The sequence below is a fragment of the Streptomyces sp. CB03238 genome, assembly GCF_002099185.1.
Lineage (GTDB): Bacteria > Actinomycetota > Actinomycetes > Streptomycetales > Streptomycetaceae > Streptomyces.
The window spans coordinates 110,029-166,650 of the sequence record NZ_NBCN01000015.1; the positions used below are offsets into that span (position 1 = coordinate 110,029).

At 69.5% G+C, this 56,622-nt stretch carries 50 protein-coding genes and 8 pseudogenes (2 of these 58 cut by a window edge); 29 read left to right on the plus strand and 29 right to left on the minus strand.

The window, feature by feature from the left end; genetic code table 11:
* Positions 1 to 426 carry the end of an ATP-grasp domain-containing protein gene (locus BKD26_RS26080; protein ID WP_179166700.1) on the plus strand. The gene continues 849 nt to the left of window position 1, outside the view, so only the last 426 of its 1,275 coding nucleotides appear in the window; the start codon falls outside the window, past its left edge; the stop codon is at positions 424 to 426.
* Between the two features lie 505 nt (positions 427 to 931).
* Here the strand turns inward: BKD26_RS26080 and BKD26_RS41565 are convergent.
* The 3 genes and pseudogenes from BKD26_RS41565 to BKD26_RS42115 all read right to left on the minus strand — a co-directional run.
* On the minus strand, positions 932 to 1,603 hold the full coding sequence (locus tag BKD26_RS41565; protein WP_241518836.1) for a hypothetical protein: 672 nt from the start codon (positions 1,601 to 1,603) through the stop codon (positions 932 to 934).
* Between the two features lie 384 nt (positions 1,604 to 1,987).
* On the minus strand, positions 1,988 to 2,368 hold the full coding sequence (locus BKD26_RS26090) for a VOC family protein (protein WP_084902742.1): 381 nt from the start codon (positions 2,366 to 2,368) through the stop codon (positions 1,988 to 1,990).
* Positions 2,369 to 2,563: 195 nt separating this feature from the next.
* Positions 2,564 to 2,662 (minus strand): annotated as a pseudogene (locus BKD26_RS42115) (hypothetical protein); the annotation flags it as partial.
* 245 nt (positions 2,663 to 2,907) lie between these two features.
* Here BKD26_RS42115 and BKD26_RS26095 point away from each other — a divergent pair.
* Positions 2,908 to 3,087 (plus strand): hypothetical protein, encoded by a 180-nt coding sequence (locus BKD26_RS26095; protein WP_241518837.1) that lies wholly within the window; start codon positions 2,908 to 2,910, stop codon positions 3,085 to 3,087.
* A 117-nt stretch (positions 3,088 to 3,204) separates the two neighbouring features.
* On the opposite strand, the gene BKD26_RS26100 is transcribed toward BKD26_RS26095, so the two are convergent.
* Together BKD26_RS26100 and BKD26_RS41570 are read right to left on the minus strand one after the other, a co-directional pair.
* The gene (locus tag BKD26_RS26100; RefSeq protein ID WP_241518838.1) at positions 3,205 to 4,965 is read right to left on the minus strand and encodes an immunity 49 family protein; all 1,761 of its coding nucleotides are present in this window, start codon (positions 4,963 to 4,965) and stop codon (positions 3,205 to 3,207) included.
* An 854-nt stretch (positions 4,966 to 5,819) separates the two neighbouring features.
* Entirely contained in the window at positions 5,820 to 6,194 is a 375-nt protein-coding gene (locus tag BKD26_RS41570) for a site-specific integrase (RefSeq protein WP_241518839.1), read from the minus strand.
* A 21-nt stretch (positions 6,195 to 6,215) separates the two neighbouring features.
* Here BKD26_RS41570 and BKD26_RS41575 point away from each other — a divergent pair, with 21 nt between their 5' ends.
* Positions 6,216 to 6,416 carry a hypothetical protein gene (locus BKD26_RS41575; RefSeq protein ID WP_241518840.1) on the plus strand — a complete coding sequence of 67 codons (201 nt, stop codon included), beginning with the start codon at positions 6,216 to 6,218 and terminating at the stop codon, positions 6,414 to 6,416.
* Between the two features lie 305 nt (positions 6,417 to 6,721).
* Here the strand turns inward: BKD26_RS41575 and BKD26_RS26115 are convergent, their stop codons facing one another.
* From BKD26_RS26115 to BKD26_RS42120, 3 genes are all read right to left on the minus strand, one after another.
* The gene (locus tag BKD26_RS26115; RefSeq protein WP_084902754.1) at positions 6,722 to 7,459 is read right to left on the minus strand and encodes a dienelactone hydrolase family protein; all 738 of its coding nucleotides are present in this window, start codon (positions 7,457 to 7,459) and stop codon (positions 6,722 to 6,724) included.
* Between the two features lie 244 nt (positions 7,460 to 7,703).
* Positions 7,704 to 10,598 carry a Tn3 family transposase gene (locus tag BKD26_RS26120; RefSeq protein WP_277622417.1) on the minus strand — a complete coding sequence of 965 codons (2,895 nt, stop codon included), beginning with the start codon at positions 10,596 to 10,598 and terminating at the stop codon, positions 7,704 to 7,706.
* Entirely contained in the window at positions 10,588 to 10,953 is a 366-nt protein-coding gene (locus BKD26_RS42120) for a DUF4158 domain-containing protein (RefSeq protein WP_107418002.1), read from the minus strand. The genes BKD26_RS26120 and BKD26_RS42120 overlap by 11 nt, the downstream gene beginning before the upstream one ends.
* A 1,277-nt stretch (positions 10,954 to 12,230) precedes the next feature.
* Here BKD26_RS42120 and BKD26_RS26135 point away from each other — a divergent pair.
* From BKD26_RS26135 to BKD26_RS40515, 3 genes are all read left to right on the plus strand, one after another.
* Positions 12,231 to 13,268 carry a PP2C family protein-serine/threonine phosphatase gene (locus BKD26_RS26135; protein WP_241518841.1) on the plus strand — a complete coding sequence of 346 codons (1,038 nt, stop codon included), beginning with the start codon at positions 12,231 to 12,233 and terminating at the stop codon, positions 13,266 to 13,268.
* Between the two features lie 119 nt (positions 13,269 to 13,387).
* The gene (locus tag BKD26_RS26140; RefSeq protein WP_241518842.1) at positions 13,388 to 13,684 is read left to right on the plus strand and encodes a TetR/AcrR family transcriptional regulator; all 297 of its coding nucleotides are present in this window, start codon (positions 13,388 to 13,390) and stop codon (positions 13,682 to 13,684) included.
* A gap of 793 nt (positions 13,685 to 14,477) precedes the next feature.
* Positions 14,478 to 14,867 carry a hypothetical protein gene (locus BKD26_RS40515; protein ID WP_179166704.1) on the plus strand — a complete coding sequence of 130 codons (390 nt, stop codon included), beginning with the start codon at positions 14,478 to 14,480 and terminating at the stop codon, positions 14,865 to 14,867.
* 139 nt (positions 14,868 to 15,006) lie between these two features.
* On the opposite strand, the gene BKD26_RS26155 is transcribed toward BKD26_RS40515, so the two are convergent.
* Both BKD26_RS26155 and BKD26_RS26160 read right to left on the minus strand, forming a co-directional pair.
* Positions 15,007 to 15,483, minus strand: coding sequence for a hypothetical protein (locus BKD26_RS26155; RefSeq protein WP_084902772.1), 477 nt, complete (start codon positions 15,481 to 15,483; stop codon positions 15,007 to 15,009).
* 81 nt (positions 15,484 to 15,564) lie between these two features.
* Positions 15,565 to 16,152: an ABATE domain-containing protein gene (locus BKD26_RS26160; RefSeq protein WP_084902775.1), complete on the minus strand. Its 588-nt coding sequence runs from the start codon at positions 16,150 to 16,152 to the stop codon at positions 15,565 to 15,567.
* Between the two features lie 85 nt (positions 16,153 to 16,237).
* On the opposite strand from BKD26_RS26160, the gene BKD26_RS26165 reads away from it, so the two are divergent.
* Together BKD26_RS26165 and BKD26_RS40520 are read left to right on the plus strand one after the other, a co-directional pair.
* On the plus strand, positions 16,238 to 17,134 hold the full coding sequence (locus BKD26_RS26165) for an alpha/beta hydrolase (RefSeq protein ID WP_084902778.1): 897 nt from the start codon (positions 16,238 to 16,240) through the stop codon (positions 17,132 to 17,134).
* Between the two features lie 195 nt (positions 17,135 to 17,329).
* On the plus strand, positions 17,330 to 17,473 hold the full coding sequence (locus BKD26_RS40520; protein WP_179166705.1) for a hypothetical protein: 144 nt from the start codon (positions 17,330 to 17,332) through the stop codon (positions 17,471 to 17,473).
* Positions 17,474 to 18,036: 563 nt separating this feature from the next.
* On the opposite strand, the gene BKD26_RS26170 is transcribed toward BKD26_RS40520, so the two are convergent.
* The gene (locus BKD26_RS26170; RefSeq protein ID WP_084902783.1) at positions 18,037 to 18,393 is read right to left on the minus strand and encodes a DUF6191 domain-containing protein; all 357 of its coding nucleotides are present in this window, start codon (positions 18,391 to 18,393) and stop codon (positions 18,037 to 18,039) included.
* Positions 18,394 to 18,903: 510 nt separating this feature from the next.
* Between BKD26_RS26170 and BKD26_RS26175 the strand changes: the two genes are divergently transcribed.
* A complete protein-coding gene (locus BKD26_RS26175) occupies positions 18,904 to 19,257 on the plus strand; it encodes a hypothetical protein (RefSeq protein ID WP_084902958.1) in 354 nt (117 codons plus the stop codon).
* Here BKD26_RS26175 and BKD26_RS39335 read toward each other — a convergent pair.
* Positions 19,247 to 19,447: pseudogene (locus BKD26_RS39335) on the minus strand (IS5/IS1182 family transposase); the annotation flags it as partial. The gene BKD26_RS26175 and the pseudogene BKD26_RS39335 overlap by 11 nt on opposite strands.
* Positions 19,448 to 19,852: 405 nt before the next feature.
* Positions 19,853 to 20,176 (minus strand): annotated as a pseudogene (locus tag BKD26_RS26185) (transposase); the annotation flags it as partial.
* 198 nt (positions 20,177 to 20,374) lie between these two features.
* Here BKD26_RS26185 and BKD26_RS26190 point away from each other — a divergent pair.
* Positions 20,375 to 20,830, plus strand: coding sequence for a hypothetical protein (locus BKD26_RS26190; protein ID WP_084902789.1), 456 nt, complete (start codon positions 20,375 to 20,377; stop codon positions 20,828 to 20,830).
* Positions 20,831 to 21,153: 323 nt separating this feature from the next.
* Here the strand turns inward: BKD26_RS26190 and BKD26_RS26195 are convergent, their stop codons facing one another.
* The 4 genes from BKD26_RS26195 to BKD26_RS26210 are packed head-to-tail and all read right to left on the minus strand — an operon-like array spanning position 21,154 to position 25,855.
* Positions 21,154 to 22,404 carry an MFS transporter gene (locus BKD26_RS26195; RefSeq protein WP_179166706.1) on the minus strand — a complete coding sequence of 417 codons (1,251 nt, stop codon included), beginning with the start codon at positions 22,402 to 22,404 and terminating at the stop codon, positions 21,154 to 21,156.
* Positions 22,401 to 23,348: a cupin domain-containing protein gene (locus BKD26_RS26200; protein WP_084902793.1), complete on the minus strand. Its 948-nt coding sequence runs from the start codon at positions 23,346 to 23,348 to the stop codon at positions 22,401 to 22,403. The genes BKD26_RS26195 and BKD26_RS26200 overlap by 4 nt, the downstream gene beginning before the upstream one ends.
* 27 nt (positions 23,349 to 23,375) lie before the next feature.
* Positions 23,376 to 24,671: a TfuA-like protein gene (locus BKD26_RS26205; protein ID WP_084902795.1), complete on the minus strand. Its 1,296-nt coding sequence runs from the start codon at positions 24,669 to 24,671 to the stop codon at positions 23,376 to 23,378.
* A complete protein-coding gene (locus BKD26_RS26210; protein WP_179166707.1) occupies positions 24,668 to 25,855 on the minus strand; it encodes a YcaO-like family protein in 1,188 nt (395 codons plus the stop codon). Before BKD26_RS26210 ends, BKD26_RS26205 begins: the two co-directional genes overlap by 4 nt.
* A 494-nt stretch (positions 25,856 to 26,349) precedes the next feature.
* On the opposite strand from BKD26_RS26210, the gene BKD26_RS26215 reads away from it, so the two are divergent.
* Entirely contained in the window at positions 26,350 to 26,616 is a 267-nt protein-coding gene (locus BKD26_RS26215) for a hypothetical protein (protein ID WP_084902800.1), read from the plus strand.
* A gap of 111 nt (positions 26,617 to 26,727) precedes the next feature.
* Here BKD26_RS26215 and BKD26_RS26220 read toward each other — a convergent pair.
* Positions 26,728 to 27,798: pseudogene (locus BKD26_RS26220) on the minus strand (glycoside hydrolase family 43 protein); the annotation flags it as partial.
* A gap of 599 nt (positions 27,799 to 28,397) precedes the next feature.
* On the opposite strand from BKD26_RS26220, the gene BKD26_RS26225 reads away from it, so the two are divergent.
* The gene (locus BKD26_RS26225; protein ID WP_241518844.1) at positions 28,398 to 29,456 is read left to right on the plus strand and encodes a rhamnogalacturonan acetylesterase; all 1,059 of its coding nucleotides are present in this window, start codon (positions 28,398 to 28,400) and stop codon (positions 29,454 to 29,456) included.
* Positions 29,457 to 29,861: 405 nt separating this feature from the next.
* Here BKD26_RS26225 and BKD26_RS40910 read toward each other — a convergent pair whose 3' ends face one another.
* From BKD26_RS40910 to BKD26_RS26240, 3 genes are all read right to left on the minus strand, one after another.
* Complete coding sequence (locus tag BKD26_RS40910; RefSeq protein ID WP_084902803.1) at positions 29,862 to 30,119, minus strand: hypothetical protein; 258 nt, start codon at positions 30,117 to 30,119, stop codon at positions 29,862 to 29,864.
* 506 nt (positions 30,120 to 30,625) lie between these two features.
* Positions 30,626 to 31,000: a DUF4440 domain-containing protein gene (locus BKD26_RS26235; protein ID WP_241518852.1), complete on the minus strand. Its 375-nt coding sequence runs from the start codon at positions 30,998 to 31,000 to the stop codon at positions 30,626 to 30,628.
* 99 nt (positions 31,001 to 31,099) lie between these two features.
* A complete protein-coding gene (locus BKD26_RS26240) occupies positions 31,100 to 32,809 on the minus strand; it encodes an FAD-dependent oxidoreductase (protein WP_084902805.1) in 1,710 nt (569 codons plus the stop codon).
* Between the two features lie 209 nt (positions 32,810 to 33,018).
* Between BKD26_RS26240 and BKD26_RS41580 the strand changes: the two are divergent.
* Positions 33,019 to 33,228: pseudogene (locus BKD26_RS41580) on the plus strand (transposase); the annotation flags it as partial.
* Positions 33,229 to 33,409: 181 nt separating this feature from the next.
* Here BKD26_RS41580 and BKD26_RS41585 read toward each other — a convergent pair.
* The 5 genes from BKD26_RS41585 to BKD26_RS26275 form a co-directional block, all read right to left on the minus strand.
* Positions 33,410 to 33,691: an IMP dehydrogenase gene (locus tag BKD26_RS41585; RefSeq protein ID WP_241518845.1), complete on the minus strand. Its 282-nt coding sequence runs from the start codon at positions 33,689 to 33,691 to the stop codon at positions 33,410 to 33,412.
* 426 nt (positions 33,692 to 34,117) lie between these two features.
* Positions 34,118 to 34,906: an ABC transporter permease gene (locus tag BKD26_RS26260; protein ID WP_084902815.1), complete on the minus strand. Its 789-nt coding sequence runs from the start codon at positions 34,904 to 34,906 to the stop codon at positions 34,118 to 34,120.
* Positions 34,903 to 35,895 carry an ATP-binding cassette domain-containing protein gene (locus BKD26_RS26265; protein WP_107418005.1) on the minus strand — a complete coding sequence of 331 codons (993 nt, stop codon included), beginning with the start codon at positions 35,893 to 35,895 and terminating at the stop codon, positions 34,903 to 34,905. The genes BKD26_RS26260 and BKD26_RS26265 overlap by 4 nt, the downstream gene beginning before the upstream one ends.
* 52 nt (positions 35,896 to 35,947) lie before the next feature.
* Positions 35,948 to 36,796, minus strand: a complete 849-nt coding sequence (locus BKD26_RS26270) for a DUF4097 family beta strand repeat-containing protein (RefSeq protein WP_084902821.1) — start codon at positions 36,794 to 36,796, stop codon at positions 35,948 to 35,950.
* Between the two features lie 83 nt (positions 36,797 to 36,879).
* The gene (locus BKD26_RS26275) at positions 36,880 to 37,398 is read right to left on the minus strand and encodes a toxin-antitoxin system HicB family antitoxin (RefSeq protein WP_084902824.1); all 519 of its coding nucleotides are present in this window, start codon (positions 37,396 to 37,398) and stop codon (positions 36,880 to 36,882) included.
* A gap of 334 nt (positions 37,399 to 37,732) precedes the next feature.
* Here BKD26_RS26275 and BKD26_RS26280 point away from each other — a divergent pair.
* From BKD26_RS26280 to BKD26_RS26295, 3 genes and pseudogenes are all read left to right on the plus strand, one after another.
* Positions 37,733 to 38,460 (plus strand): annotated as a pseudogene (locus BKD26_RS26280) (restriction endonuclease).
* Between the two features lie 1,217 nt (positions 38,461 to 39,677).
* Positions 39,678 to 41,051, plus strand: coding sequence for a cellulase family glycosylhydrolase (locus tag BKD26_RS26290; protein ID WP_084902830.1), 1,374 nt, complete (start codon positions 39,678 to 39,680; stop codon positions 41,049 to 41,051).
* 1,109 nt (positions 41,052 to 42,160) lie between these two features.
* The gene (locus BKD26_RS26295) at positions 42,161 to 42,697 is read left to right on the plus strand and encodes a hypothetical protein (RefSeq protein ID WP_084902832.1); all 537 of its coding nucleotides are present in this window, start codon (positions 42,161 to 42,163) and stop codon (positions 42,695 to 42,697) included.
* A gap of 247 nt (positions 42,698 to 42,944) precedes the next feature.
* Here BKD26_RS26295 and BKD26_RS26300 read toward each other — a convergent pair whose 3' ends face one another.
* A complete protein-coding gene (locus BKD26_RS26300) occupies positions 42,945 to 44,891 on the minus strand; it encodes an SMI1/KNR4 family protein (protein ID WP_084902966.1) in 1,947 nt (648 codons plus the stop codon).
* Between the two features lie 346 nt (positions 44,892 to 45,237).
* On the opposite strand from BKD26_RS26300, the gene BKD26_RS26305 reads away from it, so the two are divergent.
* Positions 45,238 to 45,555, plus strand: a complete 318-nt coding sequence (locus BKD26_RS26305; RefSeq protein WP_084902835.1) for a hypothetical protein — start codon at positions 45,238 to 45,240, stop codon at positions 45,553 to 45,555.
* 652 nt (positions 45,556 to 46,207) lie between these two features.
* Here BKD26_RS26305 and BKD26_RS40915 read toward each other — a convergent pair.
* Entirely contained in the window at positions 46,208 to 46,393 is a 186-nt protein-coding gene (locus BKD26_RS40915) for a hypothetical protein (protein WP_084902838.1), read from the minus strand.
* A 1,106-nt stretch (positions 46,394 to 47,499) separates the two neighbouring features.
* Between BKD26_RS40915 and BKD26_RS26315 the strand changes: the two genes are divergently transcribed.
* The 10 genes and pseudogenes from BKD26_RS26315 to BKD26_RS26360 form a co-directional block, all read left to right on the plus strand.
* The gene (locus BKD26_RS26315; protein ID WP_084902841.1) at positions 47,500 to 47,841 is read left to right on the plus strand and encodes an antibiotic biosynthesis monooxygenase; all 342 of its coding nucleotides are present in this window, start codon (positions 47,500 to 47,502) and stop codon (positions 47,839 to 47,841) included.
* Between the two features lie 2 nt (positions 47,842 to 47,843).
* A complete protein-coding gene (locus BKD26_RS26320) occupies positions 47,844 to 48,173 on the plus strand; it encodes a TcmI family type II polyketide cyclase (RefSeq protein ID WP_084902843.1) in 330 nt (109 codons plus the stop codon).
* A 45-nt stretch (positions 48,174 to 48,218) separates the two neighbouring features.
* The gene (locus BKD26_RS26325) at positions 48,219 to 48,641 is read left to right on the plus strand and encodes a cupin domain-containing protein (RefSeq protein WP_084902846.1); all 423 of its coding nucleotides are present in this window, start codon (positions 48,219 to 48,221) and stop codon (positions 48,639 to 48,641) included.
* A 1-nt stretch (position 48,642) separates the two neighbouring features.
* On the plus strand, positions 48,643 to 49,926 hold the full coding sequence (locus BKD26_RS26330) for a beta-ketoacyl-[acyl-carrier-protein] synthase family protein (RefSeq protein ID WP_084902849.1): 1,284 nt from the start codon (positions 48,643 to 48,645) through the stop codon (positions 49,924 to 49,926).
* 50 nt (positions 49,927 to 49,976) lie between these two features.
* A complete protein-coding gene (locus BKD26_RS26335) occupies positions 49,977 to 51,197 on the plus strand; it encodes a ketosynthase chain-length factor (RefSeq protein WP_084902967.1) in 1,221 nt (406 codons plus the stop codon).
* Positions 51,198 to 51,269: 72 nt separating this feature from the next.
* Positions 51,270 to 51,521, plus strand: coding sequence for an acyl carrier protein (locus tag BKD26_RS26340; RefSeq protein WP_084902851.1), 252 nt, complete (start codon positions 51,270 to 51,272; stop codon positions 51,519 to 51,521).
* A gap of 1 nt (position 51,522) precedes the next feature.
* Positions 51,523 to 52,041, plus strand: a complete 519-nt coding sequence (locus BKD26_RS26345; protein ID WP_084902854.1) for an SRPBCC family protein — start codon at positions 51,523 to 51,525, stop codon at positions 52,039 to 52,041.
* A gap of 304 nt (positions 52,042 to 52,345) precedes the next feature.
* Positions 52,346 to 53,377, plus strand: coding sequence for a methyltransferase (locus BKD26_RS26350; RefSeq protein ID WP_084902857.1), 1,032 nt, complete (start codon positions 52,346 to 52,348; stop codon positions 53,375 to 53,377).
* A gap of 209 nt (positions 53,378 to 53,586) precedes the next feature.
* Positions 53,587 to 53,664: pseudogene (locus BKD26_RS41595) on the plus strand (hypothetical protein); the annotation flags it as partial.
* A gap of 593 nt (positions 53,665 to 54,257) precedes the next feature.
* Positions 54,258 to 54,747: pseudogene (locus BKD26_RS26360) on the plus strand (cytochrome P450); the annotation flags it as partial.
* A 187-nt stretch (positions 54,748 to 54,934) separates the two neighbouring features.
* Here BKD26_RS26360 and BKD26_RS26365 read toward each other — a convergent pair.
* The gene (locus BKD26_RS26365; protein ID WP_084902860.1) at positions 54,935 to 55,519 is read right to left on the minus strand and encodes an XRE family transcriptional regulator; all 585 of its coding nucleotides are present in this window, start codon (positions 55,517 to 55,519) and stop codon (positions 54,935 to 54,937) included.
* Positions 55,520 to 55,640: 121 nt separating this feature from the next.
* Between BKD26_RS26365 and BKD26_RS26370 the strand changes: the two genes are divergently transcribed.
* On the plus strand, positions 55,641 to 56,477 hold the full coding sequence (locus tag BKD26_RS26370; RefSeq protein ID WP_084902862.1) for a DMT family transporter: 837 nt from the start codon (positions 55,641 to 55,643) through the stop codon (positions 56,475 to 56,477).
* Positions 56,478 to 56,533: 56 nt separating this feature from the next.
* Positions 56,534 to 56,622 carry the 5' portion of an FMN-binding negative transcriptional regulator gene (locus BKD26_RS26375; RefSeq protein ID WP_084902865.1) on the plus strand. Its footprint extends 559 nt past the window's final position, so only the first 89 of its 648 coding nucleotides appear in the window; the start codon lies at positions 56,534 to 56,536; its stop codon lies off the right edge, out of view.

Below are 56,622 nucleotides of genomic sequence, written 5' to 3' on the forward strand. Positions count from 1 at the left end.
CCCGCGCACACGGAGGTGAAGCTGACTCCACGCGGCCCTGTTCTGATCGAGATCAACGCACGGACCGGCGGCGACTTCATTCCGGATCTCGTCGAACAGGCCCTGGGCATCCCGCTCTTGGAGCAGTCCATCGTCGCCCACAGCGGTGGTACTCCCGACCTGACCCCCACCCGGTCCGAGGGAGCCGCCATCCGCTTCCTCGCCGGCCGCGACGGCGTGGTCGCACAAGCCCCCGACCTCACCGTCATGGCCAACTTCCCCTCGGTGGTCTCCTACCACAGCAAGGCCCAACCGGGCCGCACCACCCGATACCCGCACAACAGCCACGAACGGCTCGGCCACGTACTGACACGCGCGGCGACCGCCTCACTGGCGGCCGCGGAAGCCGATGCCGCCCTGTGCCACCTGGCCCCGACCTACAGGTGATCCACACCGGCAGCGGAGCGGCCCTCCGTGCCGCGCTTGGTTCCTCCCGCTGCGACGATGAGCGGGAGGAACCACGCACGCCGCCGACCATGCGGGCGACCGAGGCGGCGCCACGGACGCAGAGGCTGAAGGGGGCGTTGCCGGGCAGCCGGTCTGATCAAGGCTTGGACTGCCGTGGCACGCCCGTCTACATCCGCCCCACAACTGAGCGAGTACGTCGTCCTGTCCCGGCCGCGCGGCCGGCACTCACGCCGGGGTCGCGGTCTCGTGGCTGCTGGAGGCGGTCGCCTTCCGGTAACCCGCGGCGACGTGGCCGTCCCCCCGGCGCTGACCCGCTGTATGCCCGGTCTGGCTCCTCACCGGCCGTGCCCGTCCGGCCGCGCCGCTGGCCCGCACGAATGACCCGCCCGCAGCGCTGGGCACCCCGCAGGACGCGTACGGGTTCCGGACCCTGCCTGGCAGGAGCGTGCTGCGGGCCGCCGCAGCGGTGATGTGAACGCCGGGGTCACCAGTCGACGTGCGCGGTGATCCAGGTGGCCAGTCCGTCTTCGTTGTCCTCCGGGGGCAGGTCAGGGCCGCAGGCGAGCGGGGTGTAGGACAGCTGCAGGTGGGTGAGGTAGCCGTAGGGGCCGTTGTCGGCTGCGGGTCCGAGTACTAGGGCGTGGGTGGGGGTGCGCCAGACACGGTGCGTCAGCGCGGGCCCGGTGACCAGGGCGGTGGACGACAGAATCGTCCGCTCGGGGGTGGTGCCGAGGTGTTCGGTCACTGCCTGTGCTGCTTGAGCGAGCACAGCCTCGCAGTCGTGGTCGGTGCATGGTCTGCGACCACTCCACCCGGGCTGCTGCTGCCAGTCGTCCATGAGGCCGTACAGCCATGGTCCATTTGCCATGTCCTCGTCGAGCGGGTCGACGGGGTACAACTCGCCGAAGACCAGGAAGTGCCGGGCGTCAGGGTGGCCGAACGAGCTGCGGCCGTCACTGCACAGCACGTGTCCGTACCCCGTGCGGAAGGAGTCACAGACCAGTTCGTGCTCCCAGCTCCATCCGCGTTGCTGCAACTCGGCATCGATCGCGTCACTGTCATCGGGGATCCGTGGTGCGGTCGGCAGGGCGATGAGCTCGGCGACGGCCGCGGCGGTCAACGGCCGGTGAGCGAGGGCATGTACGGGTATCGGCATACGGATCACTCTAGAAGCGGCGGTTGCCGAAGCGCTTCGAGCACGGGGTCGGACCGTGCTCTCTGCGAAGGCTTGGGTTCCATCGGCCGGGGCCCGGGCCCCCGGCGCGGCTGACTGCCGGCGCCCGGCACAGGGACGTCGCGCCGCCGCCCAGAAGCCCACCAGCCCGTCCACCAGCACCTGGCCCGCCTCCGGACGGACGCCTCCTGGCGTACCGGCCAACCCCCGGCCTGACCGGTTGCCTGCTACGCGCCACCCCGTCCGTTGCTCAGGTCAGCCACGGTGGGCAACCAGCTGCGCTCGCTGCACAAGGAGCCGCGCCATGACACCCGATCCCGTCGATGAGCTGCCGGGTACCTGTTGCCGAGGCGTGACCGATGAGCATCAGAGCGGGTTGAGGCGGGCCTTGAGCAGGCAGAACTCATTGCCTTCGGGGTCGGTCAGGACATGCCACTGCTCCTCCCCTGTCTGGCCGATGTCAGCCGGGCGCGCACCAAGCTTCAGAAGGCGTTCGAGCTCGGCGTCCTGATCGCGGTCGGTGGCGTTGACGTCGATGTGCAGCCGGGATTTCCCCTTCTCCGGCTCATCCCTGTAACTGAGGATGATCGTTGGCTGCGGACCGCCGAACCCTTCGCGCGGTCCGATCTCCAGCGTGCCGTCGTCCTCGCGATCGAGCACGACGAAGTCCAGGACCTCACACCAGAACCGCGCCAGCAGCTCAGGGTCGCGGCAACCGAGCACGAGTTCACTGATACGACATGCCATAACGAAACCTGCTCTCAGCCTGGGAACTGCCGGGGAGGCCACACACGAACCTCATGGGCTCCCAGCAGTGAAAAACAATCCTGCGACCGTACCGGACGAGGCGAGCACAGGCGAATGATTTCAGGGCCGACCCTGTTCGGGCAGCCGGGCAAGGCTGTTGGCCATGCAGTAGGGAAGCTGACTTTGAGACACAACCTAGTCAGTGGTGCCGGAGCGTCGGGTGTCCGCGTACACCCGTGCCCTCACCTCGGCACCGCTTGGGGTGCGCCACACCAGGGTGATGCCGGAGGTGGCCCACCCGCTGCCGGAGGCCGTCCATCATCGGAATGTCTCTTCGACGCCCGCAGTGGCGTCCAGAACCACCAGCCCGCGTTCTGCGACGTGCTGTTCGTCGATGCGCATCCCCCTGGCGACGACGCCGCACGGCGTGCGGTTCGCGGGCGGCCGCGCGACCGCCCGGACTATCGCCGTAGGCGTGCCGCCCGCGTCGCGCCGTGCGGAGCGTCGTCGTAGAGACGTCGTGGCATCCCCCTGAGACCGTGCTCGCCAGTGGGATCTACGCGTGCGACTACGGCGGCGAACGCTACTGGAGCACGGACGTGAAGGGATACCACTTCCCGCCACTGCCGTCGGGCTCCGGCGAGTACTGGACGCTGCAGAAGCCGGCGCATCCGAGAACTACCTCGGCTGGCCTGGACCGGGGCACGGAGTGGTGCTGAAGCCTCCAGCGGGGAGCGATGCTCGCCCAGGCGTGCTGCCTGGCGGGCTGGCGTTCGAGGCGAAGTTATGGACAGGGTGGGGGAGTCCGTTGCCCGGCCGGACGTACGGCCGAGGGCCTAGACCGGTTCGGCGGCCTTGAGGAGCCGCTGAGGCAGGTAGGGGGACTCGACCCGGATGTCCCAGCCCCGGCGGCGGGCGTGGCAGGCCAGTGCGAGGACGTTGAGGTCGATCGTGGCGTCGGGATCGTCGGCGCGGTCGGCGACCTGGTAGTGATCGCGGTGGGCTTCGAGGGCATCGGCCAAAGCCAGGTTGAAGCTCTCCTCGTCGCCCTCCACGAGCTGCGACAGCAGTACGGCCGGTGGCGGGAAAAAGCCCCACTCCTTGGCCTTCTCGACTTCCCGCAGTGCCCGCTCCGCCGCCGGCTCGGGATCCGCCCCCCTCAGGTAGGCGTGAAGGGCCTCCCGGAACGCGGCGAAGGCGGAGCCGTCCTTGCCCGCAACCGTAGGGCCCGCGAGGACCAGGGGAGCGAGGTCCTTGCGAACGCCGGTGATCAGGGCGAAGGCAGTGGCGTTCTCCCAGTTGCCGGCGCTCGCCTCCTCTCCCCGCGCAGCCGGGTAGCGCAGGTTCTGGCCGTCAACGGTCACCTCGGCCTCGGTGCCCGGCTCCGCCAGGGCGATGCGGAACAGGGCCGCCCCCAGCTGGGAGGCCAGCCGCAGGTTCGCGAGCTGGGCGTCCGTGACATCGGCGGAGTCCCCAGCGCGCCATTTGAAGAGGATCTCCTGATAGTGCATGGCGCTCCCGAGCCGCCATACGGCGAGGGGTTTTCCTTCCTCCGCGGTGAAGGCCTCCTGGGTGTACTGGTCGAACAGGGTCTCGCTCTCCGCGTTGACCGTCCGGTCGCATGCCGGCCGCTCCACCACCAGCGGACCTGCGGCCAGCGCGGCGACCGCGTCCGGGCGCCGGTCGCGGCCAAAACTCCCGACCCTTGGGCCACGGGCCTCGAAACCGGTGACCAGGGCGTGCGGGAGGTAGTCGGTGTGGAGGGCCGGCACCCAGCCCAGGGTCCGGTACGCGAGCGCGGCCAGGCCGAGCGGCAGGAGAGGGAGGAGACTGCTTGGCGAGGCAGTGGGGCCGTGAACGGTGGTGTGTGCGAGCAGGAGGCCGGCCAGACCGGAGTCGAAGGCCTCCCGGTCCTCGGCGGCCATGGCACGCAGGGCCCTCAGCGCCACGCTCTCCGGCCGGTCGAGGAGGCCTTCGCCGGTCTCCTCGGCCCGGCTGCGGATCCGGGCCAGCGCGGCGTCGATGGCGGCGAGCTTCGCCTGCGCGCTCGGCGGATAGTCCTCGTCGTTTCCGGTGTCGTCGAGAACCTGAGCCGTGAAGCCCGTGACGAGCTCGCCGGCCGGGCTTCCCTGTGCCTCCCCAGCGAACTTCTCACGAGCGAAGTGGAAGGCCTCACCGTGCCACTTGGCCTTGTCCCTGAGGATCGTGAGGCAGAACGCGTCGATCCACTCGCCAGGGGTGACGCTTTCCCCGGCGTCGGCCTCGTCGCTCGGGTCGTAGCTGATGCCGAAGTTCACGTAGTCGAGGAAGACCTGGAAGGTGCAGTGCGGGTAGTACGCTGCAAAGGAGACGGCGCCAGCCGCAGCCTCGGCCGCGTCCTTGAGAGCTGCCTTGGCCTCCGGGGTGTCGAGGCTCGGCGTCTCGACGGAGAGGGCACCCAGGTAATCGAGGAACTCGTCGGCGATCGACTGCCATTCGTAGGTGGCCATCCGGCCGGCCTTCGACATGGACCGGACCTGTCCCCCGATCCGGTTCGCGAAGTCCTCGCGCGCCGCCGATACGACTGCCTCGCCTACCTGATGACGCTCTATCCGCACTGCTCTACTCCTTGACGCCGGTCCGTGCGGACAGCCTAGGACCTGTCCGACCGATCATGTGACTACCGCTTGCCGGGTCGTCGATGTTGGCGTGGGGCGGGGTGATCTGACGGATGCCGAGTGGGAACGGCTGCGTTCGTTCCTTGTGGCCAGTAACGGGCGTTGTGGCCGGTGGCGGCATGACCGGCAGGTGATCAACGGGATGCTGCGCCGGGCGCGGACCGGGGTGCAGGGGTGTGACCTGCCCAAGCGGTTCGGCCGGTGAAGGGATGACGTCGGCCGATACCGGTACTGGTCCGACCGGATGGTGCGAGCCGCGGCCGAGGAGGCCGGCCCAGCCTTGGAGCGTGCCGGCAGTGGTCGTTCACGCTCCGTCTGCCCATGGTGCAGTTCCAGCTAGGCCAGGGCGCCCGCACCCAGAACCGCCTGCGCAACGTTCGTCGGAACATACGCCTCGAACGATGCCGTGCTCTGCCACATGCGGACTCAGTGCGGCGAGGGCCGACAAGTGGGCGTCATCCTCTTCGGCAGCCTGGAACACGTGACGGATGCCGGGTCGGCGACGTGATCGACGACGGCTGGCTTTCGTCCCCGGCCCCCGCGATCGAGGAGTTGCTGCGCAGCCGAGTAGCCGAGAACACCGGCCAGTGGGATGACTGCAGCAAGGTGGTGCGCCGAGATCTACGCCAACCTCGTCCTGGACGACACCCGCTGCTACCGCCTGCAGGACGACCCCCTTCTTCACGGTACACGGAACCAACCCCCGTGCCGTCGCCGTGAACCATGACGGGGTGTGACCGAGATACGCGCCAAAGGGGCAACGAGATGATCTTGAAGCTCTGATGCGCTCGGACTCACCTGCGACGGCGGGCGGCAGGGTCGCGTTCGCCGACGTGCCGGGCGACTGCGTCGAGGCCGGGGCGGGCGTACCGCTCCAGGGAGCGGACGGAGGCGTGGCGGGAGCGAGCCAGCCGCATCGGGGTCGAGGTGCCGTCCTCCGCGTCGTGCGTCAGGGCACTGTGGCGGAGCCGGTGAAGCGTCCAGCCGTCCAGATCCTCGATGTCGTCGGGTGAGGCGAGGGGGTTGGCCAACAGCCGGGTGTTCTCCTCGAAGATTTCCTCAGCTCGGCGGTAGGAGAGCCGGCCCCGACCGGTCTCCGGGCACACGTCCAGCGTCGGCGTTCCGGCCGGGGCCTTGCGGTCGGTGAGGAACAGCGGGCCGCGGGCCACCAGCCGATCGCCTTGCGCGCGATGGACAGCTCCCGGTTGACGGTGTCGGCGTCCATCACGTCCGCCCGCGCCGCCGCCGGTTCGGCCAGCACCTCCGGCAGCGCCGGGTCGTCGATCGCGGCGACGGGGAAGACGGGCGGCTTCGCGCCTCGGCGGGCGGGTCCGGTCGGCGCCGGTTCGCCGGCGAGCATCCACCCCCAGGTCGTCAGCGAGATCCGGTAGATCCGCGCGGAGGACTTCGCGATGCCCGCGCCGGTGAGGTACCGCTCGACCGCCGCGGTGTACGACGCGGGCGGGGCGGACAGGGGGATGACGCGGGCGCGCGGCAACCGCACCGCGCCCCAACTCCCGATGTCGGTCACTGGTTCGATCGCCATGCCCGCCCTGACCTGCCGCAGTAAAACCGGTATTTACTGCGGCAGGTGCGAACGCGTCTCCGCGATCGAGCATCCGCCCGAATGCGCTTCTGCTGTGGGGACTTGAGGGGAGGGGACTGTCAGTGCCCGGCGCCAGCGTGCTTACCTGGGTCATGCCCCCAGATTTTCCGTTACGGGCAGGCACTCGGCGAGCAGGTCGACGATGTCGCGCCAGGCGCGCTGCGCGTGTTGTGGGTGGTAGCCGACGCCGGGGACCACGGGGTGGCCGACCGGCGGGTGGTGGAAGGCGTGCAAGGCGCCGCCGTAGACCGCGAGGCGCCAGTCGACGCCCGCGGCCTGCATCTCAGCGGTGAACGCGTCCCGTTGCGCGGGCGGCATGATCGGGTCTTCCGACCCGACCCCGGCCCACACCGGGCAGCGAATGCGCGCCGCCTCGCCCGGTCGACCCGTGGTCAGTGCGTTGACTGTCCCGATCGCGCACAGGCTGACGCCGTCGCGCCCGAGTTCCAGCCCGACGGCGCCCCCGGTGCCATAACCGACGGCGGCGATCCGGTCGGGGTCGGTCCGCGGTTCGGTGCGCAACACATCGAGCGCCGCATGGCCGATGCCCCGCATCCGCTCGGGATCAGCGAGCAGCGGCAGGCAACGGGCCAGCATCTCCTCAGGGTCGCCCAAATAGCGCCCGCCATGAAGGTCGAAGGCCAGCGCTATATATCCCAGCTCGGCGAGAGCATCGGCCCGGCGGCGCTCGACGTCGCTGAGCCCCATGCCCTCTGGTCCGAGCAGCACCGCGGGCCGGCGGTCGACACCGGCCGGGAGCGCGAGGTGCCCGATCATCGTCAAACCGTCGGCCGGATACTCGACCGTACGCGTCGTAATCGTCGTCATGAGACTGGACTGTAGTGATCGTCGAGCCCGGTCCGGCCGGTGTTCTGCCGCTGGCAGAACAGCGCGGGTATCCCTCTGAAATACGGCGAGGGCTGACGAGAACCGTCACAAACCCCGTCCCCACGGCAGCGCTATCGGATCACCTGCCTCGGCCACGGTGTTGGAGGCTGACCCTCACAGCAGGATTCCGGGGTATACCGGCCCGCTCCCGTGAAGGGCGACACCAGCTAGTTCACCTCACGGTTCAGGCGGCCTGGCCGAGGTCGGCGGGGGTCAGGTCCTGCTCGCGCAGTGGGGTGAAGTCGACGTCGAGTTTCGCGTCGTACGCCTCGGGCTGGATGCCGAGTTCGTGGGTGCTGTACTCGCCGAACCGGTTGATGTGTTCGGTCAGGTACGGCGAGATGTGCGCCAGGTCCTCCGGGTCGATCTCCCAGCCCTCCTCCAGCAGCTGCCGCACGATCTCCGCGATGTCCAGGACGTTGTGGAAGATCACCGCGTTCGTGAGCAGCGCGTTGAACTTCATCGCCTTCTCCTGCTCGATGGGGTCGTTGTCGGCGATGACGCCGCGGTTGCCGAAGCCGATCCACTGGGAGAACCGGTTGAACGACTCCACCTCGTTCGTCGCCGCCGTCACCCGCCGGCGAAGCGGCGCGTCCGAGGGGTAGCGCAGCAGCTGGACAGTACGGATCACGCGGCCGACCTCGCGGAAGGCGGCGTAGGTGGCGTTCTTCCGTGACCCGGAGCGCAGCCGCCTGAGCAGCGTGGATGAGGAGATCGTGCCCTCGCGTACGGAGACGGCCACCCGCATCAGGTGGCAGAACTGGGACTCGATCAGGTCGAAGTCGATGACGTGCTTACCCGGTTCGCCGAACAGGGCGTCGATGTGCACGTACTCCGTCTGCTTTGAGGGCCGGTAGAAGGTCAGTTCCTTCCAGTTCCTGATCCTGGGCATCAAGTCGAAGCCCAGCAGGTGGGCGAGCGCAAAGACAGGGAAGCTCTGGCCTTGGGTATCCGCGTGCACGGTGGTCGGCTGCACCTCGCTGGTGTTCTTCAGCAGGCCCTCGATGATGTAGACGGCCTCCCACACGCCGCATGGGAGTGTGAACAGCGCGATGTGAGTGTCCGAGACGTGGTGGTAGGCGATGCCGCCCGGCTTGCCGTACCTGACGCTCGTCTCGGACAGCAGGTCGTCGAGATAGGTGTCCATGCGGGTGCCGTCCGCCGCCACCGCGGTCCCGTCGCCCCTCGCCTGCGAGATGTCCAGGCGGGCGTGCGCGTTCACCAGGTCGGCGACCGCCTCGTACAGCAGCACGATCGAGAAGTGCTTGTTGGCGACGTACGACAGCTCGTGTCCGCTCACGCCGGGGATGTGCCGGGCGGCCTCGTACGGACCCATGTTGGTGCCCTTGACGAACGTGACGATCACGTAGCGGCCCAAGGGGTCGGTGAGCTTGGGCTCGTTCCCCGATGGCGGGCCGAAACGGCGCCACCACTCCACCCAGTACGCGGTCCGGGCCACGATCCCCATCAAGGAACGCTCCGGCATCCTCGCCTTGATCTCCTGCTCCAGCCGCTTCGCCGAGGGCCGCTGACCGTCAGCCCGGAACGCCTTCAGGGAGGGGATGCCCGTCTCCGGATCGATGACCAGGCCCTCGTTCTCCGAGTACCCGGCGTCCGCCGCCGCGGCAGCGTTGCGCAGCTTGTCCTCCAGCTGCCGGCGGAAGAACTTCGCGTCGAACTCGGCACTCTCGCCCGGCTCGCACAGGCCGACCTCCACCAGGTAGGACCCCAGCGTCTCCTGGACGACCTCCCGGGCCAGCAGCTGCTCGGACCAGTCGGCGTACTCCTCCGAGCCGACCACCGCGACGTCGCCGGTGCGCAGTTCCTCGGCGAGCGCGGTGAAGACCATCGCCTCGAAGTGCTTACGCACGAACTGCCCGGTCCGGGTCTTGTCGAGGACGGCCTTGCGCCAGTTCTGGGTGGCGAAGGAGATGTCGACCTCCTTGCCCTCCTCGTTGAAGGCGGTGATGTACTCGCCGCGGGCCGCCTGGTGACGCTGGGCGTGCGCGAGCGCTTCCAGCACCCGGCTGTCCTCGCTGGTCGCGGTGAACTTCAGCTTGTCGTTGTCGGCCAGGTCGAACATCACCGCCCGGTCCCGGCCGATCTGCCCGTACAGCAGCGCTTCCCAGAAGTCGCCGTGGTGAGCGGAGACCTTCTCGATCTGCTCGTACTGCTTCGCGAAGCCACCGAAGGCCTCCACCGCGCGGGTGACCGTGCCGAACCCGCCGGCCTGCACCACCTGGGCCTTCACCAGGGAGAGGACCGCCGGGGAGACCCTGCCCTCCAGCCGCGTCGCGACCTCGTCCACCGACGCCTCCCCGTCCAGGCCCGCCAGGGCCTGGCGGGCCTCGGCGGTCATCGCAGCGGCCTTCGTGAGCGCCTCCTGGGCCGGGCCGCCCTCGTCGATGTGCTTGAGCACCGTGCGGTAGTCCCCGATCAGGGCCTCGACGATTTCCCGCTCGGCGAGCCGGATCTCCTCCAGCTCCGCCTTGGCCTCCTTGATCTTCGTCGCCACGCGCTTGCAGAACATCGTCGCCAGGTCGTCCCGCACCCGCATACGCGCCTTGTGCGTCAGGGCCGCGACCAGCGCGATGCGCTTGACGGGGACGAAGTCCCGCAGCTCCGAGGCGTCCGCCGCGGCCGCCTCTCCGGCGAAGTCGGTGATCTTCCCCGCGGCGACACCGTCCATCCACACGTCGGTGTCGCCGAGCTCGTCCAGCCATTCCAGACGCTTGGTCAGGTTCTTGAAGTGCGACCAGGTCGGGTCCTTGGCGGGCTTCTTCAGCCGGTTGAACAGCGTCGTCCCGTCGCTGTCGCGCTCCTCCAGCAGCCGCATGAGCCCCGCCCGCTGAGCGGCGCTCATGCGGTCGTGGATACCCGCGCAGATCGAGGCGTTCACCTCGGTGCGAATCTTCGAGGCCATCTTGTCGAAGGTCGAGAACCCTGGCAGCTCCAGCCCGGCCTCTACCACCTTCTCCAGCGCGATGTTGATCAGATCCGCCGGGCGGTTCTTCGCCGCGGCCTCCTTACGGATCGACTGCTCAACGATCCTCCGGGCCTTGGCCTGGTCATACGTCACGCCGGCCTGCTTGCGGACCAGACCACGGTGGTGCTTGGCGGTCCGCTCCGCCCGGTACACCGGCAGCTCCACCGCCCGCCGCACGAAGCCCCACCACCATCTCCGGGACATCCTCCAACGCCGGGAAACACCCCATACGCCGGTACGACTTCAGCATCAGCAGCAGCGCCAGCAGATGCTCATCGCAGTCCGTGGAATCGGCCGCCCACTCCAGCTCATCGCGGCTCGGCGAGAAGAACAGATGCAGCTCATGCGCGGTGATCAGCCGCTTGAACCGCGGATACGCGGTTCGTTCAATCGATGTCACAACCCACACCAGGCCCCAGACGACGCTCAACATCACCACCAACGACACTGAGCCGAATGGGCGACGGGGGCCGGGCGCTCAGGGCTTCAAGATCATCTCGTTGCCCCTTTGGCGCGTATCTCGGTCACACCCCATGACGGAGGCGCCCCAGGCCCCGGCGGCTATCCGTACCCTTCGCCGAGTTCCTCCGCTGGAATGAGGACGGTAGCGGCGTCGCAGTCATGGCATGCCCGTGCACCAGCTGGCATCAGGGCGTCCAGGACCTCTGAGGCGCTCAGCTCCGTTCCTCCTTTGCCGGCGACGTGGCGGCACGTGGCATCGTGCACGATCGTCCGCCCGCGACGTTCCGGTGCCGGCCCGACGACCCAACCAGGGGCCGGTGCCGGCGCGGGCAGACGGCGAGTCGGCACGGCGGAGAGGTCCACCCCTCGATCGGCGTGAGCTGCGGATCGGCCACCCGGACGGCGTACTCGGCCGCCTCGACGCCCTCCCGCCTCGCCGTCCCCGCCGGCACCCTCACCAGGTATCGCCACCTGTACAAGCCAGGAACCTCCCGACGCTCGTGGAGCCGTACCCGCACCGTCTGCCCATCAGGCAGCGTCAGCGAGATTTCGGCCGAGGCGGCACCGGCCGACCGCTGATCACCGCCCGCCGCCTCCACCTACCGCACCCCGGACTCCAGCTCACGCGCCCGAACGCGCAGGGCCACCCGGTGGCTGGCCCCGGCCTCGCGCCAATGCGGGCGCCACCACACCTCTACTGACAGCTCCAGCAGGCGCCGCCGCATCTCTGTCGTCCGTCCTCGTTGAGCTGGTTCGGCGAGAGCACGAAGGTGCGGCTCCAGGCGCGCGGCGCGGTGACCAGTTCGTCGGGGAAGGCGGGACTTTGCACCCCAGATATTGCATCGTGTGTTCGATTGCTGGTGCATCTGCACTGGTGGAAGTGGTGGTGGCGCGTTGTTCTGCAACGACGGTTGTTGGTGTGCCGGCGACTTTGAGTGAACACTCGCTCGCCATCGAGGATTATTCGTGCTGGTCGGAGGCGTAGCGAGCTGGGGGCATGAACGGTCGTCGGTCCGCTCCGCCCGGAAGGGCCGCGGTTCCGGCACGCGGGTTGCACCGCGCTCTTTCCCCACGCCTTGATCGTTGAAGGCCTTGAGGGCGGCGGTTGCACCGTCGGGGGCGTCGCAGGCCGACGAGCCACTCCGGGCAGGCGGTCGACTCTGACGCGTCAGAGCGCTATGCCCTCATTACCTGGATATTCTATGAAGTGTGATCGCGTCTGGACGGCTGCGGCTCCGTCGACGCCCCGGCCCGGGAAGATTTGTGCGGCTGTCGCCGGTCATCCTGACCGTCGTCATCGCCAGCCTGGCATACACCACTCCGCCGGAGATGGCCTTCAGCCGCCTCCTGCCCGCGGCGCCGGCCCTGGCCGCCGCCATGTGGCCGGTGCTCCCCACCGTCCTGCTCGGGACGGTCTGCCTCTTTCTGATGATCGGCCTCAGCCTCGTCTTCCCTGATCTGGGGACGTGGTGGACGGCCGCGGGGATCATCGCGGTTACCGTGGCCGCCGCGTACGGAAGCCATGTCCGGCTCCAGCGGGAGCGCACCCTCTTCCAGGTACGGCTCGTTGCCGACGCGGCGCAGCAGGTGGTGCTGAGCCCTATGCCACGCCGCTTCGGCATCATCGAGATCGAGTCGCTGTATCTCGCGGCCGCGGCAGAGGCTCGCATCGGCGGGGATTTCTACGAGGTGGTCGACACCCCATACGGGGTCAGGCTGCTCATCGGTGACGTGCGGGGCAAGGGCCTGCCGGCAGTGGGGGCAGCCGCGGCGATCGTCAACGCCTTCCGGGAGGCGGCTTACGGCGAGACCGACATGGTCGACGTCGCACGCAGGCTGGACGCCAGCAGTGCCCGTTACAACGCCGCCTTTCCTCCCGAGGGGCCGATGGAGCGCTTCGCCACCGCCCTTCTCGTCGAGATCCCGCACGAGGGCAGACGTATCGACATCCTCAACTGCGGACACCCCCCGCCGCTGCTCCTGAACCGCAGGAAACTCCGTGTCCTCGAGCCCGCCACCCCCTCGCCACTGCTCAGCCTCGCGGAGCTCATCGGCGATCACTACAACGTCGACACCTTCGACTTCGCCCCCGGCGACCTGCTGCTCCTCTACACCGACGGGATCGCCGAGGCCCGCGCCCACGACGGCGAGTTCTTCCCGCTGGCAGCTTGGATGCGCCGACAGCCCCCGACACCGCCCCGCGAGCTGCTCACGGCTCTTCACCGCGACCTCCTCCGCTACAGCAGAGGACGCCTTGACGACGACATCGCCGCCCTCGCCGTACGCCTGTGTGAGCCCTGAGGTACGGAGTTCCGGTGCGCGGCCCGCGCCACTCAACCTCGATGGCACACACTCGAGGCCCAGTGGCGCAGGACAATCGTGTGATTGTCTCGCCTGGGTTGTCGCCGTACAGAGCGGCGATGAGCAGCGGGTGGCGGACGTCCGATGCGACGTCGGTTGCCTCGCTCACGAAGGCGAGGGGGATCAACCCACCGAGCCTGTACGCCGCCTTCGGCGACAAGCGGCACCTGTTCGACGAGGCCGTCCAGCTGTACGTGCACACGTACGGAGCCCCTCCGCCGCAGGGTCCGGACGCCTGTTCGGCCATCGCCGCCATGCTGCGGCACCTCGCCGCCGACTACACCGACGCGAGCCACCCGCCGGGCTGCCTCATCATCACTGGGCGACCAACTGCACCCCTGGCTCGCAGGACGTGAAGGACCAGCTGCGCGCAATGCGCGAGGACACGAAGGCGCAACCCCGCGGCCATCACGCTCGCCAGTACCCTCATCTGACTCAGCCGGTGGCACCCGCATTTCGGCGGCCCCCGTTGTCGCTGTCGGGTGGGGCGGGGCCACCCCGCCAGCTCCTCCAGGAGCCGGTCCCACCGGGGCTGTCAGTCCTCGCTCGTAGGGTTGCGGCATGTCTGATGCTTTCACCGTCTTGTGGACCCATGACACGTGCCGTGCCCTGCGCAAGGCAGATCGCGTGGGCGAGCGGCCGCCTGTTGCCTTCAGTGGCGTCCATTCCTCCCTGCCCGCCTGGTCGGGCGCCCGTGTGGGGGACGAGGTGTACGCGCTGTATGTCAACCGATGCGTCGTATACGTGGTGAGCCGGATGCGGGTGATCGACATGGAGCGGCGCCAGTGCTGCGGCAGCACCCCGTCGACGTGGCAGGACCCGGCGTTTCCCGGGCACGGTGACTGGTCGATGCTCGGTGCCGACGGCTGCGGTGCCGCGGCGGTGCACGTCCCTCGACATGTTCCGGACGGCGGCGGCCGACGTCGACTGGTCCGGCTTCCGCAGGGACCACCCGGAGGCCGAAGCCGCCACGGGGGCTGTCGACCCCGCTCCTCACGGCGCTGGAACGGGCCTTCGGCGACCAGGACACGTCCGACCGGTCGTGAGACGACGACGGCCGGATGGGTTCTCGGCGCCTGAGTACGGGAGGATGAACACTGAGTACGCCGCCCGATGTGGCCCGGCCACGCCGCTGGTGGAATGAGCAGCATGATCTCTGACGCACCCCGGCGGGTGAACATGCGGCACGTCGCCAACACCGGCGCGGCCCTCGCCGCGACCTTGCTGCCGCTGGCCACCGCCGTCCTGCTGGCCAAGACGATGGCCGGTGACCCCCTGGCGCCGGTCAACACGCTGATCACCACCGGCGGCCAGCGTGCGCGGATCTCACCGTCGGTATGGCGCCGATGCGGCAGGGCCACGCTGTCCGAGTGGAAGGGCGAGACGCCCGGGCGTACACGCTGCGGGCGACCGGTACCGCGCCGGCCATGGCGCTGGAGCGCGGAGCGGCTGCGTACCCCCGCCGTTCTCGTGGCTTCCGGCGCGGCCACTGCGGCGAAGCAGGGCGAGTCCCGCGCGGATGCGGGCGAGAGCCGGTGACGCGGCGGTGCCCATCCGGTTGAGGCACGCGCCAGAACGTGGTTCGCGGTGGCGTCGTTCTCCTGCCAGGCGGTGAGCAGGGTGCGCACGCGGCCGGCGCTTCGCGGGCGGGTCCGGCGAGGTGACCACCTGCTCCCCCTCAATCCCATGCGTTGAAGAGCAGTCCGCCCAGAGTGGTGATGCCGTAGGAGCGAACCTCGCGCCATTCGCCCTGAGTGAGCACTGAAGTGTCCACTCCGGAGAGTGGTGTGGTGAGCCGTTCGCGGTCGAGGACCACAAAACCCTCGTGGGTAAAGGCCTGGGCCCAAGGGGGCGGTGCTGCGAACTCCTCGTCGTACCAGTCCCGGCGTTCCTTGGCGAACGCGACCCAGGGGTAATGGGCGTGGCAGAGGATGATGGTCTCGTCCGCGCCGTCGTGGATCGACGCACTGTGGAATGTGCGGGGGTACGCCTGTTCCTCCACCTCGCCCACCCTGCCCCCGGTGATGCGGGCGACTGTGTACAGCGCGGTACGGAATGCCCGCAGGTCGGTATCGGGAAGGTGACCGCCCTTCGGCCGAAGGAACCCTGTCGCGCCCCGCGGCAGCATGAAACCCGTGCTCTCGTCCTTGGCCATGTGCCCATCCTGCCGCGTGCGTTCGCGTGCGGTCCGTGAGCCCTGCCCGGCGAGGGCGCGGCCGGGCGAGGGGCCCCGGTTCTACTGCTCCCGGCCGGCCGGCTGCTTGTGGCGCTGGTAGTAGCGCGCGACGCGGGCGCGGTTGCCGCAGCGGGCGGCGGAGCACCAGCGGCGGCGGGGGTTGGCGGGCAGGAAGAGCATCACGCAGTCGTCGGCTTCGCACTCTCTGAGCCTGCCGATGGCGGGGTCGGTGAGCAGGTCGGCGGCGGCCTCGGCCAGCAGGGCGGCGAGGCGGAGGCCGAGCGGGCCGGTGCGACGGAACGTGGGCGTGACCCTGCCACCGTCCCATGTCAGTTCGCGGACGGCGGGCGCGGCGCGCTGGGCATCGGTGAGGGCGCGCAACGCGGCGGCAGGGGGCTCCTGCCCGTGGAGCAAGGCGTGCACCGCCCTCTCGGTGTGGTCCCGCACGGCGTGGATGGCCGCGAGGTCGGCCTCCGTCGGTACGTCGCCGCCCCTCTCCGAGCCGATCCGCTCCTCCTCCAGCGCCAGCCATGCCACCAGGCGCTCCGGCGTGTCGAGCAGGTCGGTACGGCCTTCGGCGCTCGCGGGGCGCGTGTTGACGAGGTCCAGGGCCAGGGGCTCACCGGTGAGCGGTTCGCTGTCGCGCATACGGCTAACGGTACATGAGTCGGTTGACGCATTAGTCTGCACACGCCTATACCTAATGGGTAAACACATCATGGAGGCATGTGAAATGATCGTTCCCGCAGACCTTCCCCGCATACCGGTGCCCGCCCGCTCCACCCACCGCTTCGTCGAGGTCGCCGACGTGGAGGTGTTCTACCGGGAGTCACTGCCCGAGCGCGCCGACGCCCCGGTCCTCCTGCTCCTGCACGGTTTCCCCTCCGCCTCGCACCAGTTCCGGCGGCTGATCGACACCCTCGGCCGGCACTACCGGGTGATCGCCCCCGACTACCCAGGCTTCGGGCACACCCGCACCCCCGACGGCTTCACCTGCTCCTTCGAGCGCCTGGCCGACATCGTCGAGGGCTTCACCGAGCAACTCCGACTGACCCGATACGCCATGTACCTCTTCGACTTCGGCGCCCCGGTCGGCTTCCGCCTGGCACTGCGCCACCCCGAGCGGGTCACCGGACTCGTCGTACAGAACGGCAACGCCTACGTCGAGGGGCTGTCCGACGCCGCCCGTGACTTCACCGCGCTCACCCCCGACACCCCCGGCGCCGAGCAGACCATCCTGGGCCTGTTCACCCTCGCCGCCACTCGCGCCCAGTACGAGGGCGGCGCCGCCGACCCCACGCTGGTCGCACCGGAGGGCTGGCTGCTCGACCAGTACTTCCTGGACCAGCCCGGTCGCAAGCAGGCCCAACTCGCCCTCGCCTACGACTACAAGAGCAACATCGCCACCTACCCCGACTGGCAGGCCTGGCTGCGCGAGCACCGCCCGCCCACCCTCATCACCTGGGGCACCGGCGACCCCTTCTTCCCCGAACCCGGCGCCCGCGCCTACCTGCGGGACGTACCCGAAGCGGAACTCCACCTGTTCCCCACGGGCCACTTCGCGCTGGAGGACCACCTACCCGACATCGCCCCGCTCATCGCGGGCTTCCTCAACCGCCTCCCGACCTGACCGGCCCGCCCGCCCCGCCGCCCGTCGATTCCTCTGGCCGGCAGAGCATCGGGCACCATGGCGCCAAACGCGGCCGAGAGGAGCGCGTCTGCAGGACCGAGCTCTGTGACACCGGGCCGTTCGAAGGCGCTTCACAGCCTTCTGGAGTCGAAGCGATAGGCGGAGGCCGAACTCCTGGCTGGTACGGACGTGTACGTGATCACTCCTGTATGGATGAACGAACCGGACGTCCCGCCACACCAACCGGTCGCCGACGACAGGCACAGTCTGCTGATGGCGGACGACTCCAACCCGGAGTTCCGTACCTACTACCGTCTCTCCGCCGCCAGGCGGCCCTGACAGCGCGGCTGCGTCGATGATCTGCTGAGTGACGTAGCTGACGCCAAAGTGGCGGATGTCCTGAGCACCGACATCACGTTGCAGCGCATACATCACCCTTACGACGGCGGCGCCGACGTCTTCCTTGCCGAGCCAGAGGAACGGGTCCGGATGGGAGCCCGTCACGCCGCCTGACTCTCCAGCCACCCAGCCGGTTCGGGGCCGCCCCCACCGGCGCGCCGCGTCGTGCTGCCGACGCCCGCCCGCTGCCCCGCGCTCTGACCAGTAGGAGGCCACTGACGCCGCCCCATCCCAGCACAGCGGGAACGCCCCGGAGCCTGTACCGGGCAAGCAGCCATGCCGGCAAGGCGCCGAGGAGGCAGAGCGCACCCACGCCCCACAAACCGGCTACGACGAACCACAGCGGGCGCTCGGTGGCCAGCGGACCGGCGGAGATGCTCAGCCCCACATCACCGCCTACGGCCCGGTGTAGAAGTGCAACCCGGCGAACGCGGCCGCCCACAGGCACGCGATACGCCCCCACAGCGTGGACGGTTCGGCGCCCGTTCCCTCCGGTTGGCGTCTCACAGCCGGCCCGCATGGCCATCGCGCCTGTCAGCGCACGGGCCATCCGCTTCCTGTGGTGACACGATGAACGCCGTGCCCTTGGCGAGATCAATGCTGGTGCGGGGCGGCGCACCGTCGCTCTCGTCGTCCCGCCGCAGCAGCTCCACCCGCCGCTGCTCCAGCTCCACCGTCTTGTTTCCGTTCACGACCGCCGTGAATTCATCAAAGGCGATGTTCGACAACGACCGCCCGGTGCGCCTGCGTAGCCACGGAATCAAGCCCAGCCCCGTGAACCATCGCCACACGCTCTCCACCAGGGCGAACAGGACCAGCAGAGACGCGAACGCCGGGAACGACATGAGCAAAGCCGTCACAGATGGTCCCTCATCGTCCTCAACACAGTTGACTGCCGGGAAACAGCGGAAGGGTCGGCGGCGTTCTGATCGGACGTGCGGACCGCGAGAGCTGGGGACGCCGGCCATCGGGTCCGCGCGTGGACCGCTTGCACAGACAATCCGGCACCCAGCCCGGCAGCGTCGGATGTCACCCGGATGGCTCCCCATCTCGCGGGCAGTGCGCTCTGCCCAGAGCGGCACACGCCGCTCGGCCCCCTCGACCACCGTCGTGGTACTCATCTCGCTGATCGACATGGGCTCACTGTTCCGGATCCACAGCGCGCAGGGATCAGACTGGCGCGTGATCCGCTTCCCCCATGCGGCGGAGGCGCCGCCATGGAGATCCACCGCATGGCGGAGTGCCGTCGGAGCAGGCCGGCTTCGGTTGACCTGCCGGACAGCACGCCCAAGACGAGGGTTTCTCTTGGTGGCGGAGGCCGGTCTTGACCGGCTCGGGTGCTTGTCAGAGGGATGCGCGAGTCTCTGGGCATGACGTATGACCTGGCCGTTTGGGAAGGCGAGCGACCGGCGGATGACCTGACCGCTGGTGAGGTCTTCACCGACTTCTCCAACCGCTACATCGATGGGGAGCACGATGACCCTCCGACCGAGCGCATCGCCATTTACGTCGCCGCGCTTCTTGAGCGGTGGTGCGACATCACCGAGGACGAGGAGGACGCTTCACCCTCGACCGGCCCGTTGATCGATGAGGCCAGTGGCCCGCTCATCTACTTCGCAATGCGTTGGAGCATGCGGGAGGAGGCATCGGCCTACGCGGTAGATCTGGCGGACTCGATGGGCCTGGTCTGTTTCGACATGCAACTGGACCGGCTCAGGCCCTGACCGGGGTTGCCAGGCCGCGGTAGCCGATCAGGAGTGCCGCAAGGCCGACGAAGCCGAGGAAGTGCTCGGCCCGGCGCTCGTAGTGGCGGTGTAGGCGGCGGCATCCGGCCAGCCAGGACACGGTTCTCCCGACGACCCAGCGGTGTCGGCCCAGGCGCTGCGAGGACTCGATGCCTTTGCGGGCGATGCGGTGGCCGATGCCGCGCTCGCGCAGCCGAGGTGGCGCAGGAGCGCAGAATCCCCGGCAGGCTCTTGACCAGAGCAGGATGGGCGATGGGGGCTCGAACCGTACCTGGTCGGCGGCAGCGCCCGGTGCCTGCCCGGCGCACGGTGACGCGTGCGCGCACGGCATACCCGGCTTCGGCAGGAAACCCCCGGCCGCCGCATGGAAAAAAGTCCGGGGATTTCCCCTTCCTTTGAGGTGCAGTCAGCCTCGCGCGTTCCTGCCGGCTGGTTGAGGCGTCAGCAATGGCCCGACACGTCGGCCAAGAGTTGGAGACAGCCCAGGAGTTGAGCTTGCTCCAGGTGTTCGGTCCGACAACTCCGTCGATGGTGATGTTCGAGCAGTCCTGCAGTTTCCGCACGGCCATACGGGTGTCGGGGCGCGTCCGTGGCGGATCCAGTGACTGACATCGAAGGCCAGGACCAGGCGACCGTCGACGGCTTGCGGCTGAGGCTGACCGGCCAGTACCTGCCGCAGCCGGGGCGCATCGACGTTCGCGCAGTTCAACGCGTCGTACATCGCGCCGTGTACGCGCCGGTGCTCGGCCACCAGCGTCAGATCCGTCGGCACCGTCACCGGCCCATCCGCGCACAGCAACGCGTCTGCCACATCGAGCAGTTCGTCCCCGTGCGAGGTCAGACAATCGAAGAGGTTGTCCCGGAAACGAGACACCACGGTGAACGGCTCACCCGGCATCGGTTATGCAGCAAGCTCCCTCCCCTACGGTCGTTGCACTGGGCAGCGCGTCCTTGGCCGGGCACAGGATCTTCTCCAGGCCATGTCCACGTCCGGCGAATATCCAGCGGAGTGATCAGGTTCGAGCTCAGTTCGCTTCGCTTTCCCGTAACCAGGGGGCGTCGGAGCTGGGCAAGACCGTCTCGATAGTCTCTGGCCATGGCTGATCCGCATCCCGCCGTCTACGAGGCGCACTTCGCTCGCACACCCTTCCAGTTTCTGTCCGGATCGGGCTGGAAGCGCCTGCTCGCATTCCGTGTTGACGGCACGGGCGTGCTCCTCGGAGGTGCGCCGGCCCGCTATACGGCACAGACGGCGTTCGTGCCGTGGGAGGACATCACCTCCATGGCCCTGTGGCAGCAGCACACGGCCGGGCAATCGATCAACTACATTGGCGTCCACCGCCAGGAGGGAGCCCCAGAGCTGCCAGGCCCCAACCGCAACATGACTCCCACACAGGCAGAGCGCACTGCGCCCCACATCGAATACGAGCTCCTCCGCGCGAGCCGGCCCATCAGCCTCTGGCGTCTCGACCCCGAGCGTCTACAGACCGCAGTAGACGCCTTTGCGCCCAACGTGTCGATCCTGGTGTACGACCAACCACATCTTCGTTGAAGGCCCGAGGTCAAAGAACCACCTTAGAGCTCCTGACGTAAGGATCTCCAAGGTGGGACGGCGGCCCGAATCGTCCGCTCGGGGCCCACTGCCCACCCGCAGCGGCACGGCCGTTCCCGGGCACGCCCGTGCGCAGGTCCACGTGGCGTCCCTCGGGGAACGCGTCCCACAGCTCACGCTTCGGTGAAGTCAACTCGTCGTACGAGAACACCCATGCAGAGTGGTGATCTTCCTTCGCGCTCGCCTTGCCCCATCGGGCATGCAGGGCAGTTCCCCGGCGTGGGTGAACGCCCCCTGATGAGTGGCTGGACGCCGAGCTCGGATCACTGCGGCTCCACGACCTTGTCGTCGGGGCCGGGGTTGGGCTTGCTGGCGTCGCTGTTTCGGGTGGCGACGGCGTACGCGAAGGCCAGGACGGTCAGGGCGGCGGCGGCCATCCAGAGGGGCGCGCGCAGGCCGAGGGTGTCGGCGACGAAGCCGCCCGTGAGGGCGCCGAGGGGGACGGCGGCCATGGAGAAGGTTCGGTTGGCACTGTTGACGCGGCCCAGCAGCTCGGCGGGGACGAGGCGTTGGCGCAGTGTGACGGAGAGGACGTTCCAGACGGCGAAGGCTGCTCCGGTGCCACCCCAGGCGAGGGCGGCCAGGGCGGGGTGGGGGTGGACCGCGAGGGCGAGGTCGAGCGCCGCGGTGACGGCGATCGCGGCGATCTGGAGGGGGCGGCGCTCGAAACGGCGTACGAGGGTCGGCGTGAGCAGGGAACCGGTGACGCCGCCGATCGCGCCGATGGCGAGCATGATGCCGTAGCCGGTCTCCGACACACCCATGGGGCCGCGGGCCAGCAGCACCAGGGTGGCTTCCCAAGCCATGGTGAAGAACGTGAGCGCGGAGCCGGTCAGGACGATCGTGCGGATGAGGGGGGCTCGCCACAGCCAGCGCATGCCGGCCGCCGCGTCGGTGACCACCGTGCGGACGACAGGCCCACGGGGTGGGGACGGTGGCTGGAAGGTGCGGATGCGGATGAGCAGGAGTACGCCGAGGGCCATGGCGGCGGCGTTCAGGCCGAAGGGCAGGACGGGCGAGGCGGCGAAGAGCAGACCGCCGAGGGCTGGGCCCGCCAGGTCCTGGCCGACGCGTTCGGCGGTGATCAGGGCGCTGTTGGCCTTCTCCAGCTTCTCGTCCGCCACGACGCGGGGTACGAGGGACTGGGCGGCGTTGTCGTACGCGGCCTCGCCGATGCCCAGGAGGAACGCCAGCACGTACAACAGGGGCATGGAGCGCACGTCGGCCAGCAGGGCGAGGGAGAGCCCGGCGAGTATCACGGTGCGGGCCGTGTTCGCCCAGGCCATGAAGGTCTCCGGTCGGCTGCGGTCGACGAGGGCGCCGATCGGCAGGCCGAAGAGGAACCAGGGCAGGAAGGCGCAGGCCGTCAGGGCGCTGACGGCGAACGGGTCGCGCGTGGTGGCCGCGGCCAGCAGGGGCAGGGCGACGACACGGACCCCGTCGCCCAGGTTGGACAGGGTGGCGGCGGCGAGGAGGCGCGGGAAGCGGGTGTCGCGGGTGGCGGTGGACGTCACCGGGGCGGCTCCTGGCTGAGCGGGGTGCCGGCCAGGGCCGTTGCGAGCCGGCCACGGGGTGCCGGGCAGGGGAGCGCGGCATGGCGGTCGATGATGCGGGTGGCCAGTGCGTCGGTGTCGACGGTGTCGAGGAAGGCCCGCAACGCCGCGAAACGCTCTTTGGCGTGGGCGGAGACGGTGTCCGGGGCGTCGGCGAAGCGCCAGGGGAAGGTCTCGCGCAGGGCGGGCGTGGCGGCGGCAGCCTGGTCGACGAGGTCGTGCAGGACGTCGGCCCACATGGGTGGAGTGTCGCCGCTGAAGGTGATGTGGACGGAAGCGCTGTCGGTGGTCCAGGCGTCGTGGACGACGCCACGTGGGATGTAGAGGGACTCGCCCGGGTGCAGGTCGAGTTCGGCGATCACGGGGGTGTCGTAGTGCTTCCCCGGCTCGGGAAGGGCGCGCGGCCACTGCACCGGGGGCGCCTGGAGGCGCCAGTGCTTGACCCCGTGGACTTGGCGGACGAGGACGGACATGGGGTCGTAGTGCGGGCCCGCGCCGCGCGAGTGGGGCGGGGTGAGGTAGGCGCCTGCCGAGGTGGGAAGGCCCAGTTCGGCGGACAACCGCTCACAGAAGGAGGCGACTTCGGGGCAGTAGCGCACCATGCCGCGCACTACCACGGTCGCCCCGCGTTCCATTTCGCGGAGGACGGCGTGCGGGTCGGCGACTCCGTCGGCCTGGCCCGCGCCGGTCCCGGTGCGGTGGGTGAAACGGGACGCGGGGACGTAGCCGCCGTCGCGCAGCAGCCGGAGGTAGGGGATGCGCAGGCCGCGGCCCACGATCAGGTCCTCGGCGAGGGCCAGGCCGAAGACGTCGTCGAAGTCGCCCAGGCCACGGGAGTGGAGCGGTGTGCTCTCCCAGGCTCGGCGCAGTTCGTCGGTGTCGCTGACGAGGCGGTCCAGCACCATGTCACGTACTCCTGTTTCGGGCGGGGTTCAGCGGTCCAGCAGCCGCAGCCGAGGCGGCTCGGCCAGGCCCAGGTGCGGGGCGAAGCGCACGGCACGGTCTTCGAGGTCCGACACGCCGGTGAAGCCCCGGTCGTAGAGCGTGGGAAGGAGCGCGGCGTTGTTCCAGCGGCGGCAGCAGTGGCGGTGCAGGGCGGCGCGCGAGACCCGCCGCAGGGAGTAACCACGGTCGGTCAGTTGGGCGTTCAGCTGGTCGACCTCGGCGATGAGCTCGCACAGGCGGGCTGCGCCCGGTGTGGCGCGGACGGCGTCGGCGAGGGCCGGCAGCGGTGCCAGGCCGCATGACCAGCGGTAGGAACGCACCAGGGCTCGCGCGATCGTGCGCTCGTCGGTGCCGGCCGTTTCCTCCGTGCCGATCCAGTGCCGAAGGCCGGTGGCAGACAGCAGACCGCGCTGCCGGGCGAGGTCGGCCGCGTAGCGCTCCAGCAGGTGTATGTCCTCGTCGCGCTTGCCGGTGAGGAGCTGGAGGACCGTCCGGTGGTGCAGACGGGGGTAGTCGTCCGCGTAGATCTGCGCTGCGGTGAGGAGGGTGAGGCGGTCGGAGTCGGCGGCGCGCCGCCAGTTCTCCATGTGTACGGTCGTCGGCACGCGGGCGGCCGTGGTGGCGGGTGGTACCGGGGTCCGCGCGAGGCGGGACAGCAGAGCCCGGGCGTCCTGGGTCTTGATGTCCCAGGTGTCCTGCGGGCCGTCGACGATCTCGCGGACCGCCTCGGCGGTCGCCCGGGCCACGCCGTCGGCCTGGTGGAGGATTCCCCGCCACGTGCGTGCGGTGAAGGGAAGGTGGTCGGCGGCGGTCAGCAACCGGGCCTCGTCATCGGCGCCGATCACACGCGAGCGGACCATCCGGCGCAGCGCGACGCGGACCGAGACCAGCGCGACGGTCAGCGGCCGGGAGCCGTCGTCGGCATCGGTGTGGACGAGGGCCACCTCGTCGTCGCGTTCGATCAGCCCCGTGGCGTAGAGCCGATGGACGACGCCGCTGCCGGTCATGCCGTACGGCCCGAGCTCGGCGGCCCGCAGCGCGCCCATGCTGGCCGCCCCGTACACGGCGGCGCCGCGGGCGATGACCTCGCAGATCTCCTTGTGGCGCACCGACGCGGACTGGAAGAACTGCCCGTCCAGTACAACTACGCGGTCCCCGGCACCGGCCGGGCCTGCTGTCAGGTCTCCGTGCCGGACGGGCGGGTGCACCACGGCGTCCGGCAGCAGTACGCGGACGGCCTCGGCGTCCAGTGAGGGTCCGGCGTACACGTGGGTGGTGCTCATCGTGTGTCTCCGTCCGATGAACGGGACCGGTCGGCGCCGGAGCTGACGTTCGTACGGTCGTCGAAGTCCAGGCCGGGTGCGATCACTTTGACCACGGGAATGCCGGTCGGGCTCGGCAGGACCACGCGGATCGGTTCGGTTCCGGTGCGTGCGGCGATGGAGCCGGCGAGGGCGCGGATGTCGGCGTCGAAGTCGCCCCCTGCCGGCGCGTCCCACCATGGTGTCGTCCGGGTTCCGAGGTCCTCCCTGACCAGGGGACGGTCGCCGGCCGTACGGTAGAGGACCGGCGGGAGGTCGTCGCGGGCTCCGGCGATGGCGGTGAGGCGGCTCTGGGCGGCCTCGGTCAGGGCGCGGGTCAGGGCGATGGCCGGGTCGAGGTGGCAGCCGGCGCCGGTGTAGGTCACGGGGTGGGCCTCGGAGCGGATGCGTACCTCGAAGCAGGCGGGTTCGCGTTCGGCCACCACCACGTCGACGGACACCTGGGCCTTGGCGTACCGCTCGAGGAGGAAGCGACAGTCCGTGTCGCGGACGGAGCCGAGGTCGAGGCGGTACCAGTCGGACCGGGGCCGGGCACGCAGCCGGGCCAGCGCGTCCCGCTCGCACAGCTCGGCGAGGGCGTGGGCGGTCGCCTCGGCAAGGGTGTTGCCCGAGGCGAGGCCGTTGCTGGTGGTGCGGAAGAGGGGCGGTGCCCACTCCGCGCGGTAGGTGTGGTCGAGGCGTACGGCGGGCTCCGGCACCGGAGTCGGTTGCCCACTGAGCAGCCCTTCGCCGGCCAGCCAGGGCAGCGGCAGGTCGGCGTGGAGCAGGGAGCCCTCGGCGAGATCGAGGGCGGTGAGCTCATACGGCAGGTCCAGTGCCCGTGCGGTGGACGTGCGTGACGCCGACGGCGGGTTCTCGGCGTGCCAGAGCTCGATGGCCTCCATGGTGGCGGAGACCCGGGCGGCGGCGGGTGTGAGGCCCTTGCCCTGGGAGAGCGACACGGTGCGCGAGGCCGGGCGTACGGCCTGGAAGACCGGGATGCCGATGTCGTCGAGACCGGTCACGTCGGCGACCCGGGTCACCCCGTACCGGGCGAGCTGCGGGCGGATCCGCTGCCAGGTTTCCTCGGGCGGCACCACACGGTGCGTACCGCGCAGGTAACCCTTGGCCGGTGCCTGCGTTCCCTGGTCGCTGATCGCGAGCACGTTCAACTCTCCCGTTTCAAAAACGTGATGGGCGCGGGGCGGAGCCCGCGGACCGGAACGGACTCGGTCGGACGAGACCGCCACCCCGCGCCCTGTTCATGTCGGCAGTGCCGATCAGGTGTGGTGGGCCACGCTCACCACGGTCTCCTCGTCGATCTCCTCGACCTCGAAGACCTCAGCCAGCTCCTCGTTGGAGTACTGCATGTTGCACCTCCTCAATCCATTGGGAGGTCCCCCGTGCGGGGCCCTTGGGGCCTCACTCTGACCTACGAGCGTGAAGATCTGCAAGGATTAAGCTATTGCAAGATTGTCGCAATAAGGTGGCTTGAGCGGCAGGTTGGCTGGGAAAGAGGTTGCTGGCAATCACTGCCACAGCAGTCACGTTGACTGGATGCGGAACGGGCAGCGGCAGCGCCAGTGACAAGGCTGTCCGGGTGTCAGGCGTCCGGATGGAGCGCTGCGGCGAGAGATCTAACGGAGCAGCCCCCTCGCGCGTGGCCACCCTCGACCAGCACGCCACGGAGCTGGTTCTGGCCATGGGACTGGGCGACCGGCTCCTCGGCCCCGATGCACTCGTCGGCGGGTGCGGCCCGACGTTCAGCGAGGCCGATGCACTGCCACCGGACCGGCTCAAGGCCGCGGGCGTCGGCCTTGCCACCGTCCAGTGCAAGGCCGAGACCAAGATCAAGCAGTTGCGACCGGACCCCGTGCTGCGTGACGTGGCAGCGGTGAGGGACAAGCGGTTCATGGTGGTGGACTGACGGGCCTGGGAGCCCTCAGCCCGCGCAACCCGCCGCCGGTGCCGCAGCCGCTGCGGGCGAGGGAGCATGGGGTGGGCGGGAGCAGCCCGCCCCTCAGCCGCCGAAGTGGCGCAGGAGTCGGTCGTACTCCGCCCGGGTCACCGGCGTCACGCTGCCGTGCCGTGGACCGGAAGGCAGGTCGTAGTCCCTGGACGCGGTCCATCGGCCGGAGTTGAGATCGGTGGTCTCGAACGGCACGTACCCGCGGCCGCCGAACTCGTCGATGAACAGGTACCACTTGTCCTCGGTGTTCGACTTGAAGACCGTCGGTCCCTCGCCGCGTTCCATGGCGCCCTTGCCGATGCAGTCGGCCACGAAGCCGTACGAGGCGGACCGCAGGTTCGCCGACCTCTCCTGGGTGATGAACTTCGAACAAGGTGAGGCGGAGGACGGGTCACGCTCGTCCTTGGTGAAGCGGTGGTACACACCTTCGTGGCTGATCACCGTTGAGTCGATGACCGAGTAGCCAGGGTCGTTCCACACCTTGGGTTCACTGAACGTGCGGAAGTCCCTGGTCGTCGCGTACAGCATCTTGTTGTAGGTGGAGCCGGTGTGGTCCGGGTCGTCCGCGGGGTACAGCTTCGAGGCCCAGAACACCACGTAGCGGCCGATCGTGGGGTCGTAGTACGCCTCGGGCGCCCACGTGTTGCCCGCCGCCTCGGGGGATACCTCGACCAGGCGCGGGCCGGTCCAGCGCACGAGGTCCCTCGACTCCCAGACCACGATCGACCTGCTGCCGGTGCGCTGCACCTCGTCCCAGCTGCCGCTGCTGCCCGCGTGCATACGCAGGTCGGTGGCGATCAGGTAGAATTGCTTGCCGCTGGGGGACCGTACGAGGAACGGATCACGTACGCCCCGCTCGCCGAGTTGCGACGTCAGCACGGGCTTGCTGCCGTTCAGTTCCCGCCACCGCAGGGGGTCGTTGCCCTCGCTGAGCGCCATCCGGATCTGCTCGCCGTCGGCCGTCGCTTCGCCGGTGAAGTAGGTGAAGAGGTAGCCGGCGTAGGCGGGGCGCGCCGGATCCTTCAGGCGGTGCCCTTCGTGCGCGGAGCTGGCCGGCGCGCCCTGGACGTGGGTGTACGCCACCAGGGCGAGGAACGCGAGGAGTGGGACGAGCGGTGTGCGGGCGCTGCGAGATCGCATGACACATCCCGAGGTCGAGGGCTCCCGGCAAATTTAATGGATTCAATCCGGGAGAACGTCCGGGCATTGTGGCCAGGTGACTCCCCGGGCGTCAACGTGGCCGAGGCCGGGTCCCACGGTGCGGATGTCGCACAATCCCCTTGCTGCACAAGGGTTGACCGGTTGATGAACTGTTGGCAACCTGCCCATGCCCCGGCATGTGCGTTTCCCGCTGCCGAGGTACCCCGACTCCTGCTGCTGCAGCGGTCGAGTGCCGTCGCATGATGAAACGATTCATGCCCTCATGGGAAGACCGGAGGCAGGTATGTCCCCAAGACGTGGCCCAGGGGGAAGAGGGACCCGACGGTGGTGCGCAGCGATCCTGGCCGGGGCAGCCCCTGCTGACGGTCCTCGCCGGTACGCCGGCACCCTCGGCGTCCGCGGCCGACACCGCCCGGCTCCGGGCCTTCCAGAGCTGCCCACGGTGACCACACCGTCTCCCTCGTCGCCCGCGGCGCCGGAACGAGGACCCCGCCCCGCGCCGAGCATCGGCTACAGCGGTCGATGACGCGCGCCACGTCCCCGAACATCTGCGAATCGCTCGTACCGAAGGAGCACGTATGAAACGCACCGCGATGCTGGTCGCCCTGACGTTCACCGTGGGCTGCCTGACCACCGTGCCGGCCGGCGCCCTGCCCGCACACGGCGGCGGAGACGGAAACGGCCTCGGCCACTGCACGGGCACGGCGCCGGCACCCGTCGTATGCCACTTCGACGTCGAGCCCGGCACCTACGACGTCTCCGTCACCCTCGGCGGGGAGGCGGCCGGGAGCACCGCGGTCCTGGCCGAGGCCCGGCGCACCATGCTGGCCGAGACCGTCACCGCACCGGGACAGCGCGTCCGCCGCGGCTTCACGGTCAGCGTCCGCAACCCGGAAGGAGAGCCCACCGGACCCGCGGGCGCCCCCGGCCTCGATCTCACCTTCGCCGGGGCCGCGCCCGCCGTGACCGAGGTCAAGGTCACGCCGGCGCCGCGCGCTCGCAAGATCCTGCTCGTCGGAGACTCGACGGTGTGCGACCAGCCGGGGGAGCCGTACTCCGGCTGGGGCCAGCAGCTGCCCCAGTACCTGAAACGCGGCTTGGCCGTCGCCAACTACGGCGACTCCGGCGAAAGCACCGTCAGCTACCTCCAGAACCCCGCGCTCTTCCCGACCGTCCAGCCGCTCGTCCGCCGTGGCGACCTGGTGCTGGTCCAACTCGCCCACAACGACAAGCAGACGGACAGGGCCACCTACCGCGCCAATCTCACCACGCTCGTCGAAGGAGTACGCGAACGCGGAGGCCGCCCCGTCCTCGTCACGCCCATCGTCCGCCGCTGGTTCAGCGCCGACGGCACCCTGAACAACGGCACCGCTCTGCTGGTCAACGGTCTCGGCGTGGACCACCCGGCGGAGATCCGGGCCCTGGCGACGGAGCTGGGCACGCCGCTGGTCGATCTCACCGCGCTCACCAAGGCACGGGTGGAGGAACTCGGCCCCGAGGCGTCCAAGGCCCTCTATCTGACCGCGGAGAAGCGCGACAACACCCACACCTCGGTGCGCGGCGCGACCGAGTACGCGGGCCTCGTCGTCCGCGCACTGCGCGACCAGCGACTGCTGCCGGAGCGGGTCGTGCGCTGAGCAGCGGAAGAACGGAGAAGCACCGAAGCGCCCCGGTCCGGCCCGCCCGGGGCGCTTCGGTCCCACCGCGTCCAACCGGTGGTCGGGGTCGACGCCGCAGGACCGGCCAAGGTCAAGGGCGCCGCACGGCGCGCAGCGCGGCGGCCGGCACCGCCACCGCGCCGGCACGGTGCGCGGCGCCACCTGCCCTTTACGCGGTGTACGACCCGGTGAGCGGCCGCTCCTCGATGGCGAGCGCCGGGCATCCGCCCCCGCTGCCGGCCACCCGCGGACGGCAGCGCCGCCGACACGGTGAAGCTCCCCGCGGCAGCGGCAGCGGCAGCGGCTCTGGGGCTCAGGGGCTCGCCGTTCGAGCCCATCGAACTGGACATCGGGCCCGGGGACGTACTCGCGTTCCTGGCCGGATCACTCGCCCAGGGCGGCGCGCCGGACGTCGCCGCCCAGCAGCTCACGATCCCGCCTGCGCCGGGCGGGCAGCATCCGGTTCCGGTGCAGGACCTGGGACAAGCAGCCCTCGCCCGCTTCCTCACCGAGCCGCCGGACGACGACGCGGCTCTGCTGGTGGCACGCGTTCGGGCCTCGCCCGAAGGGGCGGTGGCCGCCTGGGAGTACCCGGCCGATGTCGAGCGGGTCGCGGACGCCCGGGCCGAGGCGGTCGGCCAACCGACCCGGTGGGGGCTTGACGAACTCGTGTTCACCACCGAACTGATCGTCAGCGAACTCGTCACCAACGCCATGCGCTACGCCGGCGGTCCGGTACTGCTGCGCCTCATCAAGGACCAGCGGTTGATCTGTGAGGTGTCCGACCCCAGCCAGACACAGCCGCATCTGCGCAGGGCCCGCCTGACCGCCGCGGGAGGCGCGGGCTGTTCCTCGTCGCCCAGCTCACGCACCGCTGGGGCAGCCGTTACACCGTCTCCGGCAAGACAATCTGGACCGAGCAGCTCATCGAGAGGCCGACCCCGGAATGAGGGACTCCGCGTGCGCGTTCAGAGGAAAGGTGTGGCTGTGTTGTCCCATCCGCGCGGCGTCGAGTATCGCAGCGTCGGCCCACGACCAGCACGGCACCAGCCACACGAGCGGCCGAGGAGCCCGTCAAGGCCACCTGGCGTTGTCTTGAGCCGGCGGGAGAGACCCGTTGCCCTTATGGGGCGGCGGGCCCCCTTCGTTCAGTTGGTCGAAGTGGCCTGGTGGAAGTAGATGCGCCAACCCGCTTCCGTCAGACGCCACAGGGAGCTTCGCCATGCTCGGCGTCCGTTGTTGTCAGCGAAGTACGTCAGGTGAACGACACCCGGAGCAAGCACGACCCCTGACATCTCGCTGACCTTGACCGGCGACTCCGGATCGACTGAGCCGGCACTCGTCACGGTGAGGATCGACGTCGCGTCCCACCGGCGGCCAGATGCCCCGAACTCGGTGAACTCCGGGTCCAGCAGCTCCGTGACAAGGACCGGCGAAGCACGCACCTCAGGGTCAAGAAGCCTCACCGGCTGCTTGAACCGGTTGATGCGGTGTTCGCGTTCGGCTGCGAGGTGAACCTGCAGGGCAGGCACTCGCCCCTCTCGAGCCGGGGCCGTCGGCGCGGGGTACGCACGCTCCCAGTGCCCTCGATCGCTCGGGTCCGCAGCCGACCGGACCAGCGATCAGATGAGCGGAACGGAACGGTATTGGCCGCAGTCGAAGAGGTTGGGCAGTCCTGACCGGTACCTGATCTCGTCGAGCTTGTGGAGGAACGTCAGCTCGGGCGGACGGTAGAGCCGCCGGATCCGGCAGCGGGGTGCCGTCGAGCCGTCCGCGTCCAGCAGGGCGTTGACCGCTCGCCGCGCGGACTCGTTGGCGCCCTCCATCGTCGCGAGATCGATGTCTGTGGCAACGTAGTCGCCGGCAAGGAACAGGTTCGGCACCGCAGTGCGGCTCGACGGCCGGTCGTACCACGTGCCCACGGGGTGGATGAGCAGTTGCTCACGGTTGGCCGGTGAGGGTCCGCCGAGGCCGGTCACCGCCGGGTCCATGAACCACGAGTGCAGGTCTCCGTCGGCGAGCACGGGCCGCCCGGTGCCGCCATTCAGCCCTGCCTTGAGCTGCGCCAAGACCTCCCGGCGAACCTCGTCCGAGGTGCACTTGACCGCGGGCCTTCCGTACAGAATCCCCGGCTTGTCCCATGCCGAGATGTCCACGGAGAGGCAGTCGGCCACCTCTCCGTCCCCGTAGGCCGAGCGGAAGTCACGACCCTTCCAGAACTGCGCCTGGCTGACCGAGGTGAGCGCCCACGGCGAGTCCACGTGGATCACGTGCCCGTGCACGAGGGACATTCGGGTACGCAGGTAGAACTGCACGCCGACCATCCAGGCCGTCCGGAGCCGGTCGCAGCGGTCGAGTCGGGGGTCGGCGGCGCGGAGGTCTGCGCCCCACGTGGCGCGGGCGTCCTGGACGGGCATGGCGCTGATGTAGTGGTCGGCGACCACGGTACGGGTTGCTGCGCTTCCCGTGGACCTCACCCTGACGCCTGTGATCCGGCCACCGTCGTAGATGAGTTCCTCGACCGCGGTGCCGAACTCGAACTCGGCGCCGAGGCCGCGAAGATGGTCCTCCCAGGGCGTGATCCACGCCTCGCTGGTCGGCGCATTGAGCACCCGGTCGATCTCACCGTCGTTGCCGCGGCCCAGCAGGTTGTAGATGAACGCCTGGGTGAGGCGGCCGACGGTGCGCGTGCTCGCCACCTCGGCCTGGATGGCGACAAGGTCCCGGGTGATGCCGACGCCGAGCAGTTGCTGATACTCCCGCGACATGGCATCGGCGTTGATGAATTCCCACCACGGCACCACCTCCCACTGCTCGAGCCGCCGGAGCTCGCAGCTGGTGATGTGGACGAGCACGCGGCCGAGGAAGTGGACGACCTCGGAGGGTGGCAGGTTCAGCGCGGTGTCCAGAAGCCCGGCCACACTTTCCACCAGGGCGTGTGGCAGCAGCGACTCCGGAACGGGTAACGACAGCAGCGTACGGACCGGGAACCGTAAGTTCGGACGGCTGCCGTCACGGGCTACGAGGCATTCGGTGGTGTTCACCAGATTTCCGTGGACGCTGCCTGAGCTGTTCGGGTACGGGATTCGGCGCAGTGTGTCCGGAATGTTGCGATAGAACCCCGGGAAGAAACGGAAGCCGTGCTCTCCGGGCAGCGGGAGACGCCCACCGGCGCCGGTGCCCGGCACGCCCATGCTGCGGGCCTTGCCACCCGGTGTGTCATTGCGCTCATACACCGTGACGCGGTATCCGCGTTCGGCGAGTTCGTGTGCCGCGGTCAGCCCCGCGACGCCGCCGCCCAGCACCGCCACCGACCCGAGATCAGGGCTCATGGACACAGCGATGCTCCTTCTCGTCAGTGTCGTCGTCGCGCTCGTGGGCTCGGCCACCGAACGGTAACGCAGCCAACCAGCCTCCAACTGAACCGAGTTGTATGCACGCTGATCTGATCCTGGACCACCTGGTCCTCCGCGAAACCGGGACTCGGACCGGATGTAGGCCAACGGCTTGTTTCATCCGGGTGGCGAGCCGGACGACCACGCGCCGGTTCGACATCGAGCACACCTTCAGAATGATCAAGTGGATCACGGGCTGGACCAGTCCGGGGATCTGAGAACCGGAGGCCCCCGCCGACCGCTGGACCTGTTCGGTCATCGCCGCACACGCCCAGCTCCGCCTTGCCCGCTCGCTCGCTCCCGACCTGCGACGCCCCTGGGAGAAACCGGCCGACCCGAGCAGGATGACCCCGGCCGGCACCGCCGCCCTCCACCCCGCTCTCCACGCCTCCCCTCCACCTCGTGCCGGCCGCCCGCACCTATGCCTGGACCGCCCTGCGCTCCGCCCTCTGACGGCAAGCGGCCCTGCGCCGGCCGACCCTCACCAGGGTCGGGGCACGGGGCCGCTTCGGCCGGGTCGCAGCCCGGGCGGTCGGATCAGTCTCCGGAGTCGATGGTGGGCCGGCGCAGTTGCACTTCGGCGCTGGTCTGCTTGAACGACTCTGCGGACACCGGAACGAGCACCGCGTCGCGGTGGAAGTCCCGCGGGTTCGTCGACCCGCAGCTGATCATCGTTGAGGTGAGCTTCGCCCGGGTCCGTTCCACGTTGTCATACAGGCTGCCGGCGTAGGGCACGTAGCCGTCGACGCCCTCTTCGAAGACCATCCGGCCGCGCTGACCCGTCGCGGGCCGCGTTCTGGGCGCGCCGTGAGCCCTCACCCCAGTACTCCTTGGCCGAGCATGATGATGTCCGCCCCATCGCCATCGCCAGCGCCATGTGCGAGTCGTTGAGCAGGCCACCGTCGCAGCACAGCGGCACGTACTCCCCGGTCTCCTGGGTGTAGGCGTCGCGCGCCTGGACCACATCGAGCAGCGCGGAGGCGCGCCCGCGGCCGATGCCCTTCTGCTGGGGCTTGTGGTGGGACTGGTCCACCTCTGTCTGGGGCCCGGGGTCGGTAACTGCTGGTGCCGGGATGCGGGTGGTGTGTGGGTTCGGTCGGGTGATGTCGGCGGCCCTGACCCTCGGCCCTGGCGCTGAGTCTCGGCCTCGGCCTCGGCCTCGGCCTCGGCCCCGGCCTCGGCCCCGGCCCCGGGCCAAGCCCAGGACCAGGCCCGGGCTGGGTGGGGCGTGTGTGGTGGTGCTGGTCAGTTCGGGTCGCGGTTGAATACCGTCTTGGACCAGGTGTAGCCGAGGGCGGTCATCGCCAGGCACCACGCGACCGCGAGCCATCCGTTGTTGCCGATGTCGGTGCCGAGGAGCAGTCCCCGCAGGGTTTCGATGGCGGGGGTGAAGGGCTGGTATTGGGCGATGGGCTGGAACCAGCCCGGCATGGCGTGGACGGGGACGAAGGCGCTGGAGATGAGTGGCAGGATGATCAGTGGCATGGCGTTGTTGCTGGCTGCTTCGGCGTTGGGGCTGATCATGCCCATGGCGACTGCGATCCAGGTGAGTGCCAGGGCGATCAGTGTCGTCAGTCCGAACGCGGCCAGCCATTCCAGGGCGGTGGCATCGGTGGCCCGGAATCCGATGGCCACGGCGACGGCACCTACGAGAGCCACGCTGGCGACTGATTGCAGCACGCTGCCGATGACGTGCCCGATGAGCACGGATCCGCGGTGGATAGGCATGGTGCGGAAGCGGGCGATGATGCCTTCGGTCATGTCGTTGGAGAGGGACACCGCGGTCCCGACCACGGTTCCTGCGATGGTCATCATCAGGATGCCCGGCACGATGTAGGCGATGTACTGGGTGCGGTCGGCCTCGCCGCCCATGCCCGCGCTCATCACGTCACCGAAGATGTAGACGAAGAGCAACAGCAGGACGACCGGGGTGAGAAGCAGGTTCAGGGTGAGGGAGGGGTAGCGGCGCGCGTGCAGGAGGTTGCGGCGCAGCATCGTGGAGGAGTCGCGCACGGCGAGGGAGAGGGAGCTCATCGGACAGTCTCCTTGGGCTGGTCGGTGCCGCCGGTCAGGGCGAAGAACACGTCGTCGAGGTCGGGGGTGTGCACCGTCAGCTCGTCCGCCTCGATGCCGGCCGAGTGCAGCCGGTTGAGGAGGAAGCGCAGCTCGTGCTGGCTGCCGTCGCTGGGGATCTGCAGCGTCAGCGCCTCGTCGTCGCGGGTGACCTCGCCAACCGCGAGGGCGGCGCAGTGGTACGAGGCCGGGTCGCAGAAACGGAGGCGGACGTGCCCGCCGGGGATCAGCCGTTTCAGCTCCTCGGCGGTGCCCTGGGCTGCGATCTTGCCGTCGTTGAGCACGGCGATGCGGTCGGCGAGCTGGTCGGCTTCCTGGAGGTACTGGGTGGTGAGGAAGACGGTGACGCCGCCCGTGACGAGCTGGCGGATGATCTGCCACATGGTGTGGCGGCTGCGCGGGTCGAGGCCGGTGGTCGGCTCGTCGAGGAAGATGATCCGCGGGTCGCCGACCAGCGTCATGGCGATGTCGAGGCGGCGTTTCATGCCGCCGGAGTAGGTGGAGGCGGGCTTTCGCGCGGCCTCGACCAGGTCGAAGCGCTCCAGTAGCTGGGCGGCGACCCGCCGCCCCTCGCGCTTGGACAGGTGGTGCAGGTCCGCCATGAGGAGCATGTTCTCCTCGCCGGTGATGAGCCCGTCGACGGCGGAGAACTGCCCGGTGACGCCGATCGCGGCACGCACGCCGTCCGGGGAGGTGGCGATGTCGTGGCCTGCGACCTGGGCCTGCCCGCCGTCGGCGGCGATGAGCGTGGACAGGATCTTCACGGCGGTGGTCTTGCCGGCGCCGTTGGGCCCGAGCAGGGCGAAGACGGATCCGGCGGGGATACGCAGATCGATGCCGTCGAGCACGGTCTTGTTGCCGTAGGACTTGCGCAGACCGATGGTGGAGACGGCGGCGGGCGGCTGCGGAACGCCTCCACGCCTGGGCGTGGACATGACAGACGAAGGCATGGAGCCCTCCCGTTCGAAGGGGGAAGTGACTGGGGCGAGTGCGAGGGGGGGCTCAGGGCCTGGCGCGGTGGATGTCGATGTTCCCGTACCGGGTGCGGGCGCGGACCTTGACGGTGTCCTCGGTCTTGTCCGGGGCGTCGGATGCGGTGAGGGTGTTGCGCACCTGGCCGGCGCCGGAGCTGACGTCGAGCCAGGCGGCTGTGCCCTCGCGGACGCCCACCTCGATGGCGCCGTAGGAGGTCTCCAACTGGACGGTGCCGTGGGCCACTTCGCCCACCCGCAGGGTGCCGTGGGCGGTGGTGGCGGTGACCGAGTCCTCGGCGCGCCGGATCTCGATGTCGCCGTTGGCGCCGCTGACCCGCAGCTCGCCGGTGGCGGCGCCGACGGTCGTGGTGCCGTGCGAGTTCTTCAGGACGGCGGGGCCCTGGACGAGGCCGATGCGCAGGCTGCCGGAGCTGGTGGTGATCTCGGCCGGGCCCTCGATGCGGTCCACGGTGATCGAGCCGTGCGACGCGGTCAGCTTCAGCGAGCCGGTCGCATCGAGGCGGACGTCGCCGGCGGAGGTCTTCACGCGGACCTCGCCGAGCTGGCCTTCGCCGAGCACCTGGGCCCAGGCGCCGGTGATGTCGGTGTGCGAGCCTGTGGGCAGTTCGACCGTCACGTCGACGGTGCCGGTGCGGCCCAGGCCGAGCAAATTGCCCTTGGGCGTCCTGATGGTCAGTACGCCGCTCGCGTACGTGACCACGGTCTGCTCGGCCGCCCGCATGTCCTGGTCCCGCTTCGGGTCACGGGGCCGCGCCTGGACGACGGTGTCGAGGCGGTCACCCGCGGTGAACTGGAGGGAACCGGCCTCCACGTGCGCGGTGACCGAGATCGGTTCGGGAGTGTCGAAAGAAGGCATGGCTGTCCCGTCCTGTTGGGTTTTCAGGCCGTCCCCGCTGGTGGGACGTGGTGTGGGTGAAGGAGTGGCGGGTGGGGGCGCGTCTAGCGCACCCAGCCCGTGAAGCTCTGCCCGATGGTCTGGGTCTTCTCCGTCGTACGCGGCCGCATGCCGCCGTCGACCGCGGCCGACACGGCGCGCACCAGCCACGCGTTGACCGACAGGCCCTCGCGGGCCGCGGCCTGTTCGGCGCGGGCCTTGAGGTGCGCCGGCAGGCGCAGGTTGACGCGGGCGGTGCCGCCCTCGTCGCCGTCGCCCGGGGCCGGGCTCGTGAGCGGTTCGACGGGCGCTGCCGGCTCCGCGGGGGTGCCGCCGCCGGTAGGCGGCGGTGTCACCACGAAGTCGGGGTCGAGTCCACGCAGCCGTACGTCGACCGAACCGGGGGCGAGGTCGCGTGTGATCTCGGCCGTCGCGGCGGAGAGCACGTTGAGCATGGCCAGCCGGGCCGCCGACTCCAGGGGAGCGGTGAGCCGCATCGCCAGCTCGCGGGCTTCGTCGCCGCCGGCTTCGGCGGCCACCGCGAGTTCGCGGCGGAGGGTGTCGACATACGGGGTGAGATCCATGACGCCACCATGGCAGCACTGTGGCGTCATATGCAAGCCCAGGCGGCGCCTTGTCTGTGGGTGCGGCCGAGAGCGACCGCTCTACCTGCTGAAACGTCAAGAGGGTGACCTGCATCATTGTGGCGCCATGCAGGCTCCCGCGCTTCTGAGGGCGTGGAATGGCGCCCTGGTGGCGCCGGATGGCGCCAAGTGGTGTCATCCGGCGTCATCGTGTCTCACCTGTGACCGCCGTCATCGTCCTGGCGTTGGGTGTCCTGATAGCTCCCACTGGGGTGGGCGAGGGAATCGCGAACATTCTGGGTCAGCTCGCGAGCGGCGTCACCCAGGCCAGCCGATGAGCTCCCGCCCTCGCAAGGGACGGGCGGCGGCGACCAGGCGCCCGCCGGCGCGGCGGCGCACCCGAGGGCCGGGCAAGCGGCGGCAGCGTGCAGATGACCGGCTGATCGGCCTCCTCGTGGCCGTGGGCTTGGCCGTCGGCCTGGTGGTGGCGGTTGTCAACTGGCTGGCCCACTGGTGGGTGCTGGTCGTCGTCGGCACGCTCGCGGGATTGGCCGGCGGCGCCCGGCTCCACCGGAAGCAGCAGAGAGCGCGGTGGGAAGCGGTCCGCGCGCAGGGCCTGCGCCACGGGCTGTCCCAGCTGGACGCCCTGCACCACACCTGGTTCGAGGACGCGGTACGGGACCTGATGCGCCGTGACGGCTGCACGGACGCGGCCCGGGTGGGCGGCGGGGGAGACCTGGGCGCGGATGTGAAAGCCACCGACCCCTACGGGCGTCGCTGGGTGATTCAGTGCAAGCACCGCCGCAACGGGCTCGCCGGCTCCGCGGTGGGTACGCCGCATCTCCAGGTACTCAACGGCACCGCCCGGCAGGCCACGGTGCCGATGTCGCGGTGATCGTTACCAACGGCAGGGTCACAGCACCGGCGGTGGTCTTCGCCATGCAGCAGCGGCTGCACGTGGTCGACCGCCACACCCTCGGAGTGTGGGCGTCCGGCTCGCGTCCCCTGTGGGAGCTGCTCCGGGCCGTCCCGCCGCCCCGCAAACCGACCGCCCTCTCCTGAGCAGGATCCCTGCGGGAGGCCTGCCGGCCAAGGCTGTCGAGACCCTGCGCTCTGTCCGCACGGGCGTACGGTCCGGTAAGGACGCAAGACGATGTGCATGAGCAACACCCTGCCGATCACCGAAGCGCGGGCCCGGTTCGGATCGCTGGTCCGCCGCGCGTCCGACGCGCTGACCACGGCCGGCCGGCAGCCGTGGGCCGCATCAGGAGCACGCACAGCTCGCTGCCCCGACGACAACGGCGGTCCTCAAGACCGCAGGTCTTGAGGACCGACCCCGCCATCTGGCAGGCCCGAGCGGTGAGACCTTACAGATCATCGTCCCAAGACGGCGCTGGTCACGAAGCACGCTCAGCGATTAACCGGGTTCTCTCAACTCCCTCTCGAGTACGGTCCAGCGTTCCGCAACCCCTCTGACGGCTGGGTACCTCTCCAGCAGTTCCTCGTCCATCAGGGACAGCTCAGTAGCGGCGGTCATCGCGTGGGCGGTGGGGCGATCTGAGAGGGGCAGGGCCCTGGCGCGGTCCTCGTTCGGCATCAGGCCTCCGGTCGTTTGGAACATGCGCCTGGCCTCCCGCGGGGAGCCGGGAGGCGGCGCGGCCTCGCCCAAGCGGGGACCCAGGGCGGGGCCGAAACGGCTACCCGACGGGGGATTCGAGTGCCGTGGGCACAGCATGCACCCGAAATCGGCCACAGGGTAGAGGCGTGGCTGAAATCGACTGCGGGCGGTTTCTGGCCTTACGAGCCTGCCCCGGGAATGGCGACCGTTACGCCGGCCTTGGCCGTGGCAGAGCAGGAGACATGGCCGCGGCGCACAGTCACTACGCGGCGCAGCCACAGCGGACCCCCCGACGGTGCGATCGTCGCACCAGGTCGGTGGGCAGGGAAGCAGGTCCGGGCCCCAGGGGACGTCTTGGCGCGTTCGTGAGAGGGAGATCTCTGATGCTGTGTGGGCGGTGATCTCGCCGGTTCTGCCGCCTGCGGGGGGCGCTCACGGGAGGTGGCGGGATCACCGCCGGCTGCTGGGACATCCCGTTCAAGTTCCGCACGGGCTCTCCGGCTCCGGCGGCGTCCGTCTGAGCAGCGGTCACCCGCACCGCCGCATCTTTCGACGGTCGAATGCCTATACGCACATCGACGCACCGGTGTACGGTCTCGGGCCGATGGGCGTTGGGAGCGCTCCCATCATGCTGTGTCCGCTTCATACGAGAAGGAACGCCATGAAACGCTTTTTGGCCTTACTGGCGACCTGCGCGATGGTCCTGGGCCTCACCGCGCTGGTCAGCCCCCAGGCCGTGGCCGCCACCGGCTGCAAGGTCGACTACACGATCACCAACCAGTGGCAGGGCGGCTTCCAGGCCGGAGTGAAGATCACCAACCTGGGTGCCCCCGTCACCGGATGGACGCTCAAGTTCACCATGCCGGACGCCGGACAGAAGGTCGCCCAGGGCTGGAACGCCACCTGGTCGCAGTCCGGCTCCACGGTCACCGCCGCCGGCGTCGACTGGAACCGCACGTTGGCCACCGGCGCGGCCGCCGACCTGGGATTCACAGGCTCCTTCACGGCTGCCAACCCCAAGCCCACGGCGTTCACGCTCAACGGCGTCACCTGTACGGGCTCCGTCGAAGAGGAGCCCCCGCCCGTGCCGGGCAATGGCACCCCCGTCGAGATCAACGGACAGCTCCATGTCTGCGGCGTGAACCTGTGCAATCAGTACAACCGCCCCATCCAACTGCGGGGCATGAGCACGCACGGCATCCAGTGGTTCAGCAAGTGCTACAACGCCGCGTCACTGGACGCGCTGGCGACGAACTGGAAGTCGGACCTGCTGCGCATCGCCATGTATGTGCAGGAGAGCGGTTATGAGACAGACCCGGCCGGCTTCACCAGCCGCGTGAACAACCTCGTCGACATGGCCGAGGCGCGGGGCATGTACGCCATGATCGACTTCCATACCCTGACGCCGGGCGACCCGAACTACAACCTCGACCGCGCGAAGACGTTCTTCGCGTCCGTCGCCGCCCGCAACGCCGCCAAGAAGAACGTGATCTACGAGATCGCCAATGAGCCCAACGGCGTGAGCTGGGCAGCCATCAAGAGCTACGCCGAGCAGGTCATCCCGGTGATCCGGGCCGCCGACCCGGACGCTGTCGTCATCGTCGGCACCCGCGGCTGGTCCTCGCTGGGAGTCTCGGACGGCTCCAACGAGAGCGAGGTTGTCAACAATCCCGTCAACGCCACCAACATCATGTACGCGTTCCACTTCTACGCGGCGAGCCACAAGGACAACTACCGCGCCACGGTGAGCCGGGCGGCTTCCCAGTTGCCGCTGTTCGTCACTGAGTTCGGCACGGTGAGCTACACCGGCGGTGGAGCGATGGACCGGGCGAGCACCACGGCCTGGCTGGACCTGCTCGATCAGCTGAAGATCGGCTACGCGAACTGGACGTACTCCGACGCCAATGAAGGCAGCGCGGCGTTCAAGCCCGGCACCTGCAACGGCGGCGACTACAGCAGCAGTGGTGTGCTGACCGAGTCCGGGGCGCTGCTCAAGAGCCGGATCAGCACCCCCGACACCTTCCCCACCAGCTGACCTTCGCCGGGGCTCCGGCCGGGCCGGGGCCCCGTCTCGCTGATCGGGACGGATCGGCGGCGTAGCCCGGGCGTAGTGGTGGTCCTGCCACAAGGGCGGGGGAGGTTGGCGGCCACTGATCTTCTCGTGCCCCGTGAGCCGGTTCTCAGGAGGCTGCGGTGGCCTTCTGGATGCGGGGGGCGATGATCTGGGACAGAGAATGGGCGGTGGCCGGGTAGTTGCCCTGCCCTGACAACCTCACGGGAGCGATGGCCGTGCCCATGCACATGGTGAGGTCAAGACCGTCGAGGGCGCCGGCATTGCGGTAGTACGCGTGGCTGGTGACGCCGGCGAGGGGACAGGCCGCCCGGGTACTTGGGCGACCGGGTCACCTCCTTGCCGCACGGCGGTCTCGCCGCTGCCGCGAAGGTCGCTGAGCCGTACGCGATGGCGGTGCACTCCTCGTGTGTATCGAGACCGCACTGTGACGGAGGCTGGGCTGTTCCTCGACGTCCGCACGGCCGTTCTTCGGTGTCCACCCGGCCATCGACGCGGGGTCGGGCAGCGCCGACCGAATCTTCTGCTCTGTGCGTGAAGTTCCCCAGTCGACTGCTGGCTTGCCTGAACCGGTGCCTGTGTCCGTACCGTCTCCACCAGCGGTGGCGAAGGCCGCCGGCCCCACTGGGACCGCCGCCCCGAACCCATGCCGGATCTCAACCGACATTCCCTGCTCCCACCTTGGCTCATCGGACGGCCACCCCCGCCGGGGCGATCGTCAGATGACCCTGGCGACCGGCCCCGTTGGTGATCAAACGAACGTCCAGCCGTTGACTCGGTCACGACTGCTGATCCGTCCTGGGTATCGACCGCTGGGCACTGGCGCTGGCGGCGGACCGACCTGGCCCTGTCTACGTGGTTGTGGGCCTGACCGGGAGGCTGATAGCCGACCAGGTCAGGGAACTCGCGGGGACTGTCAGGGTGGTTGTGGACCATCGCGTTGCGACGCTCGAAGAGAGCCCTTGACCGTTTCGGGGGCAATCGGTGGGATTCGCCGGACTGCAGCCTCATCGGCGGTCTACCGTACGGACATACCGCGCTGCCCATCGCGGGCAGGATGAGGAGGAAGTTCTGTGTCATCGCCCTGTGACCCCCAGCACGCTCCCACCGGCGATGTGAGCGCAGCGCTCATGATGATCGATTCTCGGCTCCAGGCCGTCTACGACGGCAAGACCGGAACCGACCCCGAACATCAGGCGCTGATCGACCAGTTCGCCGCCTCCCTGGGTCCCGGGGGAGTCGATGAGGTACTGGACGGGGCGTGCACACTGATCTTCATGTTCATGAAGTGGCTGCGGATGGCGTACGAGGACCACGACGAGGACGTCATCGCGTGCGTGGTGCCCAACCTCGTGACCACCATGCGCATGATGCCCAAGAGCGTCCCTTCCGAGACCATCCCCACCATGGCCGGCCTGCTCGTCGCCGCAGGCACTGGTTTGAGCCCCAACCTGTGGCGCAAACAGTACGGATACTGGACCGAGGACGAGATGACTCCCCTGGAAGCCACCGTCTTCCTGCTCGCGGAGCACATCAACCGCCTCACCGACGACCCCAACTTCGCCACCCGCCTGATCACCGAGGCTCTGTCCGCGGCGGACGAAGACTGACGGGGACGCATCCTCTCGCGACAGCGCTCCCTCGGGCGGCGGACTTGCCTGCCCGCGCTGCGAACCGAAGCCCCAAAGTGAGTGATCTGGCGCTTCCGCTGCCCCCGGGGCCGCCGGAGGCCCGCCGCCCGCCCTTCCGCCGCCGGGGTGCTACCCGTCCGCTGCGTCGCCGTCCGCCGTGCCGCCGCTGGGCTGTCACTGCCTCCAGAGGTGTTGCCGTGCCGAGGCCGACCACGTCGCACCGCCCCTATCTGCTTCCCGGCCCGTCGTTTCCCCTCCGCTCGCCGTCGGCCAGGCGCGCGGCGTCCCAGTTCATGCGGATCACCGCATAGGTCTCTCCATCTCTGGGCGGTCGCGTCCAGGAGCGGGTGGCGAGTGTGTGCAGCCGCCCGTTCACGATTGCGTGATACGGCAGACAGGTACCGAACTCCCCGGTCACCGCCTCCAACAGCGACCGCTCCGCCTCGGCGCCGTCCCCCAGGTCACCGAAGAACCAGCTCGGGTCCAGCGCCCGCGGTATCTCCCCGCTTTGCCGGACCTCTCCGGCCGCGTAGGTGAATGCGTACTGGTCCACACCGTCTCGCGCCACCGAAAGGTGGAAGAACGGTTCCCCGTGCCATGTCCTCAGGCCGCTCCACACCACCACCGCGCGGGTGCCCGCGCTGGCTGCCGAGGCTGGGGAGACGAACCGCTGCCGGTCGAACGGGGCAGGGTTGCCGTCGAAGGCGAAGCTCCAACCGGTGCCGGCCCGGCCGACCGCCATGAGAGCTCTGTCGTCGTAGGACGAGAACTCCCTCCGGTTGTGCAACGACCTGTGACGTGCCTCCCAGAAGGTCATGGGTTCGCTCAGCACGGTGTCGTCCGCGAGTCGGCCGGGCAACTCCTCCGGCTCCACCCCCTCCACCAGGACGAACCGGTAGGACGTGCGGTTGTTGCCCGGATCCGGCTCCGCGAGCCACGCCAAGTTGCCCGGGTCGAGCCCGGCCGTCGGCCCCGGCGCCTCACCCCTCTGCCCGCCCCTCGGGGTGGACAGCAGCTCGCGGCCCCGCTCCGGGGTCAGCAGCGGCCCGAGCACGGGGTCGGCCACCCACCCCAGCGGCGCCAGGTGATCCGGTCCCAGCGGTTCCCACAGCGGCAGAGCGTTCCGCAGCGTCCGCCACGCCCCGTCGGTGTCCCCCCACCGCGCCAGCTCCCGCGCTCGCTCGACCGCCTCCCCGAACGGCCCGGCCGCCGTGTACCGGTACGTGCCATTCCTCACCTGACCAAGCGTCGCGTACGCCAGTGACATCAGGTCGTCGTCGGCGCCCCGCAGATCGAACGTCAGCGTGGAGTCGTCCCGGTACGATTGCGCTGCGTGCTCGGCGACCAGCACCGGCAGCAGCTCAGGCGCATACAGCGGGTCCGTCACCAAGTGCTCGAAGTACACCATGTACGTCTGTCCGAGCAGGCGGCGTATCTGGTCGCCCAGTCCGGCGGCCCGCGGTCTGCCGTACCCCTTGGCCTCGTCCAGCGCCTTTTTGGCCTGTTCCCAGCCGCCGCGCAGCGCCTCCAGCCGGGCCTCCGCCACCAGGGCGTCCAGCTCTCGCGTCGTGTCGTTGGCGAACACCGGCTCCTCGTCACTCCGCCGCGCCTGCAGGCTGTGGAACTCCCGGAACATCCCCCGCATGAACTCACGAAAGTTCGCGTGCCGCTCGGGTGGCGCAGCCCGCCAGCTCGCCCACGTATACACGGCCCACTCACCGTCCTCATCCACGTCCTCGGGGTCCAGCAGGACGCGCATGGCGTCGGACGCGACGTCGATCTGCAGCCCGCGCCGCCAGATGTCCGCCTCCCGCCGCTCCTCGGGCCCGGCGTCCTCATCCAGGTACTCCTCGAACATGTACGCGAGTCCCGACTCGTTGTTGTGCCAGCATGCCTCCGTTGTTCCCGCCAGCAGCCAGACGAACCCGCCCGCGTGCCGCCACCCGTCGCTGACCTCGAGAAACTCCCGGTACGACGGGGGCATCCGTACGCCGAGGCGCCCCTCCATGGCTGCGATCCGCTTCTCGGACGCGGGCGGGAACCCCAACCACCGCGCCCGTCGGGCAGCCTCGTCGTCCTCGCTCCGCGTCTCACCATCCAGCTGGCAATCCGCCCACTCCCCGCTCCACCTCAGCAGGAAGGGGCGCCAGTCGAAAGTCGTGGTGTCCGTCATGCTCCCGATGCTGCCACTCGCCACTGACAAACCTCCGCTGCCTACTGCGTCGTCGCGGACCGCTTCGGCTTCCCCCCTTGCCCTCGACAAGAGATGGCAGGTCCGACAGCAACCCGAGAACCGGCGCCGTGGTTACACCCGGGCGAACCGCCCCGCGATGCGGCTCATCAACACCTCGAACATGTCCTGCCGGCGGGCAGGATCTATGCTGTGACCTGCGGCCGCCGCCTGATCGTCGGTCTTCACACACCGATGATCCTCGGTGGCCGCATCCGTTCCCGGACCAGCCCCGACCAGCAAGATCAGAATCTGGGACTGAGCACCAGCCCTGGAGTTGAATCGGCCGATGGACATGTCCTCCCGAGAGATCCGCCTGCCCCTCAACGAGGTCGTGGCGGTCCTGCAGGACCTGAACGAGTTCGTGGTTTCCCTCGACCGACTCGGGTCACGCCAGGCATCCGGAACCGCCGACGAGCGCACCGTCGGCCAGTTCATCGCCGACTGGGAGGTCGCTCGGCGATTGGCCCGCGCTCGACGGGTCATCAGCGCCGCGCTGGATGCGCAACTGAGCGAGGAGGACAACGCCGAGATCGACGCGCTGTGCGACCAGGGCTGCTTCTACGGCACGGACAGCAGCAGCCCCTCCACTGACGAGTCACGCTGAGACAGCAAGCGCATCGGACCGGACCAATCGAGACGGGGACCAGTCGCCGGTGCTGAGATCCGCTTCCCGAGCAGTCTGCTTCCAGCACTGGTGATACGTCTGGCTGACCGCTCGGCCGCCCCCGGCTTCGGATGCCGAAACCTCGCCCCAAGCAGCCCGGCCCCCTTCGCCGCCGTCACCGCGCCGAGTTGTACGGCTTCACCCGCAACCGCCCTGCCCGGCGGCCGCCCGGCTGAGGCCGGTTCTCCCGGCGGCCTGCTCGCTGCCGTAGGTTCTCAGAATGGATATCGACGTCGAAAGGGTCGCGAGGCCGGCGATCCGCGGCATTACCGTGATCCGTTGACGGCTCTGCCGCTCCTGGATGACTGCGTTGCCGCTCGCCGTGGCGGGAGTTCGCGGAGGACGACTGGGCCTGGTTCCACGCCCAGTTGACGGCCTTCGTGCGGGCGGCGGCGTTCGTCCCGCCTGGTCCTCGGGGAGAGTGGCGCCGGGTGCGTAGCCACAGCGCCGTTGCCGGAGCTTGTGAGCACGCGCGAGGTGGAGCGGGGCGTAACCGGTGGTTGCGTGTTCACTTGGTGGGCCAGGTCAGGGACGACTCGCCGGCTTGAAGATCGTTTCGCACAGCGCGCTGGTCGCTCCCCGTCAGCTTCGCTCAGCCGCCGTGGAGCCCCCAGTCGTCGAGGCCGCTGTAGATGTGGGCCGTTGGGCACTGAGGTGCCGTGAGGCAGTCGGCTTCGCCTCGATAGATGGCGATGAGGGAGTCTTTGCCGCGCCACCAGTTGTCCGTCACCCCTTGGACTTCAGGCACGGGCTCGTACTCGGCAGTGAAGACAGGCATGCCGAGGTCGACGAACCAGGCCGGTGTCCAGGTCCGGGCAGCGGACGCTGCGCGTTCGTGCTGTGCAGGGAGTGCCGTAGGGCCGACCGCAGGTGCCGAAAGAGACCTGCGCAGGACGCCGATGACCGCCGGGGTGGCGACCGTCCGGCGGAAGTCGTGCGGGTGTGGCGCGGTGGCCGGCCGGCGGCGTCGCGCAGGCCGGGGGCCGCGAGCGTGCGGCCCCAGCCGCCGGCCAGCCGCGTGGGCGCTCCGGAGCCTGGTGTGCAGGCGCTGCCGCGTGGCGAGGCTGTCGAGGCGTACGTCGAGTGGCCCGGGGCATGCCCGCGTCCGCCCGGCGTCCGGCGGGCATGCGAGAGGCGTCGAGGCCGCCTCGCTGGGCGATGAGTACGCAGCGGTCATGGCGGCTGACGGCGTTTGGCACGGCGAGGTGGAACACGCCGGCTGCGTCGGACTCCGCGAGTTTTCACAGCGCGGCAGCCAAGTCCTACGTGAAAAGACTCCGTCGTGCGCGGCGGCGGCCAAGGCGTACACCGTGCGCTCGTGCGCCGACCGGCCACGCCCGGTGATCAGCGAAGTGCGGCCGATGACCGCCTCGGGGCCAAGGAGCCGTACCGCGGTCTCGGTGGCGGCCTTGGTCCTGCCTCAGCCAGTGAACCTGTACGCCACAGGACGAAAACGCCCACAGGGCCTTGGCTGCGACACACAAGCCAGCCGGGTGCGCACAGGCCCGGTAGGGGAGTGGCATACCGGTCGTGCGTAGCGATCGTCGGCGGCGTCACCACCACACTGCGCCGCCCGCGGCCTGGACGGCCGACTGCACTCGCGACGCCGGTGACCCGCTACCTGGCACCTCCATCGATCAACTCTGCGAAAAATACACCCACTTGAGTGGGCCAGGCCGTGTATTCGTTTCCCGGCCGGATGCTGAGGACAGACAAAGAGGGAAGCGGAAGATCCGGTCAACAGTCGATATCGCCGGGCTGGGTCTCAGTGCCCGGAGCTCATCACGATCCTCGCCGTCGCCGAGCCAGACGTGGTCCCTGCCCCCCGGCCATGCCCTCTCCCCTCGGGGAGTCCTTCCCCGCCGACATGAAAGCCAAGGCCCCATGGCGACCATCTCCCCGTCCGCTGGGCTCTTCACCCTCGTCAACGTCTTCGCCGTCGACCCCCGTGACCAGAAACAGCTCTGCGACCACCTGGCCCAGGCGACCGAAGAGCTGATCCGGCACCTGCCCGGCTTCGTCTCGGCTTCCTTCCACCTGAGCCACGACGGCGAGCATGTCGTCAACTACGCCCAGTGGCGTACGGAAGCGGACTTCCGGGCCATGCACGCGGACCCGCGGCTGAAGGAGCACTTCGCGTACTGCCGGTCCGTCTCCCGGCCCAAACAGCTGTCCTGCGACGTCGTCCACTCCTGCGACTCCGATCCCCCACCCGACGGAGCGTGACCATGGCATACCGGGCCCTGATGGTCCTGAGGATGAACCCGGAGGACGCCCCGCACGTGGCGGCAGCCTTCGCCGAGCACGACAAGACCGCGCTGCCGGGCGAGATCGGCGTCAGACGGCGCGTCCTGTTCCGGTTCCACGACCTCTACATGCACTTGATCGAAGCCGACGACGACATCATGGAGCGCCTCTACCAGGCGCGCAGCAGTCCGCTGTTCCAGCAGGTCAACGAGCGCGTAGGTCAGTACCTCACACCGTGCTGCGCCGACTGGAAGGAGCTGAAGGACTCCCGGGCCGACGTCTTCTACACGTGGGAGGCCGACCGGCCGTGACCGTGGCCACGAGGTCAGATCCGACCAACAGAGAAAGGACGAGTCATGGCTGAGGCAGCGGCCGCCAGAGTCGCCGTGTCGAGTGTGGTGCCGAGCCGCCGGCAAGGAGGCAGCACCCGGGCGTTGTTGACGCCCGCGTCGGTCGGCGCGACCTCCGGTTTCATGGGGCACATGGAACTGGCCCCCGGGGAAGCCGTCGCGGAGCACTACCACCCGTTCTCGGACAAGTACCTGTACGTCATCGAGGGTTCGGCCGTCGTCCGCGTCAACGGCGAGGAGGTGCCTCTGGAACGGGACGAGGCACTGCTCATCACCCGCGGGCAGCGCAACCGTATCGAGAACCGCGGGACCGTCACCACGAGGGCCGTCTTCCACATCGCCCCACTCGCCCCCAGGCCCGAGCTGGGCCACGTCGACACCGAACCCGTGCCCCACCCGGCCTCCGCGCCCCCACACGTCGGTGGCTGACATGGACGATCAGGGGGAGAAGCGGGTGGGAATCACAGGCATCGGGGTGCGAGCCCCCCAAGGGGTGGGAACGGACGCGTTCTGGCAGCTGCTGACCGCCGGGCGCACCGCGACGAGGACGATGACGCTGATCGACCCCGCCCCCTTCCGGTCGCGCATCGCCGCGGAGGTCGACTTCGACCCGCCGGCCGAAGGGCTGTCACCCGCGCAGGCGTCGACATACGACAGAGCGACCCAGCTGGCGATCGCCGCCACCCGCGAGGCGCTGGCGAGCAGCGGACTCGACCCGGCCCGGCTGGACCCCGCACGGATCGGCGTCAGCATCGGCACCGCCGTCGGCTGCACCACCAGCCTCGACCGGGAGTACGAGCGAGTCAGCGCCGGCGGTTCCCACTGGCTGGTCGACCACACCGTTGCCGTGGAGCGGCTGTTCGACTACTTCATACCGGCCTCCATCGGCCGTGACGTCGCCTGGGAAGCGGGGGCCGAGGGCCCGGTCACCGTGGTGTCCACCGGCTGCACCTCGGGGCTCGACGCCGTGGGGTACGGCGCCGATCTCATCCGCTCCGGGCGGGCGGACGTGGTCCTCTGCGGAGCGACCGATGCCCCCATCTCACCCATCACGGTCGCTTGCTTCGACGCCATCAAGGCGACCTCCGCCAACAACGACGACCCGGCCCACGCGTCCCGTCCCTTCGACCGCAACCGCGACGGTTTCGTCCTGGGCGAGGGAGCGGCCGTATTCGTCCTGGAGGAGCTGTCGGCGGCGTACCGCCGTCAGGCCCGTGTGTACGCCGAGATCCTCGGCTTCGCGACGAGGTCGAACGCGTACCACATGACCGGCCTGAAGCCCGACGGCCGGGAGATGGCCGAGGCCATCGGGGCCGCCATGCGGCAGGCGCGCTGCACCGGTGGGGACCTCGACTACATCAATGCCCATGGCTCCGGTACTCGGCAGAACGACCGGCACGAGACGGCCGCCTTCAAACGGAGCCTGGGGGAGCGCGCCTACGAGGTGCCCGTGAGCTCCATCAAATCGATGATCGGGCACTCCCTCGGCGCGATCGGGTCACTTGAGCTGGCCGCCTGCGCGCTGGCCATCGAGCACGGAGTGATCCCGCCCACCGCGAACTACGACGAGCCCGACCCGGAGTGCGACCTGGACTACGTGCCCAACGTGGCGCGGGAGCAGCGGGTGGACACCGTGCTCAGTGTCGGCAGCGGGTTCGGGGGATTCCAGAGTGCCGCCGTGCTCGGCAGGCCGACGAAGGCGGCGGCGCGGTGAAGGCAGCGACCGGAGCGGTGGCGCCCGGAGCGGTGGTGACCGGCACCGTAGTGACCGGCACCGTAGTGACCGGTCTGGGGGTCATCGCCCCCAACGGCATCGGCACCGAGGAGTTCTGGGCGGCGACGCTCGCCGGGAAGAGCGGCATCGGTGTCATCCAGCGGTTCGACGCGTCGGGCTACCCGGTGCGCGTCGGCGGCGAGGTACTCGCTTTCGATGCCGACGCACACCTGCCCAAGCGCCTGATGCCGCAGACCGACCGGATGACGCAGTACGCCCTGGCGGCCGCCGACTGGGCGCTGACGGACGCCGGTCTGGTGCCGACTGACCTCGACGAGTACGGCTTGGGTGTCCTCACGGCCGGCGGGTGCGGCGGCTTCGAGTTCGGCCAGCGGGAGATGCAGAAGCTGTGGGGGACCGGCCCCGAGCGCGTCAGCGCCTACCAGTCGTTCGCCTGGTTCTACGCGGTGAACACCGGACAGATCTCCATTCGCCACGGCATGCGGGGGCACAGCTCCGTGTTCGTCTCCGAACAGGCGGGTGCCCTCGACGCGGCGGCCCACACGGCGCGCCTGCTGAGGAAGGGCGAGCTCAGCGCCGCGCTGACGGGCGGGTTCGAGGCGTCGATCTGCCCGTGGGGCCTGGTCGCCCAGCTCCTCAGCGGATTCCTGAGCACGGTCCCCGACCCCGGCGTGGCCTACCTGCCTTTCGACGCCGCTGCGGCGGGATATGTGCCCGGCGAGGGCGGGGCCCTCATGGTGGTCGAACGGGAGGACACGGCGCTGCGCCGGGGCGCCGCGAGGATCTACGGGCGGATCGTCGGGCACGCCTCGACCTTCGACCCCCGCCCCGGTTCCGGCAGGCCGCCCGGACTGGCGCGCGCGATCAGGGAGGCGCTGCGGGAGGCGCGGATCAACGCGGCCGATGTCGATGTGGTCTTCGCCGACGCCCTTGGCGTGCCGGCCCTGGACCGGGCGGAGGCGGAGGCCCTTGTGCAGGTCTTCGGGCCGTCGGCCGTACCCGTCACCGCGCCCAAAACACTGACCGGCCGCCTGTACGCGGGCGGCGCGGCCCTGGACGCGGCGACCGCCCTGTTGTGTATACGGGACTCGGTCATCCCGCCGACCGTCGGTACGAGTTCCCTCGCGCCCGGCCTCGACATCGACCTGGTGCTCGACGCGCCCCGCGAAACCCCGGTGCGCAACGCGCTGGTGATCGCCCGGGGAGCCGGCGGGTTCAACGCGGCCATGGTCCTCCAGCGATACGGCTGACAGCGGCCGCGGCCACACGGCACCCAACCCGCCCACCCCACTCCACTGCCTGCCGGCTCAGGAGGTTCCACCATGCCCGAAATCACCCTCGCGTACCTCGTATCGATCATCAAGGAATGTGCGGGAGACTCCGACGCGGCCGATCTGGACGGCGACATCCTGGATGTGACATTCCAGGACCTCGGTTACGACTCGCTCGCCCTGCTGGAAGTGTCCGCACGGCTCCAGCAGAACGTCGGTGTGTCGATCCCGGAGGACGCAATGGAGACCCCCAGGGGCACACTCCGGCTGATCAACGACAAGATCTCAGAGGTGGCTGTCTGACATGGGAGCACGCACCGACAACGCAGTGACGATCGAGGCCCCCGTCTCCCTCGTATGGGACATGACCAACGACGTCGAGTCGTGGCCCGAACTGTTCTCCGAGTATGCCGAGACGGAGATCCTCCGGAGCGGCGACGACGGAATCGACTTCCGCCTCAGGACGCGCCCGGACGCGAACGGAAAGGTCTGGGAATGGGTGTCCCACCGCACACCCGACAGGGAATCCCTCACCGTCGAGGCGTACCGGATCGAAACCGGCCCCTTCGCCTACATGAAGCTGTACTGGACGTACCGCGGGACCGACGAGGGCACCGAAATGCGCTGGGTGCAGGAATTCGACATGAAGGCCGGCGCCCCCTTCGACAACGAGCAGATGACCGCCCACCTGAACCTGACGACCAAAGCCAACATGGCAAGGATCAAGAAGATGATCGAAGAGGAACACCGGGCGCGACAGGAAGCCCCCGGGAAAAGCAGGACCACTGACGACACCGACCGCGACGGAACTCCGCGAACCTGACGAGCCCGACCACCGGTGACCGCCGCCGCGCTCTGCGACAGAGCCGGTACACACCCGCGCGAAGCGTACGACTTCCTCGGGCCCCGCGAGCGGGACAGCCACGTGCACCGCAACAGCGCGACCACCGACCACTGTCCTGAGCGCCACAGCCTCAACCGGCCCCCCGATGGCGCCGTTCCGAGCCGAGGTTTCGCGGCCGGGCACTGCTCGTCCGGTTCTTCCGAGCGCTCCCTCGCCACGGGCCGATGCGGGCGCGCAGTGGAGTGCCGACTCATGAGGAACAACCTGTGAGGACCTGAAGAGATTGCCTACCCCATCCAGCGGCCCCGACGACCGATCAGCCGCATCGGCCGAGCTCCACGCCCTCGCATCCGGTTACCTGTTCACCGCCGCACTCCGCGCCGCGGCGGTCCACGGCATCGCCGACCACCTCGCCGACGGCCCCCTGACACCCGACGAACTCGCCCGCCGCTCCCACACCCATGGCCCCGCCCTGCGCCGCGTCCTGCGCCTGCTCGCCATGGGAGGAGTCTTCCACGAGGACGACGACAACGCCTTCCGCCTCACCCCTCCCGCGCAGCTCCTCCGCCGCGATGTGCCCGGATCACAGCGTGCCGCGATCCTCATGCTCACGGACGTGTTCATGTGGCGGTCTGCCGAAGGACTCACGGAGACGGTACGTACCGGCGAACCGGCCTTCGAAACGGCCTACGGCATGCCGTTCTTCGCCTACCTGGACTCCGACCCCGCCGCACAGCAGACCTTCGACGCCGGTATGGCGGACCTTTTGGGGCGGCGGGACAACGAACACCTCGCCGCACACTGCGCATGTCCCGTGCGCGGCACGGTCGTTGATGTCGGCGGCGGCCGGGGCGGACTGCTGCGCGCCGTGCTCACCCGCCACCCCGAACTGTCCGGCGTGCTCTACGACAGGGAACGCACCGTCGCCGATCACGTACTGGACAACAAGGAACTGGCCGGCCGCTGGCGGGTGGAGACCGGGGACTTCTTCACGGCCGTGCCACCGGGCGGCGACGTCTACCTGCTCAAACACGTTCTGCACGACTGGGACGACGAGCACTGCCTACGAATCCTGCGCTCGATCCGCGCCGCGATGGCACCGGGCGGACGGCTTCTGGTGGTGGAAACCGTCCTGCCGCCGGGAAACGAACCGGGCACCGGCAAAGTGGTGGACGTCATCATGCTGATGAAGCTGCGCGGAAAGGAACGCACACGCGAGGAATTCGCGGCCCTCCTGGCCCGCTCGGCATTCCGGATGACCGGAATCGTCCCCACGGAGGCATCGGCCTCCGTCATCGAGGCGCAAGCTGTCTGAGGAACGTCTGGAACGGACGCGGTTCGCCATCTCTGCGCGGAACCGGGCCGTGCTCCCGCCCCCGACAGGCAGCTTATGCATAGCGGAGGCCGGGCGCCGGTAATCTGCAAGCATCTGGAGGACGGCTGCCGGACGAAGGAGTTCAGTGTTACGTCTTCAAGCAGTGAGCAAGCGCTATGGCCGTGGCGATTGGATCCTGAGAGACGTCGATGTGGAGGCACCTTGCCGGGGAGGTCGTTGCAATCGCAGGTGGGAACGGATTGGCGAAGTCGACCCTGCTTCGGATCGCCGTGGGTCTGTCCCGGCCGACCAGCGGCAGGGTGGCCGCACGGTCGCCGGTCGTGGGCCACGTCCCCGACCGCTTTTCCCCCAACGAACGCATGTCGGCCGTGGCTTACCTGATCCACATGGGCCGCGTACGCGGACTGACCACCTCGGTCGCCTCGTCGCGGGCCCACCGGCTGCTGGAGAGGATGGCACTGGTGGGCGGCAAGCAGGCGCCCTGCGGAGCCTGTCGAAGGGCAACGCGCAGAAGGTCGCGCTCGCCCAGGCCCTGATGGTGGAGCCCGGGCTGCTCGTCCTGGACGAACCGTGGTCGGGGCTGGACACGGAAGCCCACGGTGTCCTCGCCGAGATCATGACCGAAGTCGCCGGCGTCGGCGGCACCGTGGTCTTCACCGACCACCGGGAGTCGGTGACCCGGGCCCGTGCCACGCGGACCTGCACCGTCAGCAAGGGACGTGTCTCCTTGAGCGGGCCGGAGCCCTGGGAGACCGCGTACCGGCCCCCGTCGGACGTCGTGCTGACCGCGCCCCGAACGGGCGGCGTGCCCCCAGGACCTCGTCTGAAAAAAGCTGGACGGCGTGCTGGAGGTGAACCGCGGTTCAGTTCGCGCAAAGCCTGAACGTGGTCGACTTCGAGATGCCCCCGGCGCCGCCCGGCGAGTTCCTCCTCATGGACGACCCACAGCACGGGCGCTACCGGAAACCGCTGGTGGGCAAGTTGACCGCACGTCGGATGCGACTTCTCACCGAGCGGATCGAGCAGATCACCACCGGCTGCCTGGACGCCATGGAGAAAGCCGGGCCGCCGACGGACCTGGTGACCGCGTTCGCCAAGCCCATCCCCACCATCGTCATCTGTGAGCTGCTGGGGGTGCCGTACGAGGACCGGGACTCCTTCCAGGAACAGATCGACAAGTTCATGAACGGGGAGACGAGCGACGAGGAGCTGATCGCGGCCTACACCGCGACCAGAACTACCTTGCACAGCTGGTGGCCGCCAAGCGCGTGAACCCCACCGACGACGTGCTCAGCGAACTCACCGAAAGTGACCTGTCCGATGGGGAGTTGCAGGAGATCCGCCTGATCCGCTCGCCGCTCGTCCCAGCTGTCGAACAGCGGGACAACCGCTTTGACTGTCGCAGGCCGCGAGCGGCGTCTGGCGTCGAAGCCTCGGTCATGCCGGGGCTCATCGCCCCCTGGCCAAGGCCGAGGTCGGTCGCCGGCCGTCGCCGGGCCGGACGCACAGGGGCCCGCTTCGCATGCGATGGACTGGTCAGGTCGTGGAGGCGGGGCCGGGCGGTAGGTGGACGGTCATGATCAGGTGACAGGTTTCGGTGCCGTCGCCGCGGTAGGTGTGGGGGGCGTCGCCGTCGAAGGTGGCGGTCTGTCCGGCTTCGACGGGGTGCTCGGTGCCGTCGACGACCAGGGTCATGCGGCCGGAGGTGACGGAGACGGTTTCGACGACTCCGGCCTGGTGGGGGTGGCTGGGGTACTCCTCACCGGGTTCGAGTTTCCAGCGCCAGACCTCGACGGGAGCCGGGCCCGAGGTCGTCAGCATCAGCCGGGCCTCGCTGCCCCGCTCCCCGGCCCACAGTGGCATCACGGCTTCGGCGTCCACGACGCGGACGCGGCCTTCGGCCGGGCCTTCCATCAGGGCGGAGACGGAGACGCCGAGCGTGTCGGCCAGCCGGACCAGGGTGGCGAAGTTCGGGTTGCCCTGAGCCTTCTCCAGCCCGACCAGAGCGCCCTTGCTGACCTTGGCGCGCCGGCCGAGTTCGTCCAGGGACAGGCCGGCGCGCCGGCGGGCCGTCCTGACGTTGTGCGCGAGCGTCCGCAGAGCTTCCTCTGTCTCGGCCATCCGATCGCCTCCTCGCGAGTGGACCACTTCAATGCACCGCCCGGTCGTTTGGTTGACACAGGCCGGTCGGTCCACTGTACGGTTTAGTCGTTCCATTGCCATACTAAGGGATGTACGTACCGTGATCGCTCTGCTGCTGGCCCTGGGCAGCTCCCTCGCCTACGGGTGCGCCGACTTCCTCGGCGGCCTCGGCGCCCGCAAGGCCCATGTACTGCGCACCGTGATGATCGCGGCCCCGGCCTCGCTCGCGGTCGAGCTGCTGCTGTGGCCGTTCCTCGGCGCCTCCTTCAGCGCCGCCACCCTCGGCTGGGGCGCCGCCTCCGGTGTCGCCTCGGCCGCCGCGTTCGCCCTGCTCTACCGGACCCTGGCGATCGGCCCGATGAACGTCCTCTCGCCCATCACTGCGCTGGTGTCCGCCATGCTCCCTGTCGGCGTGGGACTGCTCCAGGGCGAGCACCTGGGCACGGCCGGACTGATAGGGCTGCCGCTCGCCCTGGCCGCAGTCGTCCTGGTCAGCGCGGGACATGGAGCGGGGTCGGCCCGCCCGTCCCGTACCGCGCTGCTGCTGGCCTTCGGCGCAGGCGCCGCCATCGCCCTGCAGCTGATCTTCCTGCACCAGGCGCCGTCCGACAGCGGGGTGGCCCCGCTGATCGTGGGCCGGGCGGTCTCCTCGGCCGTCACCCTGGCCGCCGCGGGGGTGATGTACCGCAAGCTCGGTTCCGAGGAGCCCGCGTACGCGATGTCGGCTGCCGCAGGAGTGCTGGACTCGGTGGCGAACCTGCTCTTCCTGCTCGCCGCCCGCAGTGGCGACCTCGCCGTCGTCGCCGTGATCACCGCGCTGTACCCGGCCGGCACCGTCCTGCTCGCCCGCAGCGTGCTCGCCGAACGCATCCACCGCGGACAGCTCGTCGGCCTGGGCACCGCCGCCGTCGCCGTCAGCCTCCTCGCCCTCACCTGAACCGCCCATCACCACCGCACCACCGCACCGCCCGCACCCCCCGCAAGGAGACCAGCATGTTCATCCAGCCCTGGGATGCCGACCTGGACAAAGCCGAATGGCAGACCTGGATCGCCGAAGGCCACGACTTCGGCCTCCTGAGCGT

Bases quoted from the DNA above. Each gene is read 5' to 3' on its own strand.
- BKD26_RS41565 (WP_241518836.1), bottom strand. From the start codon at position 1,603: ATGCCGATACCCGTACATGCCCTCGCTCACCGGCCGTTGACCGCCGCG.
- BKD26_RS26090 (WP_084902742.1), bottom strand. From the start codon at position 2,368: ATGGCATGTCGTATCAGTGAACTCGTGCTCGGTTGCCGCGACCCTGAG.
- BKD26_RS41575 (WP_241518840.1), top strand. From the start codon at position 6,216: ATGGACAGCTCCCGGTTGACGGTGTCGGCGTCCATCACGTCCGCCCGC.
- BKD26_RS26115 (WP_084902754.1), bottom strand. From the start codon at position 7,459: ATGACGACGATTACGACGCGTACGGTCGAGTATCCGGCCGACGGTTTG.
- BKD26_RS26140 (WP_241518842.1), top strand. From the start codon at position 13,388: ATGAGCAGCGGGTGGCGGACGTCCGATGCGACGTCGGTTGCCTCGCTC.
- BKD26_RS40515 (WP_179166704.1), top strand. From the start codon at position 14,478: ATGATCTCTGACGCACCCCGGCGGGTGAACATGCGGCACGTCGCCAAC.
- BKD26_RS26155 (WP_084902772.1), bottom strand. From the start codon at position 15,483: ATGGCCAAGGACGAGAGCACGGGTTTCATGCTGCCGCGGGGCGCGACA.
- BKD26_RS26160 (WP_084902775.1), bottom strand. From the start codon at position 16,152: ATGCGCGACAGCGAACCGCTCACCGGTGAGCCCCTGGCCCTGGACCTC.
- BKD26_RS26165 (WP_084902778.1), top strand. From the start codon at position 16,238: ATGATCGTTCCCGCAGACCTTCCCCGCATACCGGTGCCCGCCCGCTCC.
- BKD26_RS26175 (WP_084902958.1), top strand. From the start codon at position 18,904: ATGACGTATGACCTGGCCGTTTGGGAAGGCGAGCGACCGGCGGATGAC.
- BKD26_RS26190 (WP_084902789.1), top strand. From the start codon at position 20,375: ATGGCTGATCCGCATCCCGCCGTCTACGAGGCGCACTTCGCTCGCACA.
- BKD26_RS26200 (WP_084902793.1), bottom strand. From the start codon at position 23,348: ATGGTGCTGGACCGCCTCGTCAGCGACACCGACGAACTGCGCCGAGCC.
- BKD26_RS26205 (WP_084902795.1), bottom strand. From the start codon at position 24,671: ATGAGCACCACCCACGTGTACGCCGGACCCTCACTGGACGCCGAGGCC.
- BKD26_RS26225 (WP_241518844.1), top strand. From the start codon at position 28,398: ATGAAACGCACCGCGATGCTGGTCGCCCTGACGTTCACCGTGGGCTGC.
- BKD26_RS26240 (WP_084902805.1), bottom strand. From the start codon at position 32,809: ATGAGCCCTGATCTCGGGTCGGTGGCGGTGCTGGGCGGCGGCGTCGCG.
- BKD26_RS26260 (WP_084902815.1), bottom strand. From the start codon at position 34,906: ATGAGCTCCCTCTCCCTCGCCGTGCGCGACTCCTCCACGATGCTGCGC.
- BKD26_RS26265 (WP_107418005.1), bottom strand. From the start codon at position 35,895: ATGCCTTCGTCTGTCATGTCCACGCCCAGGCGTGGAGGCGTTCCGCAG.
- BKD26_RS26270 (WP_084902821.1), bottom strand. From the start codon at position 36,796: ATGCCTTCTTTCGACACTCCCGAACCGATCTCGGTCACCGCGCACGTG.
- BKD26_RS26275 (WP_084902824.1), bottom strand. From the start codon at position 37,398: ATGGATCTCACCCCGTATGTCGACACCCTCCGCCGCGAACTCGCGGTG.
- BKD26_RS26290 (WP_084902830.1), top strand. From the start codon at position 39,678: ATGAAACGCTTTTTGGCCTTACTGGCGACCTGCGCGATGGTCCTGGGC.
- BKD26_RS26300 (WP_084902966.1), bottom strand. From the start codon at position 44,891: ATGACGGACACCACGACTTTCGACTGGCGCCCCTTCCTGCTGAGGTGG.
- BKD26_RS26305 (WP_084902835.1), top strand. From the start codon at position 45,238: ATGGACATGTCCTCCCGAGAGATCCGCCTGCCCCTCAACGAGGTCGTG.
- BKD26_RS40915 (WP_084902838.1), bottom strand. From the start codon at position 46,393: ATGCCTGTCTTCACTGCCGAGTACGAGCCCGTGCCTGAAGTCCAAGGG.
- BKD26_RS26315 (WP_084902841.1), top strand. From the start codon at position 47,500: ATGGCGACCATCTCCCCGTCCGCTGGGCTCTTCACCCTCGTCAACGTC.
- BKD26_RS26320 (WP_084902843.1), top strand. From the start codon at position 47,844: ATGGCATACCGGGCCCTGATGGTCCTGAGGATGAACCCGGAGGACGCC.
- BKD26_RS26325 (WP_084902846.1), top strand. From the start codon at position 48,219: ATGGCTGAGGCAGCGGCCGCCAGAGTCGCCGTGTCGAGTGTGGTGCCG.
- BKD26_RS26330 (WP_084902849.1), top strand. From the start codon at position 48,643: ATGGACGATCAGGGGGAGAAGCGGGTGGGAATCACAGGCATCGGGGTG.
- BKD26_RS26340 (WP_084902851.1), top strand. From the start codon at position 51,270: ATGCCCGAAATCACCCTCGCGTACCTCGTATCGATCATCAAGGAATGT.
- BKD26_RS26345 (WP_084902854.1), top strand. From the start codon at position 51,523: ATGGGAGCACGCACCGACAACGCAGTGACGATCGAGGCCCCCGTCTCC.
- BKD26_RS26365 (WP_084902860.1), bottom strand. From the start codon at position 55,519: ATGGCCGAGACAGAGGAAGCTCTGCGGACGCTCGCGCACAACGTCAGG.